Source organism: Lentzea aerocolonigenes (genome assembly GCF_000955955.1).
GTDB classification, from domain to species: domain Bacteria; phylum Actinomycetota; class Actinomycetes; order Mycobacteriales; family Pseudonocardiaceae; genus Lentzea; species Lentzea aerocolonigenes_A.
This window is the reverse complement of the sequence record NZ_JYJG01000117.1, coordinates 1-57,671: the sequence shown is the minus strand read 5'-3', so window position 1 is coordinate 57,671 and position 57,671 is coordinate 1. Positions and strand designations below refer to the sequence as shown.

Annotated in this window: 42 protein-coding genes; 14 read left to right on the top strand and 28 right to left on the bottom strand. The window is 67.3% G+C overall.

The features are described 5' to 3' along the window. Positions 1-35: 35 nt before the first annotated feature. From UK23_RS18140 to UK23_RS18085, 12 genes are all read right to left on the bottom strand, one after another. Complete coding sequence (locus UK23_RS18140) at positions 36-575, bottom strand: hypothetical protein (protein ID WP_156213199.1); 540 nt, start codon at positions 573-575, stop codon at positions 36-38. Next, positions 572-6,637: an RHS repeat-associated core domain-containing protein gene (locus UK23_RS18135; RefSeq protein WP_052684781.1), complete on the bottom strand. Its 6,066-nt coding sequence runs from the start codon at positions 6,635-6,637 to the stop codon at positions 572-574. Before UK23_RS18135 ends, UK23_RS18140 begins: the two co-directional genes overlap by 4 nt. Positions 6,638-6,654: 17 nt before the next feature. Next, positions 6,655-13,383 (bottom strand): LamG domain-containing protein, encoded by a 6,729-nt coding sequence (locus UK23_RS18130; protein WP_063778084.1) that lies wholly within the window; start codon positions 13,381-13,383, stop codon positions 6,655-6,657. Positions 13,384-13,651: 268 nt separating this feature from the next. Beyond that, positions 13,652-13,897 (bottom strand): DUF3027 domain-containing protein, encoded by a 246-nt coding sequence (locus UK23_RS18125; protein WP_045312744.1) that lies wholly within the window; start codon positions 13,895-13,897, stop codon positions 13,652-13,654. A 48-nt stretch (positions 13,898-13,945) separates the two neighbouring features. Beyond that, entirely contained in the window at positions 13,946-19,687 is a 5,742-nt protein-coding gene (locus UK23_RS18120) for a DUF5615 family PIN-like protein (RefSeq protein WP_052684780.1), read from the bottom strand. 21 nt (positions 19,688-19,708) lie between these two features. Further along, positions 19,709-26,452, bottom strand: a complete 6,744-nt coding sequence (locus UK23_RS18115; protein ID WP_045312731.1) for a LamG domain-containing protein — start codon at positions 26,450-26,452, stop codon at positions 19,709-19,711. Positions 26,453-26,663: 211 nt separating this feature from the next. Then, positions 26,664-27,392 (bottom strand): LamG domain-containing protein, encoded by a 729-nt coding sequence (locus tag UK23_RS18110; RefSeq protein WP_082114755.1) that lies wholly within the window; start codon positions 27,390-27,392, stop codon positions 26,664-26,666. Between the two features lie 39 nt (positions 27,393-27,431). Continuing rightward, positions 27,432-28,031 (bottom strand): hypothetical protein, encoded by a 600-nt coding sequence (locus tag UK23_RS18105; protein WP_156213198.1) that lies wholly within the window; start codon positions 28,029-28,031, stop codon positions 27,432-27,434. A 37-nt stretch (positions 28,032-28,068) separates the two neighbouring features. After that, the gene (locus tag UK23_RS18100) at positions 28,069-28,365 is read right to left on the bottom strand and encodes a hypothetical protein (RefSeq protein ID WP_045312729.1); all 297 of its coding nucleotides are present in this window, start codon (positions 28,363-28,365) and stop codon (positions 28,069-28,071) included. Next, positions 28,362-28,856 carry a hypothetical protein gene (locus UK23_RS18095; protein WP_045312728.1) on the bottom strand — a complete coding sequence of 165 codons (495 nt, stop codon included), beginning with the start codon at positions 28,854-28,856 and terminating at the stop codon, positions 28,362-28,364. The genes UK23_RS18100 and UK23_RS18095 overlap by 4 nt, the downstream gene beginning before the upstream one ends. A gap of 16 nt (positions 28,857-28,872) precedes the next feature. Then, positions 28,873-29,694 carry a hypothetical protein gene (locus UK23_RS18090; protein WP_156213197.1) on the bottom strand — a complete coding sequence of 274 codons (822 nt, stop codon included), beginning with the start codon at positions 29,692-29,694 and terminating at the stop codon, positions 28,873-28,875. A gap of 80 nt (positions 29,695-29,774) precedes the next feature. Next, positions 29,775-30,971 (bottom strand): acyl-CoA dehydrogenase family protein, encoded by a 1,197-nt coding sequence (locus UK23_RS18085; RefSeq protein WP_045312726.1) that lies wholly within the window; start codon positions 30,969-30,971, stop codon positions 29,775-29,777. Positions 30,972-31,171: 200 nt separating this feature from the next. Here UK23_RS18085 and UK23_RS18080 point away from each other — a divergent pair, with 200 nt between their 5' ends. Next, positions 31,172-31,555, top strand: a complete 384-nt coding sequence (locus tag UK23_RS18080; RefSeq protein WP_045312725.1) for a DUF4190 domain-containing protein — start codon at positions 31,172-31,174, stop codon at positions 31,553-31,555. Here UK23_RS18080 and UK23_RS18075 read toward each other — a convergent pair whose 3' ends face one another. Both UK23_RS18075 and UK23_RS18070 read right to left on the bottom strand, forming a co-directional pair. Further along, positions 31,556-31,732: a hypothetical protein gene (locus tag UK23_RS18075; RefSeq protein ID WP_156213196.1), complete on the bottom strand. Its 177-nt coding sequence runs from the start codon at positions 31,730-31,732 to the stop codon at positions 31,556-31,558. 146 nt (positions 31,733-31,878) lie between these two features. Further along, positions 31,879-32,838 (bottom strand): HpcH/HpaI aldolase/citrate lyase family protein, encoded by a 960-nt coding sequence (locus UK23_RS18070; protein WP_045312723.1) that lies wholly within the window; start codon positions 32,836-32,838, stop codon positions 31,879-31,881. A 110-nt stretch (positions 32,839-32,948) separates the two neighbouring features. Between UK23_RS18070 and UK23_RS18065 the strand changes: the two genes are divergently transcribed. From UK23_RS18065 to UK23_RS18045, 5 genes are read left to right on the top strand one after another with little or no spacing between them, the layout of a single operon-like run. Further along, positions 32,949-33,287 (top strand): hypothetical protein, encoded by a 339-nt coding sequence (locus UK23_RS18065; RefSeq protein WP_231114554.1) that lies wholly within the window; start codon positions 32,949-32,951, stop codon positions 33,285-33,287. Beyond that, a complete protein-coding gene (locus UK23_RS18060; protein ID WP_045312722.1) occupies positions 33,284-34,123 on the top strand; it encodes an aminoglycoside phosphotransferase family protein in 840 nt (279 codons plus the stop codon). Before UK23_RS18065 ends, UK23_RS18060 begins: the two co-directional genes overlap by 4 nt. Positions 34,124-34,138: 15 nt before the next feature. Further along, positions 34,139-35,392: a magnesium transporter MgtE N-terminal domain-containing protein gene (locus tag UK23_RS18055; RefSeq protein ID WP_045312721.1), complete on the top strand. Its 1,254-nt coding sequence runs from the start codon at positions 34,139-34,141 to the stop codon at positions 35,390-35,392. Beyond that, a complete protein-coding gene (locus tag UK23_RS18050; RefSeq protein WP_045312720.1) occupies positions 35,385-35,870 on the top strand; it encodes a DUF1003 domain-containing protein in 486 nt (161 codons plus the stop codon). The genes UK23_RS18055 and UK23_RS18050 overlap by 8 nt, the downstream gene beginning before the upstream one ends. Further along, a complete protein-coding gene (locus UK23_RS18045; protein WP_052684777.1) occupies positions 35,867-36,322 on the top strand; it encodes a hypothetical protein in 456 nt (151 codons plus the stop codon). Before UK23_RS18050 ends, UK23_RS18045 begins: the two co-directional genes overlap by 4 nt. Here the strand turns inward: UK23_RS18045 and UK23_RS18040 are convergent. Further along, positions 36,312-36,710, bottom strand: coding sequence for an NUDIX hydrolase (locus UK23_RS18040; protein WP_045312719.1), 399 nt, complete (start codon positions 36,708-36,710; stop codon positions 36,312-36,314). The two genes, UK23_RS18045 and UK23_RS18040, sit on opposite strands and share 11 nt — an antisense overlap. Beyond that, on the bottom strand, positions 36,707-37,174 hold the full coding sequence (locus tag UK23_RS18035) for a MarR family winged helix-turn-helix transcriptional regulator (RefSeq protein WP_045312718.1): 468 nt from the start codon (positions 37,172-37,174) through the stop codon (positions 36,707-36,709). The genes UK23_RS18040 and UK23_RS18035 overlap by 4 nt, the downstream gene beginning before the upstream one ends. Before the next feature lie 103 nt (positions 37,175-37,277). Here UK23_RS18035 and UK23_RS18030 point away from each other — a divergent pair, with 103 nt between their 5' ends. Beyond that, positions 37,278-38,423 (top strand): Mrp/NBP35 family ATP-binding protein, encoded by a 1,146-nt coding sequence (locus tag UK23_RS18030; RefSeq protein ID WP_045312717.1) that lies wholly within the window; start codon positions 37,278-37,280, stop codon positions 38,421-38,423. A 63-nt stretch (positions 38,424-38,486) separates the two neighbouring features. On the opposite strand, the gene tatB is transcribed toward UK23_RS18030, so the two are convergent. The 4 genes from tatB to sigE all read right to left on the bottom strand — a co-directional run bounded on the left by tatB (position 38,487) and on the right by sigE (position 41,576). Further along, a complete protein-coding gene (tatB, locus tag UK23_RS18025) occupies positions 38,487-38,864 on the bottom strand; it encodes a Sec-independent protein translocase protein TatB (RefSeq protein WP_045312716.1) in 378 nt (125 codons plus the stop codon). A 17-nt stretch (positions 38,865-38,881) separates the two neighbouring features. Next, positions 38,882-40,402 (bottom strand): S1C family serine protease, encoded by a 1,521-nt coding sequence (locus UK23_RS18020; RefSeq protein ID WP_045312715.1) that lies wholly within the window; start codon positions 40,400-40,402, stop codon positions 38,882-38,884. 65 nt (positions 40,403-40,467) lie between these two features. Further along, positions 40,468-40,998 (bottom strand): hypothetical protein, encoded by a 531-nt coding sequence (locus UK23_RS18015; RefSeq protein WP_045312714.1) that lies wholly within the window; start codon positions 40,996-40,998, stop codon positions 40,468-40,470. Further along, complete coding sequence (sigE, locus tag UK23_RS18010; RefSeq protein ID WP_112271480.1) at positions 40,995-41,576, bottom strand: RNA polymerase sigma factor SigE; 582 nt, start codon at positions 41,574-41,576, stop codon at positions 40,995-40,997. The genes UK23_RS18015 and sigE overlap by 4 nt, the downstream gene beginning before the upstream one ends. A gap of 218 nt (positions 41,577-41,794) precedes the next feature. On the opposite strand from sigE, the gene UK23_RS18005 reads away from it, so the two are divergent. Both UK23_RS18005 and UK23_RS18000 read left to right on the top strand, forming a co-directional pair. Next, positions 41,795-42,427, top strand: coding sequence for an O-methyltransferase (locus tag UK23_RS18005; RefSeq protein WP_045312712.1), 633 nt, complete (start codon positions 41,795-41,797; stop codon positions 42,425-42,427). Positions 42,428-42,543: 116 nt separating this feature from the next. Further along, positions 42,544-44,793: an SdrD B-like domain-containing protein gene (locus tag UK23_RS18000; protein ID WP_156213195.1), complete on the top strand. Its 2,250-nt coding sequence runs from the start codon at positions 42,544-42,546 to the stop codon at positions 44,791-44,793. Between the two features lie 13 nt (positions 44,794-44,806). Here UK23_RS18000 and glgC read toward each other — a convergent pair whose 3' ends face one another. Then, entirely contained in the window at positions 44,807-46,021 is a 1,215-nt protein-coding gene (gene glgC, locus UK23_RS17995; protein WP_045312710.1) for a glucose-1-phosphate adenylyltransferase, read from the bottom strand. 88 nt (positions 46,022-46,109) lie between these two features. Between glgC and glgA the strand changes: the two genes are divergently transcribed. Next, entirely contained in the window at positions 46,110-47,261 is a 1,152-nt protein-coding gene (gene glgA / locus UK23_RS17990) for a glycogen synthase (RefSeq protein ID WP_045312739.1), read from the top strand. 1,329 nt (positions 47,262-48,590) lie between these two features. Here the strand turns inward: glgA and UK23_RS50295 are convergent. Further along, positions 48,591-49,835, bottom strand: a complete 1,245-nt coding sequence (locus UK23_RS50295) for an MFS transporter (RefSeq protein WP_231114553.1) — start codon at positions 49,833-49,835, stop codon at positions 48,591-48,593. A 52-nt stretch (positions 49,836-49,887) separates the two neighbouring features. Here UK23_RS50295 and UK23_RS17970 point away from each other — a divergent pair, with 52 nt between their 5' ends. Continuing rightward, the gene (locus UK23_RS17970; protein WP_231114552.1) at positions 49,888-50,781 is read left to right on the top strand and encodes a LysR family transcriptional regulator; all 894 of its coding nucleotides are present in this window, start codon (positions 49,888-49,890) and stop codon (positions 50,779-50,781) included. On the opposite strand, the gene UK23_RS17965 is transcribed toward UK23_RS17970, so the two are convergent. From UK23_RS17965 to UK23_RS50290, 3 genes are all read right to left on the bottom strand, one after another. Continuing rightward, entirely contained in the window at positions 50,763-52,361 is a 1,599-nt protein-coding gene (locus UK23_RS17965) for a membrane dipeptidase (RefSeq protein WP_196777784.1), read from the bottom strand. The genes UK23_RS17970 and UK23_RS17965 overlap by 19 nt on opposite strands. A gap of 79 nt (positions 52,362-52,440) precedes the next feature. Further along, positions 52,441-53,850, bottom strand: a complete 1,410-nt coding sequence (locus tag UK23_RS17960; protein ID WP_231114550.1) for a leucyl aminopeptidase family protein — start codon at positions 53,848-53,850, stop codon at positions 52,441-52,443. A 145-nt stretch (positions 53,851-53,995) separates the two neighbouring features. Next, positions 53,996-54,163: a DUF3117 domain-containing protein gene (locus tag UK23_RS50290; RefSeq protein ID WP_065914675.1), complete on the bottom strand. Its 168-nt coding sequence runs from the start codon at positions 54,161-54,163 to the stop codon at positions 53,996-53,998. 209 nt (positions 54,164-54,372) lie between these two features. Here UK23_RS50290 and UK23_RS17955 point away from each other — a divergent pair, with 209 nt between their 5' ends. Both UK23_RS17955 and UK23_RS17950 read left to right on the top strand, forming a co-directional pair. After that, positions 54,373-55,170, top strand: coding sequence for a PaaX family transcriptional regulator C-terminal domain-containing protein (locus tag UK23_RS17955; protein ID WP_045312705.1), 798 nt, complete (start codon positions 54,373-54,375; stop codon positions 55,168-55,170). Positions 55,171-55,180: 10 nt separating this feature from the next. Next, a complete protein-coding gene (locus UK23_RS17950; protein ID WP_045312704.1) occupies positions 55,181-55,966 on the top strand; it encodes an enoyl-CoA hydratase-related protein in 786 nt (261 codons plus the stop codon). On the opposite strand, the gene UK23_RS17945 is transcribed toward UK23_RS17950, so the two are convergent. Genes UK23_RS17945 through UK23_RS17935 form a run of 3 tightly spaced genes read right to left on the bottom strand, consistent with a single transcriptional unit; the run spans position 55,953 to position 57,176 of the window. Next, positions 55,953-56,495, bottom strand: coding sequence for a DNA-3-methyladenine glycosylase I (locus tag UK23_RS17945; protein ID WP_045312736.1), 543 nt, complete (start codon positions 56,493-56,495; stop codon positions 55,953-55,955). The two genes, UK23_RS17950 and UK23_RS17945, sit on opposite strands and share 14 nt — an antisense overlap. Then, positions 56,495-56,893 (bottom strand): SRPBCC family protein, encoded by a 399-nt coding sequence (locus tag UK23_RS17940; RefSeq protein WP_045312703.1) that lies wholly within the window; start codon positions 56,891-56,893, stop codon positions 56,495-56,497. The genes UK23_RS17945 and UK23_RS17940 overlap by 1 nt, the downstream gene beginning before the upstream one ends. Next, positions 56,880-57,176 (bottom strand): DivIVA domain-containing protein, encoded by a 297-nt coding sequence (locus UK23_RS17935; protein ID WP_045312735.1) that lies wholly within the window; start codon positions 57,174-57,176, stop codon positions 56,880-56,882. The genes UK23_RS17940 and UK23_RS17935 overlap by 14 nt, the downstream gene beginning before the upstream one ends. A 227-nt stretch (positions 57,177-57,403) precedes the next feature. Between UK23_RS17935 and UK23_RS17930 the strand changes: the two genes are divergently transcribed. Further along, positions 57,404-57,671, top strand: a 268-nt coding sequence (locus tag UK23_RS17930) for a zinc ribbon domain-containing protein (RefSeq protein ID WP_045312702.1), incomplete at its 3' end; no start/stop codon positions are given.

The following is a 57,671-nucleotide window of genomic DNA, read 5'->3' as shown; positions in this document are numbered from 1 at the left end:
GATGCCCGAGCGGGGCCGGTCTCCGTGTTCCTTGGTCAGCTGTCCACCGGCTCGAACACGACGACGTGGTCGTTGGCGCTGTAGGGCTTGAAGAACCGCCAGTCCTCCTCACGCACCGAACCGGTCCTCAGCACCTCCACCTGGTAGCCGTTCGACAGCGAGATGGCCAAGTCACCCCAGGTGGTGACCTCGACCGACGCCACGACAACGGCTTCGCTGGTCAAGCGCTCAGCCAACTCCGAAGCCCTCATGTCGAACAGGTTGACGCCTTGCACGTCCCAGTCGAAGTCGTCTTCGCCGATCCAGTCCGGCCCTGGCCGGTAGATGTCAGACGAACCCGTGACGAGCTGATCGTCAAAACGCACGCGCCACGGGCATTGGACATGCAGCGCGTACTTGCTGACCTCACGGGTCTCGCCCCGGTGGTTGACCACCTCGTGACGATTGCCGAACCCCAGCCAGAGCAGGTCGGCGGCGCGCCCGATGGCGTTCCACCGTTCACCGACGAGTTCTTCCAGCGACTGGCGCGCCGCCTCCATTTCAGAAGACGCGCCGCTGGTCAGGTCGCCGCTCATCTTCTTCTGAATTGGGCAACAGTGATATCCACGATGTCATGGTAGTCGTAGCCTTGACCTGTAATTTCGTCGTGGACCCACCTCTTCTCGTCATCCGTCAGCCTCCGGCCGATCTCCCGCTCCGCGGTCCTGATCGCGTCGGCGGCTTGCCTGTTCTGCCTTTGATTACCCCTGGGAGTCCGGTAGCCATCATCGTTGTCACTCTTCTTTCTCGCCGCACAGTTGTGGACGAGGAGCTGGGACTCGCTGATGTAGTAGTTGTTGAGTCCCTCGACCTCGAAGTTGTAGACGGTGGCGCCCACCGAACTCGAGGTGATGGAACGGATCTCGACATCAGCACCGGCCAACGAAGTCAGCCGGTCACCGGGCTTGAGCTGGCCGGCGTTGACCCAGCCCTTACCGGGAACCCAGAACGGATGTTGCGGGGTGACCTGCACCTGCACGCCGCCGGCCAAGATGGTCAGCATCGTGCTCGCCTGCTTGTTGAACAGGCCGACGACCTTGCGCAACTCGGACTTGCCCGTGATCAGGTTGCGCGCCCAGACGCGGTCACCGACCGCGATTTGCTCGATGGGCTTCGCACCGTTCTCCGTGGACACCGACGTGCCGGCGGGGAAGCAGTTGCACGTGTGGCCGTTCGGGTTCCGGGTGTCCCTCTTTCCGTTGAACCCGGGCATGAACGACTCGGGCGAGGCCTTGGTCGCATATTTGCCGATGCCCCAGCGCCGTCCCAGCTCAACTCGGTCGATTCCGCCGGCGTCGCTGGACATCACCGACTCGTTCTCGGTGTAGCCGCGCAACTGGGCGCCGTACGCCCAATCGAACAGATCGCCGCAGAACTCACGGTCGGAGTCGCACATCGCGAGGATGCGGTTGACGAGATCTTCCTCAGGCGGGTAATAGGTCGGTTGATCGCGACGGTAGTTCTTCAGCTGTTTGTCGATCTTCTTCGCTACCGCGTGAGCTGACGGAGCCTTGTCCAGCTTCGGATAGACGATGCCGTTGATGTACTGCTCACCTCGGACACCGGTCATAGCCGTCGTGCCGTTGTCGTAAGTGGCCTTGTCGCCGCCACCCAGTTCGCTGTCCTTGGTGCAGTTCGCGCACCTGTCGACGTAGCCGGGGTCACCGCGGCAGACGTGGCTGTCACAGTAGTGCTCACCGGTCGGGTCGCTGAAGGTGATCGGGCTGTTGTTGCTGTAGGCGTACGCGTTCCACTGCTGTGGATCGTCGGCGCTCATGACCGGGTCGGCGGACAGGAACTTGCCGAGTGCCGCGTCGTACTGCCGGGCACCGATGTGCACGAGTCCAGCGTCGGTGTCGTTGATACCGCCGACGAACCCGCGTTCGCCCGGAATCGCCGACGGGCCACCGCGCTCGCCACCGAACGGCAGCTGCCGCTTGCGCTGCACTTGCATCGTGGTCTTGTCCACAGACAGCTGCGTCGTGCCTTGGTGGTCACCGGCCAGCCACGTGAGCTTGCTCTTGCCCTCGCGCATCGCGACGGTCTTGCCGTTGTGCGTGTAGTACCGCGTCACGGTTGGGACGGTCGACCCCTTGGCCAGCCGAACCTCCTGCGCACCCACGTACAACGTGGTCGCGTCAGTCGAGCGTCGGATCAGGCGCGTGCCGTCGGCGCCGTAGAGGAACTCCGACACCTTCGCACCGTCGGTCACCTTGACCACACGGCCTTCGGCGTCCCAGTCGAGTGTCTGGTTCGCCCCGCTCACCTTGCGAGTTCTTGTGTTGCCGGTCTCGTCGTAGGTGAACTCGGCGACGTGGTTCACGCCAGGGCCCGCCGTGGTCACCGACCCGACCGCGTGCGGTCGTGGCGCCCCGGCGGCCGGGTAGTTGTAGGTGCGGGTCAGGTCACCAGACGCCGCGTGTTGAACCTCAGTCGTCCTGTTCCCAACCACGTCGTAGCCGTAGGAGTGCCAGTAAGGCGCAGGTCCCGCGAGGTTTCCCACCACCGGATCCGCCGCACATGCACTGGCGGGCGTCCACGCGTTGGTCAGTCGGCGAAGGTGGTCGTAGCGGAAGCACTGCCGGTCCGCCACCTGACCGAGTGGAGCGTCAGTGGTCGAAAGGACGTTGCCGACGGCGTCGTAGGTGTAGGTGACGTCGGACTGCATCGGGGACGCGACCTCGGCATCGACGATGTAGCGGTTCATCCTGCGCGTGTTGTCTTCGTAGTAATAGGACATCCACGTCCGCTTGCCCACCGCACCCAGCTCAAGCCGGTATAGCTCGCCGAGGCGCGTGTAGAGCGTGTTGTTCACCAACGTGTCGGTGCCGGCACCGCTCAGACCACCAGAGGCCTTCACTTGGCGGCCGAAGTCGTCGTACTCGTGCACGACGGTTTCCTCGGCGATACCCGCCGTGGTCACCGCACCGAACTTTTCGTTGGCGACGCTGCCGTTGGGCTTGTACGTGTAGCTCGTCTTGTAGATGCCCTTCAACGGGCCTTCGACGGCTGGGATCTCGGTCTCGGTCGCCATCGGCTGGTTCAGCGAGGTGTAGGCCTTGACCCGGCTGACGTACGCCTGCCCGTTCACGTACCGAGTCGCGCTCGCCAGAAGTCCCTTGCCGTAGTCGGCGGTGTCGTACTCGGACTGCTGCAACACCGTGTCGCCGGACTTCATGGATGTGTTGCGTCCCAGGGCGTCGTAGGCATAGGTCAGCGTCGTGCCACGGGCGTCCGTGATCGACGCGACGCGGCTGGCGGCGTCGTAGGTCGTCGTGGTCGTTCCCTTGTCGACGTCCTCGGACCTCGTGCGGCGACCGCGGAGGTCATAGCTCCAACGCCAACTGTTGCCCGCCGCATCGGCCACCGAGGCGAGCAGACCCGACCTGGTGTACCCGTACCTGGTCGTCTCGTGGTCACCGGACGGAACGGCACCCCTGTACTGCCACAGTTCCGTCACGAGACCACGTGCGTCTGTGATGGTCGTGGTGGGAGTGCCACCCTGCGGTGGCGTGAGGTCAGTCCGGTCGCCCCCGTAGTCCAGCGTGGACCGCCACTTCTCCTGGCCGCCGCCCTGGAAGATCGAATGCTTCAACCGTCCCGACCCGTCGAACTCGCTGCGCGTGAGTCCCGGCACCTCGGACTCGGAGAACACCAGCAGGTTCTTGTCCACCTGCCCGGAGTTGAAGAACGGTTGTGTCGCACGGACCACACGCCCCTGCCCGTCGTACTTCGTGTCCGCGACCAGGCGGCCACCGTCCGTGGGGGTCTGCACCTGCCGAACTCGGTACTGCCCGTCGTAGACGGTGGTCTTGGCCAGGTACCCGCCGTTCGGGCCTACCTCGGTGGAGGTGACGGACGTGGGGGCGTCCCGCTGGACGTCGTAGCTGAACGTCGCGCTCGGACGATCACCGAAGTCCTCGCGGGGGCGGTTCGGGTGCCACACCTGCGTCGTGCGACCCAGCGGGTCGAAGGTGGCCTCGGTGACGTTCTCGTTCGCGTCGACCGCCTTGGTCTGCAGGCCCCATGCTGGCTCGAAGTCCGCCGTGCTGACATGGCCCGCCGCATCGGTGACCGTGGTCCGCGTCAACGGACCGCCGGTCGACGGGGAGTACTCGGTCCGGGCGGTGTTGCCCAGCGCGTCCGCGACGGTGAGCGGCCGCCCGTAGCTGTCGAACGTGGAGGTCGACACCGTCTCGAAGACAGCCCCGGAAGCGGGCCGTGCGGACAGCACCTCCTGCTTGGTGGCCGTGCCGGAGACTGGTGCCTCGCCGGGCTGACGCCCGTCGTAGGCGACTCTGGATCCCACTAGTACGTCGTCCGGATAAGCCGCGTTCGCTCCACACTGGACGCTCACGGCCTCGCTCTGAGCCGGGTAGGACCACATCCACCTGTCCACGTTCTGCGCATACGTGGTGCGGGTGCAGCGGTCGTCCGTCGCCACGCCGAGATCTCCGAGGTCGTTGGTCTGGGTGACCTGACCGTGGTCGTCGTAGGTGTTCTCGACCTTCACGACCCGCCAGCCGCCAGCGCGGAGCGCGGTGTAGGCGGCGGAAGACCCCGAACCCACCCAGTAGGCCTTGTAGGCACCGCGAGTCGCGGTGGGACCGGACCAAGTCGGCACCGAGATCGTCTTGGCGAGGACGATCTCCCCCGTGCCGTCGTGAGACTGAGTCTCGAACTTGATGCCCTGCAGCCAGTCGGAGTCCTCGCGTTCGACGCCCTCGGAGTCGGTGACCTTCGCTGTGCGGGTGCCGTTGTTCGGCAGCTTGTCGCCGTGCATGCCGCGGTAGAAGCGGTCCTCGGTCATCGTGACCGGACCGCCGATATCGGTCTCCTTGCCCGCACGGATGCGAACTCGCTGGTAGCCGCGGAACTCGTCGTAGGTCTTCTTGTCGTCCTTGCTGAACTCCGACCGGCTGTACCGCCAGCCCGCGCCGTCGAGATACTCGTACCGCACGACCTGTTCAGCACTTGCGGCGATGCGGTCCGAGCTCGTGATCGACTCCACCACGTACTTGTGGAAGTAGTCCTCCCGCTCGGCACCGTTCGTCGGGGTCCACTTCGACGGGTAGCAGCGCAGCGTGTTCGACTGAGGGCTGGCCGGCATGGACGTGCCGGGCACGCAATCGGGGGCCGCGTATTTGACCTGCGTAACGCCGCCAGCTTCAGAGATCACGCCGGTGACGCGGTAGCGGTTGAGCGGGCCGATGCCGGTCGGAGCATCGACGCGGTTCGGCTTCGCGGTCCCCTCGAACGACACCTCGGGCAGCGAGGCCTCACCACCGACGAGTCCCGTGTGCTTGATGCTCTTCAACCACAACGCGGCCTGGTAGACGTCATCGGTCTTAGGGAACTCGTGCTGCAACGCCCAGCTGTCGACGTTCTGGTACCCGTCGCCACTGCGCACCTGCGTGGTGATCGTCGACAGACGCTTGGTCGACCAGAACGTGGGGCTGTGCTTGTCCTTGCACGTCGCGGTGTCGCAGTTCTCCGACACCGCGGCGTCCGGCCAGTTCTCCTTGGTGCCGAAGGAACAGTTGCTCTCCTTCACACAACGGTCGGCAAGCGCGAACTCGACGTGGCCGGCAGCAGGGGCGTTCACGTCGTCGCGTAGTCCGTACTCGATCGACTTCAAGCTGCCCGCGCGCACGTACGGAACGGCGGTGTCCTTGAGGTTCTTGCCGTACTTGTTCGTCTCGGTCTCGTAGTTGTAGAGGATGACATTGCCGCGTGGATCGACGGCCTTGTCGAGCATCCAACGCCATGCGCGGTCGCACGAGGACGCGTCGAAAGTGCTTTCGTGACAAGGCTCTCCGGCGTCATCACCGAACACGGGCACGGTCCACGTCGACTTCGAGCCCGGCCTGGTCCCGAAGAAGTACTGCGTGCCGTCGACCGTCGTGATCTTCCAGGCCTCGCTGAACTTGTCACCGTTGCCCGAAGCGACGATCTTCTCAACACGCGACCGGTCATCGGACTTCAACCGCCATACACCGGTCGCGTCGTCCTTGATGAGCATGCCGCCCGTGCTACCGAACGAGGCGGTGGCGTTGTCGCTGCGCCAGCACAGGTCGCCGGTCTTCGGCGGCGTCGTGCCTCCTTCGGTGTCGGTCGCGCAGGCACCGTAGGCACGGTCAATGTAACCAGCCGAGAGGTCCCAGCCGTCGCCGATCCACGACGGCTGGTTGTTCGTCGCCGACGTCAGACCATCTACAGCAGACGATCGATAGGTCAGGCCGAGTGACGGAGTGAACCCGCCTGGCGACGGTGGCACGCGCAGTGGGTACGACCAGCTGAAGTCGCCGCTCTGCTTCGACACCTCCCACGACGCCGACGCCGAGAACGGCGTCGCCGCGAACGAGCCGCCGCCTGGGTTCGTGCTCGCCGCGGGCTGGTCGCCCTTCAGCGCGCGAGTGGTCGCCTCGTCCGGGCCGCGTGAGGACAGCGAACCGTTCGACACCGCGACGGACTTCACGTCCGGCGCGTTCACGGACGGGCTTCCCGCGGCGATCGCCTGCTGTTCGACGGTCGCGGTGACCGCCGACAGCGCGAGGCAGACCGCTAACCCTCTGACAAGAGCACGCTTGAGCTTCATGATGAGACCCCCAGAAGTCAGAACGTCGGAACGACGGTGGGCACGGACTCGAGCACGTAGCCGAGCTGTTGCTCGAGCTGGTGACCTTCACAGGTCGCGCTCGTCGAGTCGAACCGGTTCGTGGTGCCGTTCTCCTTGCAGCGGTTGAGAGGTTTCGAGGCCAAGCCCTCCGGCGGCGAGGTGTAGACCCGGCCACCACCGGAGATTCGCGTCTTGCCCCCGCAGGCCGCGTCCAGCGACGTGAACACGTCCGCGCCGTCCTGGCAGATGTTCAGCGCCGCCGTCTTGCCCGGGATGTCGACCAGCAGCACGGCTCCCAAGGTCCCGTCGAGCTGGTAGCCCGGGGAAGTGCTGTGCGGAGTGCTCCAGTGATCGGAAGGGAACTGCCTGGTGTTGTAGCGGTTCAGGAACGTGTACGCGCGGACGTAGCCCAGTTGCTTCTGCTTGATCGACCCCTCGCAGTTCTCCGCTGTCGAGTCGAACCGCTGGGTGCCGTTGAAGCAGCGGTAGAGGCCGATGGTGGGGATGTTGGTCGGCTGGACCGAGTAGATGGATCCGATCTCGCCGAGCAGAGTCGCGCCCTCGCAATCCGCCGCGGTCGCCGTGAAGTGGTCTTCCCCTTGCAGACAGGAGTACAGGCGCACGGTGTTCGGGTCCGTCGACGGGACCGTCATGCCGCGCGGCGTCTCGTAGTGGTAGCCGGGCAGCGCGGGCACGTGGGTGGGGCCCGTGTAGTGCTCGCCCTTGTCGTTCAGGAATCGGCCGAGCTGTCCGGCTGCAGGCAGCGGACGGGACGCGTTGGCGAGGATCCGAGCCTCCTGAGCAATTCCCTGCTGCACGCGCACCTCGTCGATCAGCCCGGCGAAGCGGTCGGAATCCGCACTCTTCTCCTTCGCTCGGCCGATCGCCAACGCACCGTTGGCATTCCACATCTGGGACTGCGCGCTGCCCGCGAGCTGACCGTCGACGTAGAGGCGCAGCTGACCCGCGGCGTGGTCGTAGACACCGGCGAGATGCGTCCAGTGCCCAGGAACGGCAGGCTCCGCGGAAAGTGCCCTGACCACCGTCGCGGTGTCGGAATCTTGCACGGCGGTGCCGAACGTCCACCGCTTCGACTCGGCGCGGTACTGCAGCACCCACCCGCTCACTCGCGTGCCGTCCTGGCTGAGCACCGTGTAGGTCCGCTTGTCGTCGTCGAGGCGAGCCCACGCCTGAACGGAGAAGCTGTCGCGGGTGTTGACACCGAACCACTGCGCGGCGGCCGTGCCCGTCCCGTCAAGCTTCAAGGCCGATCCGAACACACCGGGAGCGAACGACGTTCCGCTGGACGGCGTCACGGGGTTGTTCCGCCAAGTGCTGTCGTTGCCGTTGTTGTCGTTGAAGGTGTACAAGCCGAACTCGCTCGTCGGTGTGTCGCCGTAGACCTTGGCGACTTCACCGGACGTCAGCGCGCGGCTGAAGACGCGGACGTCATCGACACCGCGATACCACCAGCTGCCCTTCACCCCGTCCCACTTACTGCGACCGATGGTGAACGGCCCCGTTGCGTTCCAGCTGACCGCACCAACCTTGACCGCGGACAGCAGACCGTTGACATACAGGCGGAGTTGCTTCAGATCGGCGTCGTACACCGCGGTGAGGTGAGTCCACCGGGTGATCTGCGCGGGCTCGGACGACACGAGCACCGTGGCGGTACCGCCGTTGACGTCCGCATGCGGCTGCACGACCGCCCATCGACCGGAATCATCATTGTAGGACAAGACGAAGGCGCTGTCCTGCCCACCGTCCTGCGCCACGATCGACCGGTTCCCGGTGATGCCGGCTTCCGCATAGGCCCACGCGGAAACGCTGTAGCTGCGCGAGGTGTTGACGACCGGGCCGGCGGTCTCACCCGCTACGTTCGAACCGTTGAGCCACGCGGCGCCGCCACTGGGGCCACCGATCCAGCCGGAACCAGTGCCGAACGTGACGGTGTTGTTGCGGCCGCTGCTGTCCGCGGCCGTCGTACCCGTGCCCTCGTTCAGCTTCCAGTGCCCCGCATCGGCGACGGGCAGCGTCGCAACCGGCTGCTCGGCATCCGGATACGACCTGTACAGCGCGAACACGTTTTCGTTGTCGAGAGCGCCGGTGTAGATGCGGACGTCGTCGATCGAGCCGGACCACCACTCGTCCGGCTTGCTCGCGAGCTTGCCGCGACCGATCTGCACGCCGTGGTTCGCCTGCCACGTCGAGTCGACCCGGCCTTCACCGACCCGGTTGCCCTGGACGTACAAGAGGACCTGCTTCGCGGCGCGGTCGTACACGCCCACGAGGTGAACCCATCCGTTGAAGTCGTCCACCTGTGCGGACACCGCGGCCACCGTGACCTTGGTGGCATCGGTGTCCGCCTCGGTCATCTCGAACTCCCAGTTGCCCAGGTGGTCACGATCCTTGAGGAAGCCGAGGCGGAACTTGCTGTTGTGCTCACCGTCCTGGCTCACCGCGACCTTCTTGCACTTCGCCGAGCAGCCTCCGGGGAGCTTGACCCAGGCCGACACCGTGAAGTTCTGATCGGTGCGGGCGACCGCATCAGTGGTCACGGCGGCGTTGGTGCCGTTGAAGCTCACTGCGTTACCGAGCCGGCCAGGTGCATAGGTGGCGTTGTCCAGCGTGCCGGCCTTGCCACCAACCGCATCGCCTGCGCTCGTACCCGTGCCTTCGTCGAACTGCCACTTGTGCACCAGGTTGAGGTCGCGGCCGGCCTTGGCGACGATCTCGTTCGCGAACAGCGCCCGGTTGTAGACCTCTACGTCGTCGATCGCGCCGGTGAACCAGTCGGTGTCGGCGGAGTTCCACTGCGCGCGACCGATCTGGAACTTGCCGTCCGGGCGGTCCCACGCGTTGGCGTGCGTCTTCGCCGCGGCCTCAACACCGTTGACGTACAACGTCATGAGGTCACGCGTCGCGTCATACGTGCCCACGAGATGGGTCCAGACGCCCACCTGCGCAACAGCACCGATCGCTCGGTCGTGGACAGGGCCACCGCCTGCCTCGTCCTTGGCGAACATGGCGAACGACCAGTGGCCGTCCGGCGTCGCCTGCAGCTGGAAAGCACTCGTGGTGTTGCCGTCCTGGGACAGCACCGCTGGGTGGCCGTCGATCTTGTCCAGCCGCGCCCACGCGCTGACGGAGAAGCTCTGGGAGGTGCTGACCGCGTGTGCGGCGTTCAGGGAGGCGCCCGGAACGCCGGTCAGGCGGACGCCCAGATCCTGAGGATCGGAAGTGTTGCTCTGCCCGCTCACCCAGTCGACCGGATCGCCGAGCGTCGCCGGCTTGTCGCGGCCCGACGTGTCGGCGCCGTCACCGTCCAATCGGTACTGGCGAACCGGGTCGGCATCGAGCGTGACGATCTCCTCGATCTCGTCGAGCGCCAGAACCCTGCTGTGCACGCGAACGTCGTCGAGGTCACCCTTGAGGAACGCACCCTGCTGATCGGTGCCCATCACGAATGGGCCGGCCGAGTCCCACAGCGGCTTGGTGGCTGCCGCGCTCACCGCGGCCTCGCGGCCGTTGAGATACAGGGTCGCCTTCTTGGTACCCGCGTCGAAGACCGCGGCCACGTGCGTCGGTGTGTCCGCGACGGCCGTGTTCACACCGCTCTGCGCGAGCACGTTCCAACCTGGCTTGTCGTTCCCTTCGGACATCCCGAACAACCAGCGTCCGTCTCGTTGCTGCAGAACGAATCCGCTCGAAGTCGGCCCGTCCTGCGACAGAACGGTCATGGTCTGGCTGATGTTGTCCAGCCTCACGGACGCGGAGACGGAGAAGCTCCTGTCCGTGCGCACGATCGACCCCTCGGTCCTGGCCTGACCGGTTCCGTCGAAACGAAGTGCGTTGTTCTTCGGCTGCGGCCGCTGCTCGAAGTACGAGACTCCGCCGGACAACTCCGCGGGCGCACCGTCGGGCACGGCGTTGCGGGCGACGGTGCCCTGGCCTTCCTCGAAACGCCAGTGCCCGACCTGAACGTTGTCGCGCCTGACTTCGCCGATCACCTCGGCGTCGGTCAGCGCGCGGTCGTACATCCGGATCTCGTCAACGCCGCCACGCCACCAGGTGTCGCTGTCGTTCCCGACCTTCGACTGACCGATGCGCAGCCCACCCGCCGCGTTCCACGGTGTAGAGCTCGCCTGCGAGATGCCCTGCAGTTCGCCGTTGACATACAGCTTCACCTGAAGACTCGCCGCGTCGTACACACCCGTGAGATGAGTCCACGCCCCCGGAGTGGGTTCCTCCTTCGACCTCACGAAAACCACGTTGTCCGTAAGAGAGTCCTTGTGGGGCATCAAGAACACCCAACGTCGCGGGCCGCCCTCGTACCGCAGGCAGAATCCGCAGGTGGTGTTGCCGTCCTGGGAGACCGCGGTGCCCCAGCTTCCGTCGACGGCGTCCAGCTTCACCCAGGTGGACACCGAGAAGCTCGTGTCCGTGCGCACCGAGTTGGGCGCGGTGGCGTGTGCGCCGGAGCCGTCCAGGTTCAGCGCGGAGCCGATCGCACCTGTGGTGTAGCTCGTGTTGCCGTGCGTGGTGCCGTTCCGGTCACCGAGGTACGCGGTGTCGTTGACGTTGCCGTCCAACGAGTACTGAGCGATCGCACCACTGCCCGCACGGACGTAGATGTGGTAGACGCGGGTCGGGCCGGCGTTGCCCGCACGGTCCATGGAACGCACGAACAAATCGCGCGGACCATCACCGGGCGGCGGCAGCGAAACTGTGATCGAACCGCCCAAGCGATCCGCCGCGACGGGGGTCCAGGCACCGTCCGTCCAGCCGTACTCGAAGGAGTCGACGTCGGGATCGTTGGCCTTGAAGGTGAAGTCGCCTTTGACAGAGGTACCGCCGTGCCAGCGGTTGTCCTCCGGGTACTGGACGCTGGTCACGTCCGGCTTGTTCACCGGAGCGGTGCGGTCGACGCGGAAATGCTTCGGGCCCTGCCTGAAACCGGACGTGGCGCGGCCGTCGGTCGCTGCCACGAACCACGTGATCAGACGGCCGTCCTCGACACCGGTGAGTGACACGTCCTGATTGGCCAGTGAGCCGGAACCGACCACACCGCCCCAGATCTCGCGCTTGTTCTGCTTGGCCGCGTCACCGGGAACCACGTCGTCGTACACGTGCCAGATGCCCTGCACCTGCTCACCGTCCGGGTCGCCCACCCACGCCCTCAGGTTGATGGACGAGCCGCTCACCCACGGCATGCCCTCGCAGTGCGTGCACGCAACCGGGTCGGGCTGGGTGCTGGGGTCCCACGGGACGTTCGGCGTGGAGTTGTAGTCCACGACCAGCTTCATGGCACCGGGGTCGAACTTCCGCCAGTAGTCCTCGCCCTCGGAGGCCGGCCAGATGCCGTACGTCGAGTTGCCACCGGTGTCGAGGTAGTCCTTGAAACGATTACTGGCCCACGAGAACGACTGGTGTCCCGTGCAGTTGCCCTGGACAGTGGGCACTTCTGCCGCGGCGAGCACGCCGTGATCCGGCGGCTGGTTGTTCCAGTTCGTGTCCGGACCGATGTCCGAACCAGCGACATGCAGATCGTGCCAACGCTTCACGCCACACGCAGTCGACGCGTGCACCACCGTGCCATCCATGCGAGCGCGGTAGATCGTCGTGCCGGACAGGAAGCTGGTGTTGAACTGGAAGTACGACCTCGTGAGCAGTGTCGGCGACGTCTCCGGCGCACGACCGGAACGCGCGGTCGGGTTCACGATCACCCACGACTTCGTCTCGGCCTCGCTGTTCGCGCCGCTCCAGTGCTTGCCCTCACGCATCGCGTTAGAACCGTTGTCGTACACCGTCGTCCAGGCGCCACCGTGATTCACCACACGGCCGTCCGGGTCGATGAACACCGGGTAGACAGTTGCGGGGTCGCTGAGCAGCTTCTGGTCAGGCACCAGAGTCAGCGCGCCCTCGGAGTGCTGCACACCAACAGTCACGTAGTCGGTGCGCGGCGCCTCGTCCTCCACCTGCTTTTTCGAGTCCCACATCAACGACTGCGGCACCTCGAACACCGCTTTGCCTTCGGTGTCGACGAGGCTGAACGCACCGTCCGCAGTCGGCTTCATCTCAAGGCCGTCGGTCTTCAGCCCCAGGTTCACCGTCGCCACGCTCGCGGCCGCCTCAGGGGACTTCACGACGAGGAGCAGCTGATAGCCGTCGTTCGCCGCCGTCATGCGCAGGTCGACGCCCGGCAGGACCTCACCGTAGGTCGCCGTCGCGCCGTCCAGTCGCGGCGCGGGCAGCTTGCCCGGCCAGCTCAGCTGAAAGGACTTGCCGTCCTTGGTCAAGCGCACCAACGATTCGGTCTCGCCACCACCGGAGAACGAGACACCCGCGTCAGTCGCCTTGGGCGCGACGCGACCGCCTTCTTCTGCCAGTTCGGCGTCGATCTTCTCCCACTTGCCGTTCTTGTGCACTCGTTGCGGCGCGGCGGAAAGACGTGCCTGAAGCTTGCCGTCAGGCAGCGCGAACACCTCACGGGTGTCGGTCCGCATGCTCATCGCCTCGACCTCGGTGCCCTGCGCACGAGCGGCGGCGATGGCCTGGCCGGTGTCGGGAGCCTCGGTGATCGGCCCACTCGCCGTCACCTCCTCCGGCGCACTCGCGGTGACAGCCACAGCAGTGGCGGCCAGCGCGAGGGACAACAGGGCGGCGGCGATGTTTCTCGGCGTGCGCAGGCGTGACTGCGCCACCGCACCACGGCGGTTCAGCAAGGTGCTCCCCCAGGCTCGCGCATGTCCCCCGACAACACGCGGACTTGTTACTTCGGCGTGAAGCGTGACTGATTCAGGCCCGGTTACCTATAAGCCGAACGGGTGACGTCAGCCACTTGTGACCAGAGTGTGGCTTCGGACATTTCGGGCACACACTCTGGGTATGTGCAGCACTTGAGACAACAAAAGATCGAACACGCGTTCGATACACAGGTGGGCGCCGGGCCGATTGAGCTCGCGACTCAACCGGCCACTGCGCGTACCACTGCTACCTGACCGAGTCCGGCGTCGCCCACTCGCCCGACGACACGAAGTGCTCGCAGCCGTCGTGCTCGAACCGAGCAGTGCCGTCCCATTTGGACACCGGGTTCGCGCACACGCCCCAGTCCAGCCCCAGCTGCCCGGCGAGCGGGCACCAGAACCGGCATTCGCCACATTGGTTGCGGCGCCACTCCTTCGGCCACGGGATCATGTTGAGGTCCCGGTCGGACTTCTGAATCCACCGCTCGTGCATCGCGTCAACCTCGTTGGCGTGATGACTGACGTGTGAGGGCTCCACTGCTCATTTACCCCTCATGATCCGGAGGATGCCTTCTGGTGCATGGATCTTGTTGTTGATCTGGATCGCACGTTTGCCGAACCCTCCGTCCAGCTGGCGGCCCCTATCGTAGGTGACCACTCTGGCGTCCACCTGTTCCGCGACCCTGAGAATGTCCGGGTCCTTGGTCGTACCCGGCATTCCCATCTCCTCAACGCTGCGGGCGTCGTAACCGGCAGCGCGAAGTGAGGCGGCGAGCCCGTCATCCATGCACTGGTCGACGATGATCTTTTCGCCCTTTCCGGTGAACCCCGCTCTCTTCGCGAGGGCGTCTCGGAATCTTTGCGCGGCCGCACCGTAGGAGTTCTTCTTCTCGATGATGTTCTTGGCCGTGCCGCCCCAGCCGCCGACGGTCTTGCCGTGGCCGACGCCCCAGTTCGCTTTGACCTTCTCGGGCGACATGCCCCCGAAGTTGTTGCTGAGCACCGACTCGTCGCCGATGTCATCCATCATGAACTGGTTGTCGAGATCGCGAAGACCGTTGTTCATCGGGTCGTCGCACAACTCGATGTCGCGATGCGCCCAGCAGGTGGACTGCAACAGGTTGACGGTGTTCCGCGGGCTGGTCATCCGGCCGCCGGCGTTGTCCCGGGCGAAGTTCGGCCGGTACTTGTCCGCGAGCGAGACGAGGGTCCGGATGTTCGTCTTGCTGCCCGACGGCATCTCGACGCCGTCCACGTAATGCGTGCCGTCGACGTCCTCGAAGTGCGTCGTACCGTTCGGATAGGTGCCGACGGTCCCCGCGGTGTTGTTGGCGCCGGGGCAGTTGGTGCACTTCGGGTCGTATCCCTTGTCACCCGAGCACACGTGGTCGTCGCAGTACTGCAGACCGGTCGGGTCGCTGTAGGTGACCGGGCTGTTGTTGGAGTACGCGTACGGGTTCCACTGCTGCGGGTCGGACGGGTCCATGATCGGGTCGACCGAGATGAACTTGCCCAGCGTCGCGTCGTACTGCCGGGCACCGATGCCCACGAGTCCGGTCGACGCGTCGTTCGTGCCGCCGACGAACCCTCGCTCGCCCGGGAACGACGCCGCCTGGCCTCGCGCCTCACCGAACGGCGTCTGGCGCTTGCGCTCGATCTGCAGCGTCGACCTGTCGACCGCGATCTGGGGCGTGCCCTGGTGATCGGGAGACAACCAGGTCAGCTTGGTTTTGCCCTGCCGCATGGCCACCGTGTCGCCACCATGCGTGTAGTAGCGGGTGACGGTCGGCGCGGTGGCTCCCTTGGCCAGGCGGAGCTCCTGGCCTGGCAGGTAGAGCGTCGTGCCCTCGGGGTCGCGCCGGATCAGGCGGGAGCCGTCCGGTGAGTAGAGGAACTCCGTGGTCTTGGCACCTTCGGCGACCTTGACGACGCGCCCCTCGGCGTCCCAGTCCAGCGTCTGGTTCGTCGCACCGACCTTGCGGGTCGCGGTGCTGCCGATCTGGTTGTAGGTGAACTCGTCGGTCCGGTTCACCCCTGGGCCGGCGACCGACACCGACGCGACCGCGTGCGGGCGCGGGGACTTGGCCGGCGGGTACGTGTAGGTGCGAACCACGTCACCGGCGGCCGCGTGCTGAACCTCCTTGGTGCGGTTGCCGACGAGGTCGTAGTCGAACGACTGCCAGTACGGAGCCGGGCCGGACAGGCCCGTGGTGCCGGGCTCGGCCGAGCAGTCGCCTGGCGGTGTCCACGCCTGCGTCAGCCGCCGCAGGTAGTCGTAGCGGAAGCACTGGCGGTCGGCAGCCGCCCCCGCGGTATCCACAATGGACTGGACGTTGCCGGCGTCGTCGTAGCTGTAGTTGACGTCCGCCTGTTTGGGCGACGCGACCTCAGCGTCAACGATGTAGCGGTTCATCCGTCGCGTGTTGTCGTCGTAGTAGTACGACAACCACGTCCGCTTACCCGTGACGCCGAGTTCGAGCCGGTACAGCTCACCGAGCCGGGTGTAGCCGGTCGTGTTGACCAGCGTGTCGGAACCCTGACCGGACACGCCGGCGGTGGTCTTCGACGGTCTGCCGAAGCCGTCGAACTCGTGCAGCACCTTCTCGGCGGGCATGCCCGCGGAGGCGATGGCGCCGAACCCCTCGCCTTCGAGCGTGCCGTCCGGACGGTACTGGTAGCTGGTCTTGTAGATGCCCTTGAGCGGGCCTTCCGCGTCCGGGATCTGCGTCTCGGCGGAGAGCGGCGCGTTGAGCGACGAGTACGCCTTCACCCTTGTGGTGTAAGGGTTCCCCGCCAGGTACCTGGTGGCGGTAGCGATCAGCCCCTTGCCGTACTCGGCGGTGTCGTACTCGAACTCCTGGAGCACCGTGGAGCCGGACTTCACCGATTTCTTGCGGCTCAACGCGTCGTAGCTGTAGGCAAGAGTCGTGTTGCGGGCGTCGGTGATGGTCGCGACCCGGTTGAGCGCGTCGTAGGTCGTCGTGGAAACGCCCTTGTCGGCATCCTCCGCGCGGATCAGCCGGCCTCGGAGGTCGTACGTCCACCGCCAGGTGTTGCCCGCGGCGTCCACCGCCGACTCGAGCTTGCCGGCGCGTGAGTACGAGTACCGCGTGACGTCGTGGTCGCCGCTGGCGGTCGTCCCCTTGTACTGCCACAACTCCGTCGTGTTGCCCTGCGCGTCGACGACGGTCGTGGTCGGCGTGCCACCACGTGCCGGTGTCACGTCGACGCGGTCACCGCCGTACGCGGTGGTGGTGCGCCACTTCTCCTGACCACCGGCCTGGAAGATGGAGTGCTGCGGCCTGCCGACCGCGTCGAACTCGGTCCGGCTCAGACCAGGAACGTCGGCCTCGGAGAAGACCAGGAGGTTGGTGTCGACCTGCCCGTTGTTGAAGAAGGGCTGTGTGGTCCGGACAGCACGGCCGTGTGAGTCGTACTTCGTGTCCGTGACCAGCCGGCCGCCCTCGGTCGGCGCCTGCGACTGCCTGGGCCGGTACTGACCGTCGTACACCGTCGTGCCGGTGAGGTAGTCACCGTTCGGCGTCAGCGCCTTGACCGAGATCGAACTCGGCACGTCGCGTTTGACGTCGTAGGAGACCGACTGCGAAGGCTCGTCGGGGAAGTCGGCCCGCGGCCTGTTGGGCAGCCACACCTGGACCGTCCGCCCGAGCGGGTCCAGCGTCGCCTCGTACACGTTCTCGTTGGGGTCGACGAAACTCGTCGGCGTGCCCCACGCGGGTTCGTACGTCGTGGTGGTCTTGTGGCCGAGCGCGTTGGTGGCGACGTTGCTCGTCGTCGGACCACCGGCGGCGGGGATGTAGTCGGTCGTGGACGTGTTGCCCAGTACATCGGTGACCGTGCGCATACGTCCGTACGCGTCATAGGTGGTCGAGACGGCCGTCGACCAGACCGGGCCCACCGCCGGACGTTCACCGATGGTCTCGACCTTGGTGATGTTGCCGCCGTCGTCGTAGGTGTTCCTGGTGCCGCCCAGAGCGCGTGCGGGGAACTCGACCCCGGTAGCACCGCAACGGGCCGCGACCGTCTCCGACTGCGTGGGGTAGCTCCACCTCCACCGCGCCTCGTCCTGGAGGTACGAGGTCGTCGTGCACCGGTCGTCGGCATCGGTGCCGAGATCACCGAGTTCGTCGGTCTCGATCACCTGGCCGTGGTCGTCGTGCTTCACCTCGGACTGGATGATCCGCCAGCCACCCGAACGCAGGCTGGTGTAGGCGGTCGACGTCTTCGGACCCGTCCAGTACGCCTTGTACTCGCCCCTGGTCGACGTCGGACCCGCCCAAGCCGGCGTCGAGATGGACTTGGACTCGATCTCCTCGCTCGTCCCCCGGTGGACCTGGTTCTCGAAGCTGATGCCGGAGAGCCAGTCGGAGTCCTCGCGTTCGACGCCCTCGGAGTCGGTGACCTTCGCCGTGCGGGTGCCGTTGTTCGGCAGCTTGTCGCCGTGCATGCCGCGGTAGAAGCGGTCCTCGGTCATCGTGACCGGCTCGGTCAGGCTGCCGTCCTTGCCGGCCTTCACCCGCACGCGGCCGTAACCGCGGAAGTCGTTGTAGGTCTTCTTCTCGTCCTTGACGAACTCGGACTGGCTGCGCCGCCAAGCCGCGCCGTCGAGGTACTCGTACCGCACGATCTGCTCGGCGCTGGTCGCGGCGCGGTCCGAGGTCGTGATCGACTCCACCACGTACTTGTGGAAGTAGTCCTCACGCTCAGCGCCGTTCTTCGGCGTCCACTTCGACGGGTAGCAGCGCTTGTCGTTCGTCTCCGGGCTGGCCGGCATCGAGGTGCCCGGCACGCAGTCCGGGTTCGCGTACTTGACCTGTGTGACACCACCGGCCTCGGTGACCACGCCGGTGACGCGGAAGCGGTTCAGCGGGCCGATGCCCGTCGGGGCGTCGACGCGGTTCGGCTTCACCGTCCCCTCGAACGACACCTCCGGCAGCGAGGCCTCACCACCGACGAGACCGGTGTGCTTGATGCTCTTGAGCCACAACGCGGCTTGGTAGACGTCATCGGTCTTCGGGAACTCGTGCTCCAGCGTCCAGCGGTCGACGTTCTTGTACCCGTCCCCGCTGCGGACCTGCGTGGTGACCGTGGACAGGCGCTTCGTGGACCAGAACGTCGGGCTGTACTTGTCCTTGCACGCCGCAGCGTCGCAGTTCTCCGCGACATCGGCGTCCGGCCAGTTCTCCTTGGTGCTTAAGGAACAGTTGCTTTCCTTCACACAGCGATCGGCCAGCACGAACTCGACCCGGCCGGCCGCGGGAGCGTTGACGTCGTCCCGCAGGCCGTACTCGACTGACTTCAGGTTGCCCGCACGAACATAAGGAACGGCAGCGTCCTTGAGGTTCTTGCCGTACTTGTTCGTCTCGGTCTCGTAGTTGTAAAGGATCACGTTGCCGCGCGGATCAACGGCCTTGTCCAGCATCCACCGCCACGCACGATCACACGACGACGCGTCGAACGTGCTTTCGTGGCAAGGTTCCCCGGCATCGTCACCGAACACCGGAACAGTCCACGTCGACTTCGCGTCATTGCGCGTGCCGAAGAAGTACTGAGTACCGTCGACCGTCGTGATTTTCCACGACTCGTTGAACTTGTCACCGTTGCCCGCGGACACGGTCTTCTCGACGCGCGACCGGTCGTCGGACTTCAACCGCCAGACACCAGTCGCGTCGTCCTTGATCAGCATGCCGCCCCGGCCGTTGAACGAGGCGGTGGCGTTGTCACTGCGCCAGCACAGATCGCCGGTCTTCGGCGGGGTCGTACCGCCTTCGGTGTCACTGGCGCACCCGCCGTAGGCACGTTCGACGTAGCCGGCTGAAAGATCCCAGCCGTCACCGATCCACGACGGCTGGTTGTTCGTCGCCGACGTCAGACCGTCCACAACGGACGACTGGTACGACAAGCCCAGCGACGGCGAGAACCCACCGGGCGACGGCGGCACCCGCAACGGGTACGACCAGGAGAAGTCGCCGCTCTGCTTCGACACCTCCCACGACGACGACGCCGAGAACGGCGTCGCCGCGAACGAGCCACCACCCGGATTCGTGCTCGCCGCGGGCTGGTCCCCCTTCAGCGCACGCGTTGTCGCCTCGTCCGGACCCCGCGAGGCGAGAGAGCCGTTCGACACCGCGACGGACTTCACGTCCGGCGCGTTCACCGACGGGCTTCCCGCGGCGATCGCCTGCTGCCCGACGGTCGCGGTGACCGCGGTCAGCGCCAGGCAGACCGCCAACCCTCTGACGAGGGCGCGTTTGAGCTTCATGATGTTCTTCTCCCCCAGTGGTCAGAACGTGGCGACTGTTGTGGGCAGATCCATCGGGATGTAGCCGAGCGACTGCTCGACCTGATGCCCCTCACAACTGCCGGTCGAGTCGAAGCGGTTGCCGGCGCCGCTGTTGGCCCGGCAGCGGAAGAGCTGCTTGGACGGCAGGCCTTCCGGTGGCGAGGTCCAGACGTAGCCGAGGCCGCCGACCGACTGCGCGCCGGCGCACGACGAGTCCAGCGAGCTGAACGTGTCGGAACCCTCGCGGCATGCCCAGAGCAGGACCGTGCCCGGTGCACTGGTCGTCGCGACGACGCCGAGCACGCCTTCGAAGCGGTAGCCCGGGAGCACGCCGTGCGGGGTGCTCCAGTGGTCCCACGGGAACGCGGTGCTCAGGTAGCGCGCGAGCGGTGCGTAGGCACGCAGCCAGCCCAGGCTCTTCACCTTGGTCTGGCCCTCGCAGTTGGCCGACGTCGAGGTGAAGCGGTCGGCGTTGACGATGCACAGGTTCAGCTCGACGGTCGGGATGTTGGTCGGCTTCACGGTGTAGGACGCGCCGGTCTCGCCGAGCACGGTTGAACCTTCACAGTTCGCGGCGGTCGACGTGAAGTAGTCGTTGCCCGCCTTGCAGGAGTACAGCCGTTGCGTGTTCTGCGCGGACGGCGAGGGCGGCATGCCCATCGTGCCCTCGTAGCGGTAGTTGGGCAGCGGTGCGACGTCGGCGGGGCCGGTGTAGTGCTCACCCGTGCCCATGGTGCTCACGAACCGGCCGAGGTGGCCGCCAGGAGGCAGTGGACGTGAGGCGCGCTCGAGCAGTTTCTCCTCTGGCACCATGCCCTGTTCGATCCGCACCTCGTCGATCAGGCCGGCGAAGTTGTCGGCGTCCTTGCCCTGCCACTTGGCGCGGCCGACGGCGAACTTGCCGTCGGCGGGCCAGAGCCTGCCCGACTCGGTGCCGGCGAGCTTGCCGTCGACGTAGAGCCGCAGCTGCCCGGCGCCGTGGTCGTACACACCGGCGAGGTGCGTCCAGCGCCACGGCACGGCGGGGTCGTTGGACAGCGCCTTCACCAGCGGTGCCTGGTCGGAGTCCTGAACGGGTGCGGCGAAGGTCCACCGCTTGGACTCCGGCCGGTACTGCAGGACGAAGCCGCTGACGTTGTCGCCGTCCTGGCTGAGCACGGTGAACGGCTTGTCGTCGCGCTCCACCCGCGCCCACGCCTGCACGGTGAAGCTGTCACGCGTGTCGGCACCGAACCACTGCGCCGCCGCAGAACCGCCGCCGTCCGACTTGTACGCGGTGCCGATGATGCCCGGCACGAACGAGGAACCACCCGTCGTCGTCAGGGTGTTGTTGCGCCAGGTGCTGTCCTTGCCGCTGCTCTCGTCGAACTTGAAGAGACCGAAGTCGTTCAGCACCACGTCGTCGTGGACCTTGTTGATCTGGCCCGCCGTGAGTGCGCCCTTGAACACACGGACGTCGTCGATGCCGCGGTAGTACCAGCTGCCCTTGACGCCGTTCCACTTGTTGCGGCCGATGGTGAACGGTCCGGTCGCTTTGAATCCGACTGCACCGACCTTCACCGCGGACAGCACGCCGTTGACGTACAGGCGCAGCTGCTTCGAGTCGGAGTCGTACGACGCCGCGAGGTGCGTCCACCTGTCCACCTTTGCGGGTTCGGAGGAGACCAGCACCGTGGCCGGCGCCCCGTCCGCGTCCTGCTGCGGCTGGACGACCGCCCACCTGCCGGAGTCACCGTTGTAGGACAGGATGAACGCGCTCTGACGGTTGCCGTCCTGCGCCAGGATTCCCCGGTTGCCGGTGATGCCGTACGGCGCGTACGTCCACGCGGACACGGTCCAGCTCTTCGTCGTGTCCTCGATGATCGGGCCGGTGGTCTCACCCGCACCGCTCGTCCCGTCGAGCCACGCACCGGCGCCCGTGCGGCCACCGATCCAGCTGGACCCGGTGCTGAAGGTGACCGTGTTGTTGCGGCCGCTGCTGTCCGCCGCGGTCGTGCCGGTGCCCTCGTTCATCTTCCAGTACCCGAGGTCCGCGACCGGCAGCGTCGCCGCAGGCTGGTCGTTCTTCGGGTACGAGCTGTACAGGCCGAACACGCCTTCGTTGTCCAGCGCGCCGGTGTAGAAGCGGACGTCGTCGATCGAGCCGGTCCAGAACTCGGCGGCAGCCCCCGCCTTCTTCGCCCGGCCGATCTGCAGCGCCTTCGCCGTGTCCTGCCAGGCCGAGTTGACCCGGCCCTCGCCGACGCGGTTGCCCTCGACGTACAGCAGCACCTGCTTCGCCGTCCTGTCATACACACCAACCAGATGCACCCAGCCCGAGAAGTCGTCCACCTCTGCGGACACCGCGGCGACAGTCACCTTGGTGGCGCTGGTGTCCTCCTCGGTCATCTCGAACGTCCAGTTGCCCAGGTGGTCGCGGTCGCGGACGAAACCGAGCCGGAACTTGCTGTTGTTCACGCCGTCCTGGCTCACCGCGACCTTCTTGCAGATCGCGGTGCAGCCACCGGGCAGCTTCACCCACGCCGACACGGAGAAGTTCTGGTCGGTGCGCACCATCGCGTCCGTGGACACGACCGCGTTCGTGCCGTTGAAACTCGCGGCGTTGCCGAGACGGCCAGGCGCATACGTCGCGTTGGTCAGCGTGCCTTGCTTGCCACCAACGGAATCCGCGGCATTCGTGCCGGCACCCTCGTCGAACTGCCATTTGTGCACGAGGTTGAGATCACGGCCGGCCTTGTCGCGGATCTCGTCCGCGAACAGCACCCGGCTGTGCACTTCCACGTCGTCGATCGCACCAGGGAAGTGGTCCACGTCGGCGCCGTTCCAGAACCCGCGGCCGATGCGGAACTGGCCGTCCGCACGGTCCCAGGCGTTCGGACGGGACGCCGTCGCGGCCTCGACCCCGTTGATGTACAACGTCATCCGGTCGGTCCGGTCGTCGTACGTGCCGACGAGGTGGGTCCAGACGCCGAGCTGCGCCACCGCGCCGATGGCCCTGGAGACGTCGCCGCCGCCGTTCTGCTGGTCCTTGGCAGCCATCGCGAACGCCCAGTGGCCGTCGCTCGTCGCCTGCAGCTGGAACGAGCTCACCGTGTTGCCGTCCTGCGACAACACCGTCGGGTTGCGGTCGGTCATCGTCTTGTCCAGCTTGGCCCAGGCGCTCACCGAGAAGCTGCGGGAGGTGTCCACGGCGTGCGACGAGTTCAGCGAGGCTCCGGGGACACCGGTCAGGCGCGCACCGAGGTCCTTCGGATCCGAGTTCTCGCTCTGCCCGCTCACCCAGTCCATCGGGTTGCCGAGCTGGGCAGTGCCGTTGTTGCCGGAGGCGTCGACGCCGTCACCGTCCAGCCTCCACTGGCGCAGCGCACCGGCGTCGAGCTTGACGATGTCGCTGATCTCGTCGGCTGCCAGCACCCGGCTGTGCACGCGGACGTTGTCCAGATCACCCTTCAGCGCGGCGTTCTGCTGATCGTTGCCCATCACGAACGCACCGGCCGAGTCCCAGAACGGCTTCGTGGCCGCCGTGCTCCCCACCGGGTCGAGGCCGTTGACGTACAACGTCGCCTTCTTGGTGCCCGCGTCGAAGACCGCCGTGAGGTGCGTCGGCGTTCCCGCGACAGCGGTGTTCGTGCCGGTCTGCGCCAGCACGTTCCACGCCGTGCTGCCGTTTGCTTCCGTCAGGCCGAACTGCCAGCGACCGTCCTTCTGCTGCAACACGAAACCGCTGGAGCTCGGCCCGTCCTGCGACAACACCGTCTGCGTGCCGGTCACGTCGGCGAGCGTCACCAGTGCCGAGACGGTGAAGCTCTTGTCCGTGCGCACCACCGGACCCGTCGTGCGGATCTGGCCGGTGCCGTCGAAGCGCACCGCGTTGTTCTTCGGCTGCGGGCGCTGCTCGAAAAACGAGACACCACCGGACAGCGTCGCGGACTCACCGGTCGTCACGGAGTTGCGGGCGACGGTCGCGAGGTCCTCCTCGAACCGCCAGTGTCCAACCTGGACGTTGTCGCGCCGGACCTCCCCGACCACCTCGGCGTCGGTCAGCGCGCGGTCGTACAGGCGCACCTCGTCGAGGCCGCCGAGCCAGCTGCTGCCGAAGTTGCCGCTGGCCTTGGCCTGGCCGATGCGCAGATCACCCGTGGCGTTCCAGGGCGAGGTGGCCTTGACGACGCCTTGCAGCACGCCGTTGACGTAGAGCTTGACGTCCCTGGTCTCGCTGTCGAACACACCTGTGAGGTGCGTCCACGCACCCTGCGTCGGTTCCTCCAGCGACTTGACGAACGCCCAGTGGGTCGGGCTCATCGAGTCCTGTTGCGGCATCACGAAGTACCAGCGCCGCTGGTCCGCCTGGTACTGCAGGCAGAACGCGCAGATCGAGTTGCCGTCCTGCGACACCGCGCTGCGCCAGTAGGTGTCGAGGCTGTCGAGCTTCACCCACGCCGAGACGCTGAAACTTGCATCAGTGCGCACCGAACTCGGTGCGGTGACATGGCCTCCCATGCCGTCCACGGACAACGCGGAACCCAAGGCGCCGCTGGTGAAGCTCGTCGTGCCGTGCGTGGTGCCGTGCCGGTCGCCGAGGTACGCGCTGTCGTTCGCGTTGCCGTCCAGCGAGTACTGCGCGATCGGACCGCTGCCGGGACGGACGTAGATGTGGTAGACGCGAGTCGGGCCGGCGTTGCCCGCGCGGTCCCTCGACCGCACGAACAGGTCGCGCGGACCATCACCGGGCGGGGGCGTCGAAACGGTGATCGAGCCGCCGAGCCGGTCGGCCGCGATGGGAGTCCACTCGCCGTCCTTCCAGCCGTAGTCGAACCAGTCGACGTCGGGATCGTTGGCCTTGAAGGTGAAGGTGCCCTTGACGGAAGGCCCGCCGTGCCAGCGGTTGTCCTCCGGGTACTGCAAGCTGGTGACGTCCGGCTTGTTCACGGGAGCCGTGCGGTCGATGCGGAACTGCTTCGGGCCCTGTTTGAAGGGACCGGTCGCGCGGCCGTCGTGCGCCGCGACGAACCAGGTGACCAAGCGGCCTTCCTCGACCTTGTCGAGCGGCACGTCCTGCGTGGTCCACGAGTTGGAACCGACCACACCGCCCCAGATCTCGCGCTTGTTCTGCTTGGCCGGGTCACCGGGGACCACGTCGTCGTACACGTGCCAGATGGCCTGGATCTGCTCGCCGTCCGGGTCGCCCATTCCCGCCTTGAGACGGATCGAGGAGTCCGCGACCCACGGCATGCCCTCGCAGTGCGTGCAGGCCACCGGGTCGGGCTGCGTGCTGGGGTCCCACGGGGTGGACGGCGTGGAGTTGTAGTCCACGACCAGCTTCATGGCACCGGGGTCGAACTTGCGCCAGTAGTCCTCCCCGGTCGAGCCCGGCCAGATGCCGTACGTCGAGTTGCCGGTGGTGTCGAGGAAGTCCTTGAAGCTCGGGCTGGTGAAGGAGAACGACTGGTGGCCGGAGCAGTTGCCCTGCACCGTCGGCACGTTCGCCGAGGCGAGCACGCCGTGGTCCGGCGGCTGGTTGTTCCAGTTCGTCCCCGGACCGATGTCCCAGCCGGCGACGTGCAGGTCGTGCCAACGGTTCTCGCCACAGGCGGTAGAAGCGTGCACGACGGTGGCGTCCATGCGAGCACCGAAAATGGTGGTGCCGTTCAGGAAGCTGGTGTCGAACTGGAAGTACGACCGCGTGAGCAACGTCGGCGACGTCTCAGGCGCACGACCGGAACGCGCGGTCGGGTTGACGACCACCCACCACCTGGTCTCGGCCTCGCTGTTCGCGCCGCTCCAGTGCGTCCCGTTCCGCATCGCATCGCTGCCGTTGTCGTACACCGTCGTCCACGCACCGCCGTGGTTCACCACACGGCCGTTCGGGTCGACGAAGACCGGGTAGACAGTTGCGGGGTCGTTGAGCAGCTTCTGATCGGGCACCAGAGTCAGCGCGCCCTCCGAGTGCTGCACACCAACCGTCACCAAGTCAGTGCGTGGAGCCTCGTCCTCCACCTGCTTCTTCGAGTCCCACATCAACGACTGCGGCACCTCGAACAACGCCTTGCCCTCGGCGTCGACGAGGCTGAACGCGCCGTCCGCGCCGGGCTTCACCTCGAGCCCCTCGGTCTTGAGCCCCAGCTTCACCGCGGCCACGCTCGCGGCAGCCTCACGCGACTTCACCACGAGAACGAACTTGTAGCCGTCGTTCTCGGCAGTCATCCGCAGGTCGACACCCTGCAGCACCTCTTCGTAGACAGCGGTCGAACCGTCCAGACGCGGCGCCGGCAGCTTCCCCGGCCAGCTCAGCTCGAAGGACTTGCCGTCCTTCACCAGCCGCACCAACGCCTCGGACTCACCACCGCCGGAGAACGAAACACCCGCGTCAGTCGCCTTGGGAGCAACACGCCCGCCATCGCCGGCCAGCCCAGCATCGATCTTCTGCCACTTGCCGTTCTTGTGCACTCGTTGCGGCGCAGCGGAAAGACGTGCCTGCAGCTTGCCATCGGGCAGCGCGAACACCTCGCGGGTCGCGGTCCGCATGCTCACCGCCTCGACCTCAGTGCCCTGCCGACGCGCGGCGGCAATGGCCTGACCGGTGTCGGGAGCCTCGGCGATGGCCTGCGGCGCCCCCGGCTCAGGAGGCGCACTCGCGGTGACAACCACCGCGGTGGCTGCCAACGCGAACGACAACAGGGCAGCAGCGATGTTTCTGGGCGTGCGCAGGCGTGACTGCGCCGCCGCAGGGCGGCGGGTTGACAAGTGGATCCCCCAGTAGTCCGGCGCATGCCCCCCGACAACACACGGACTCGAAAGCGTCAGCGGGACTGTAGGCAGGCAAAGCCACCTTTACCCATAGGCTGAACGGGTGACGGTGGTCACGCGTGAGCGAAATGTGAGTTCGGACATTCCGGACACGCGCTGGTCATTTGACACCAGCGGACCCCTCAAGCTCGAACGTGTGTTCGAGTGTTTAGCCTCGCTCGCTGAGGTAGAGCTCGAACACCTCGTCCATCGTCAGCGCACGCCCGTAGAAGCGCACCTCGTCGACCCCGCCCGGCCAGAACCCGGTCGTGGCACCCGCTTTGCGCGCCGCACCGATCGTGAACCCGCCCGTGCCCTGCCACGGCGTGTTGACCGTGCCCGACCCGACGAGGCCGCCCGTGTCGTACAGGAAGGTCTCACCGAGCTCCGCGTCGTAGACACCGACCACGTGCGTCCACACACCGAACTCCGCGGGTACGGCGGCGACCGCGGACTTCGTGATCGGGGCCACGTCCGTGTCCGCCTCGGCAACCTCGAAGATCCAGTTGCCCAGGCTCTGCCGGTCCCTCACGAAGCCGAGCGAGAAGCGACTGCTGTGCTCGCCGTCGCCACTCACCGCGGCCAGCTTGCACTTGCGCTCGGGGCAGTTCGCCGCCAGGTTCACCCAGGCCGACACGGTGAAGCTGCGGCTGGTGTCGACCGCGAGCGGCGCGGACACCGTGCCACCGCCGAACACGAGGCCGCTGCCGGACTTGCCCGGCCCGAACGCGACGTTGCCCGACAACGTGCCGGACGCACCGGTCACCGCGTCGACGGTGGTGGCGCCGGACGCCTCGTCGAGCCGCCAGTGGCTCGCCAGCGGCGCGTCGGCCTGGACGGCGCCTGCCGTCAGGCACAGCGACATGACGGCAGCGGTCATCGCCAGAAGTACTCGCATCAGAATCCCCCAGGTAGAGCGGTCAGGCCGAACTCTAAGTCACCTGACCGGGAACACAAGAGAAAATCGGTGCGCGAAGGCGCGGTACGACCGTGCGTAGACGTCCGTCTTGTCGGCCACCCGCTCGCGTTCCTTCTTCAGCACCTCGCCGGCCGCGCCCGCGTTGCCGTTGAGCACGTGGACGATCGACAGCTTGCGCGCCCGCTCGAAGTCCAGCAACGACTCGGGCTTCGCGACGAGTTCGCGCGCCAGGGTGTCCCACTTCGCGTACTTGTCGATGTACGGCTTGCCGTGCTTGAGGAACGCACCGACCAGCGCCTCGGCCACCGGCGTGTGGTCGCCGCCGGGCTCGAACGTCCAGTGCCACACCGGTTTGTCGCCCATCAGGTGGCCGAGCGGGGCCGAGACGAGCGGCGTGGTCGCCGTGATGCCGAGCGTGCGGCACACCTCGTCGTAGCGGCGGAAGCAGACGCCGACCAGCGGGGTGACCTCGAGGCAGCCCGCGATGCCGAACCCCAGCCACCCGGACACGCCGTCACCGCGGTCCTGGAGCCAGACGTGGCCGCGGCGGACGAAGCCCGTTGAGCGCAGGGCGGTGTCCACGGCGACGAGCACGTCGGTTTTGGGGGAAGGCCTCACCGAGGACAGAGTGCCAGGGCCGGCGGGATCCCGCCTGTCAGCCCAGCAGGTGCAGCAGGTCGGCGGCGAGGGTCCGGACTTCGGCCCACTGCGCGGAGGTGGCCAGGGAGTCGGTGTGCCACACCGGCCCTGGGCCGCTCATGGCCTCGAGCAACGCGTCGATGCGTTCGCTCAGCGTCATGGCGGCGGGGTCGTCCGGGCAGAGGTGCTTCACGTCGTCGAACTCCAGGGCGAGCTCGTCGGCGGACGGGGCCGTGCCGATCGACCGCAGGTACTCGACCTGCTGTGAGGCGGGCATGGCCAGGTGGTGCACCGCGTCGCGGAAGCCGGTCATCGTGTCACGTCCAGGAACTCGAGCGCCTCGAACTCGGTCGCCGCCTGCCGCATCGCCTTGAAAACGCCCGCGTGCGTCGACGAAGCGAGGACGTTCCAGTCGTCGTCGCACTGCAGAAGACGCGTGCTCTGGCCAGAACCCGTCACCGCGAACGCGGTCGCAGGCGAGTTTCCCCTCCGCCGCTGCGCTGGTCCGACCAGGGCGAACTGGACCACTTCGGCGCCGTCCAGCTCACGCGGGGGCTGTCGCACTGGCGCCGGAAGGCCTGCGAGGTGCTTCTTGTAGTACGTGGACATGATCAGGCGGCCGTCGTCCAGCACCCTGCTGGACCCCGAGGACTGAGCCAGTTTGATCAGCTTGGTGCCCTCGAACAGGAGCATCACACCCGCGAATTCAGGGCCCGTGCGGGCGAACATCCTCAGCTGAGAATGACCAGCACCGTAGGTCCACGGCTGGAAGCTCAGGCCGGTACGCCACGGAAGCTCGTGCATTGCGATCCCCCAGAAATCAGTGCAGCACCGGCGCCAGGAACTTCGCCAGCGCCTCCACCGCCTCCGAGGGTACGTCGTCGAGATGCTCGGTGAGCTGCAGCAGCAGCCGCCCACCACCCAGATCGGACACCGAGAAACACGGCGCGGTCGAGCAGACCTGTTGCACACCACCCAAAGCAGCGACTTGACGCGGACCGAGCAGCGTGGCCCAATGCGGTCCACGGGACAGTTCCGCTGCCATGAAAAGGGATTCGTCGAGACCGACGCCCACGGACACCTCGTGCGCGGTGCGAACGCCGACTCGATCCAGCGTGATCCAGCCGCCCGAGGCGCGGACCAGGTCGGCGCCGGTGCGGAACATCGACAGCCAATCTTGTTGCACGGCATGCGAAATCCAGCCGCCGAACAACGAGCGCGACGCCACCACGACGACCTGGTGCGGGAAGGCCGGATCGTCTTTCAGCAACACTTCCGCGCACCAGCCGCCGTCGACCAGAGGCATGCCCTGGGAGTCGAGCTGGACGAGTTGCACGCGTAAGAACGAAGGCAGGTCCGAAAGTGCGGCCGACCACGACGAACGGGTGAACTCACCCGAAGAGAGCAGCAGGCGGGCATAACCCGGTGGGCCCCAAGGCGTTGTATCGGACGGCTGGTAGTCGCGCGCCACCGACACCAGCTCGGAGACCGAGGCCGGGCAGAGGGGCGCGAGCAGGTCGGTGAACAGGTTCCCGAACCAGGTGGCCAGCGAAGAGCGGTCGACGACGGAGAACGTGTCCAGCTCCAGGCGGACGACGTGCGGCGGCGACACAGGTCTCGGCAGCGTCAGATCTGTGCTCAAAGTGAGCGAACCCTATGACCTGCGCGAAAAAATCGTTAGGGGCCACTCTCGTGAAAGAATGACCCCTAACGGAGGAACGTCTAGCCGCGGGACTGGTAGTCGCGCAGCAGGCCGCGGGAGATGATCGTCTTCTGGATCTCCGAGGTGCCCTCGCCGATCAGCAGGAACGGGGCCTCGCGCATCAGGCGCTCGATCTCGTACTCCTTGGAGTAGCCGTAGCCGCCGTGGATGCGGAACGACTCCTGCGTCACCTCGGCGCAGTACTCGGACGCGATGAGCTTGGCCATGCCGGCCTCGACGTCGTTGCGCTGGCCCGAGTCCTTCAGCCGAGCCGCGTTCACCATCATCAGGTGCGCGGCCTCGACCTTGGTCGCCATCTCGGCGAGCTTGAAGGCGATGGCCTGGTGCTCCGCGATGGCCTTGCCGAACGTCCTGCGCTGCTGGGAGTACTCGATCGCGAGCTCGAAGGCGCGGATCGCGATGCCGCACGCGCGGGCGGCCACGTTCACGCGGCCCACCTCGACGCCGTCCATCATGTGGCGGAAGCCCTGACCGGACACGCCGCCGAGGATCTGCTCAGGAGCGATCTCGAAGCCGTCGAACACCATCTCGGTGGTGTCGACGCCCTTGTAGCCCATCTTGTCGATCTTGCCGGGAATCGTGAGGCCCGGCAGGACCTCGCCATAACCCTCGGGCTTCTCCACCAGGAACGTCGTGAGGTTCTGGTGCGCCTTCTCGGCGCCCTCGTCCGTCTTCACGAGAACCGCGGTCAGGTTCGACGTGCCACCGTTCGTCAGCCACATCTTCTGGCCGTTGATGGTGTAGCCGGAATCCCCGCGAACAGCCCGCGTGCGAATCGCCGCCACGTCGGAGCCGAGCTCGGGCTCCGACATCGAGAACGAGCCGCGCACCTCGCCGGCGGCCATGCGCGGCAGGTACTTCTGCTTCTGCTCGGGCGTGCCGTGCTGCTTGAGCATGTGCGCCACGATGAAGTGCGTGTTGATGACGCCGGAGACGCTCATCCAGCCGCGCGCGATCTGCTCGACGACGAGCGCGTAGGTCAGCAGGGACTCGCCGAGGCCGCCGTACTCCTCCGGGATCGTCAGGCCGAAGAGGCCCATCTCCTTCATGCCCTCGACGATGTCGGCGGGGTACGTGTCGCCGTGCTCCAGCGTCTGGGCGTGCGGAATGATCTCCTTGTCCACGAACGTGCGAACGGTCGCGAGGATTTCTTCCTGGATGTCCGTGAGACCCGCGGTCTGGGCGAGGCGCGCCATCGCACTTCCCTTCCAAGGCTTTGGTTACCGGCGAGTATGGACCGGTTAACGCCCGTTTGCGACCGGGGTGTGCTCTCCGCAACACAGTCCCGTCACCTGTACCGAGACAGCATCCCGGACGACGGCAATCACGCACCCACACGGCGCGAATTGGAAAGCTCCCCCTAAGATCCCTGCGCACTCGCACATTGGGGGGATCGATGACGTACGACCCGTACAACCAGGACCCGAAGGGCCAGCCCTACGGACAGCCGTACGGACAACAGCCCTACGGCCAGCCTCAGTACGGCCAGCAGCCCTACGGCCCGCAGTACGGCTACGGCGGCTACCCGCCCAAGCCGCTGGACACGCAGACGGCCATGATCGCCATGATCGCCTCGATCGCGGGCATCCTGTGCTGCGTCGGCTGGATCGTCGGGATCGTGATGGGCCACGTCGCCCTGTCGAAGATCAAGCGGGGCGAGGCGACGGGCAAGGGAATGGCGATCGCCGCCCTGTGCATCGGTTACGGCTTCATCGTGCTCTTGGTGCTGCTCTACTCGCTGGGCATCGGTGCGGCGATCTTGGAGAACGCGAACCGCTGATCAGCCCGCGAGGGCGATCTCCAGCGTGCCACCGCAGTGGCGGCAGACATCGGCGAACACGTGGACGTCTGCATCGCATCCCGGGCAGCTGCGGAAGCTGCGCTCGAGCAGGTCGTCCTCGCGGCGCTTGAAGAGCCGCAACCGTCTGCTCGCCTTACCGTTACTCGAACGTGACATGCCCACGAGCATGCACCCCACCCCGGGGCGCATCGCAAACTCCTGTCACTGATTGTGCGCCACTTCACCCGTTTTGAACGCAACCTGTGACGGTCGAACACGTCCAGTAATAGTTGGGGTGAAGTAGCGCACAATCCGTAACGGGATCAGTCCTCCGGCGGGGTCCAGATGTTCGAGCGCGACATACCCGCGGCACGACCCTTGCCCGAGATCACCAGAGCCATCTTCCGCGACGCCTCGTCGATCATCTCGTCGCCGAGCATCACCGCGCCGCGCTTGCCGCCCGCCTCGGACGTGAAGTAGGAGTACGCGTCGAGGATGTTCTCGGCGTGGTCGTAGTCGTCCTGCTTCGGGCTGAACACCTCGTTGGCCGCGTCGATCTGGCCGGGGTGCAGCACCCACTTGCCGTCGAAGCCCAGCGCCGCGGAACGGCCGGCGACGCGCTTGTAGCCGTCGACGTCGCGAATCTGCAGGTAGGGGCCGTCGATGGCCTGCTTGTCGTGCGCCCGCGCGGCCATCAGGATCCGCATCAGGATGTAGTGGTAGGCGTCGCCGACGTCGTAGCCGGGCGGTTGCTCACCGACCACGAGCGACTTCATGTTGATCGACGCCATGAAGTCCGCCGGGCCGAAGATGATCGTCTCGACGCGCGGGGACGCGGTGGCGATCGCGTTGACGTTGTTCAGTCCCAGCGCGTTCTCGATCTGCGCCTCGATGCCGATCTTGCCGACCTCATAGCCCATCGTCTTCTCGATCTGCGTGATCAGGAAGTCGAGCGCGACGATCTGCTCGGGCGTCTGCACCTTCGGCAGCATGATGCAGTCGAGGTTCGCACCGGCGCCCTCGACGACCTCGGTGACGTCGCGGTAGGTCCACTCCGTCGTCCAGTCGTTCACGCGCACGACGCGGGCCTTGTCGCCCCAGCCGCCTTCGTTCAGGGACGCGACGATCGTCTTGCGGGCGTCCGGCTTGGCCAGCGGCGCACAGGCGTCCTCCAGGTCCAGGAACACCTGGTCCGCCGGCAGCGTGCGCGCCTTGTCGATCATCTTCTGGCTCGAACCTGGAACCGCCAGACACGAGCGACGGGGACGCTGCTGGTCGACCACTGGAGTACCTCCTCGTACCGGCCGGTAACTATGTGCGCCACAGTGGCACGCATCATCTCCGGGCGCATATTCGCTGAGTCCCGTTTCACAAACCCTGGCACGCTGAACCGGTGGAGATCACTCGAGTACTGGACGCGGCGCTGCGAAAGGCAGCCGCCGTCTGGATCAGCTCCCCCGGCCACGAACCCCGTCTCGTGCACGCGCACTGGCGTGACGACGCGCTGTGGGTCATCACCGGCGGCAGCGAACAGCAGGTGCCGGGGTTGACCGACCAGGCGCAGGTCACCGTCACCGTGCGCTCCCCGAGCACGCATTCGCACCTCATCGACGCCCAGGCCGTGGCGACGCTGACCGAGCCCGACGAGGAGACGACGCAGGCGCTGAAGACCGCGCGCCTGAACACCGAACCGGAGTGGGAAGCCGTGTACCGCCTGGAGTTCAGCGCATGATCACCGTCCCCGAAGGCTTCGGGAGAGTTCTCGGCGACCGCGCGGACGAGTGGGTGGCCTCGCTGCCGAAGCTGGCCACGAAGGCGTGCTCGCGGTGGCGCCTCACCCCGGACGGTCCTCTGCTGAACGGGATGTGCGCCATCGTCCTCCCGGTCCGGCAGGCCGACGGGCACCCGGCGGCGCTCAAGATCACCTGGGTCGGCAGCGAGACCGAGAACGAACCACTGGCTCTGCGCCTCTACGACGGGGAGGGTGCGGTCCGGCTGCTCGACCACGACGAGGAGCTCGGCGCGCTGCTGCTCGAACGCCTCGACCACACCCGCTCGCTGAACCACGAGCCGATCGAGACGGCCGTCGACGTGATCGGCTCGATGCTGCGGCGCCATCGCGACCTGAAGGCTCCCGACGAGATCCGCAGGTTCGAAGGTGAGCTGCGCGATCACCCGGCGATACCGCGCAAACTGCTCGACGCCGCACGTGACGTTGCTGACAACAGGCCCATGGGCACCACCCTGGTGAACGAGGACCTGCACTACGAGAACGTGCTGCACGGCGACCGCGAACCATGGCTGATGATCGACCCGAAGCCGCTCTCGGGTGATCGTGAGTACGGCATGATCCCGTTGCTGTGGAACAGGTTCGACGAGCTGGAGGGTCGCAGAGGGCTGAACGACCGGTTCCTCGCGCTGTGCGACGCCGGTGAGCTGGACGTCGCGAAGGCGCGGGACTGGACGTTCTACCGCGCGATCGCGAACTGGATTTGGTGTCTGGAAGAGGACTTGGAGGATCTAGCGGTGATCTGCGCCGAGATCGCCGGGTGGGCGGCCAGAACCTGATCTAGCCTGGACGTTGTGGTGGCTGTGAACCGGGTTTACATCGCTCAGCTGGCCGGACTTCCCGTCTTCGGCCCCGACGGCGAACCGATCGGCAAGGCCCGCGACGTCGTGATCAGTCTCCGGATCGACCGCCAGCCGCCCCGCGTGCTGGGCATGGTCGTGGAACTGGTGACCCGCCGCCGGATCTTCGTACCGATGCTGCGGCTCACCTCGGTCGAGCCGAACGCCGTGACGCTCGCGACCGGCTCGGTGAACCTGCGGCCGTTCCACCAGCGCGTCAACGAGGTGCTGGTGATCGGCGAGGTGCTCGACGCCAAGATCCAGCTGGAGGACGGCAGCACGGCGGTCGTCGTGGACGCCGCGATGGAGCTGACCCGCACCCGCGACTGGCGGATGATCAAGGTGGCGGCGCGGCAGCGCACCGGCAGGTTCGGCTTCAAGGGCCCGACCCAGGTGTTCCGCTGGGAGGACGTCGGCGGCCTGAGCGTCAACGAGATCGCGGGCCAGCCGCAGGGCGCACAACAGCTCGTCGCGGTCTTCGAGGGCATGCGCGCCGCCGACGTGGCCCACGCACTGCACGAGCTGCCGGCGAAGCGCCGGCACGAGGTCGCGGATGCTCTGGACGACGAGCGGCTCGCGGACGTCATCGAAGAACTGTCCGAAGAGGACCAGAAGGACATCCTGTCGCACCTGGACGAGGAACGGGCCGCGGACATCCTGGAGGCGATGAACCCGGACGACGCGGCCGACCTGCTGGGCGAACTGTCCGAGGGCACCAAGGATCGACTCCTGGAGCTGATGGAACCCGAGGAGTCCGCACCGGTCCGGCGCCTGCTGGAGTACTCGTTCGACACCGCCGGCGGTCTCATGACTCCGGAGCCGATCATCCTCACGCCGGACGCGACGATCGCGGAAGCGTTGGCACGAGTGCGAAATCCCGACCTGACTCCTGCTCTGGCGTCCATGGTCTTCGTGTGCCGTTCGCCCTCCGCGACTCCGACCGGGCGGTACCTGGGGTGCGTGCACATCCAACGACTGCTGCGCGAACCGCCGTCCGATCTGGTCGCCGGCGTGCTCGACACGTCGCTCGTGCGCCTGCCCCCGGACGCTTCGCTGAGCGACGTCACCCGCTACTTCGCCACCTACAACCTGGTGTGCGCCCCGGTCACCGACGAAGCCGAGCACCTGCTCGGCGCGGTGACCGTGGACGACGTGCTGGACCACCTGCTGCCGGCCAACTGGCGCGAGACGGGACTGAGCCATGCCTGAACTGCTGCCGCGGCGCAGACTCGACCAACCGCGCGAGCCACGTGGCTTCCGCCTCTCGATCGACCCGGACTCGTTCGGGCAGTTCTCCGAACGGCTCGCGCGGTTCCTCGGGACCGGGAAGTTCCTGTTCTGGCAGACGCTGATCGTCATCGCGTGGATCGTGCTGAACCTCTTCGCGGTGACCCTGCAATGGGACCCGTACCCGTTCATCCTGCTGAACCTGGCGTTCTCGACGCAGGCTGCTTACGCGGCGCCGCTGATCCTGCTGGCGCAGAACCGGCAGGACGACCGGGACCGGGTGTCGCTGGAGGAGGACCGGACTCGGGCGGCGCAGACCAAGGCGGACACCGAGTACCTGGCGCGGGAGCTGGCGGCGGTGCGGCTGGCGCTCGGTGAGGTGGCGACGCGCGACTTCATCCGGGGTGAGCTGGAGAAGCTGGTGAAGGAGCAGAACAACACCCGCAAGGTGCGCCCGTGACGGTCGAGGAGTTCCGGGACCTGGTCGCGTTGTGGCACCTGGGCGAGAGGTCTGATGGCGACGTGGTGCTCGCCGCCTGCGACCTGGTGGTCGCGGGGATCGACGGTCCTGGGGTGAGCGCGCTCGCCGGAGTCTCGTTGCGCCGCCCGTGGGACGAGATCCAGCCGCTGCTGGGAGACGCTCTGCTGGAGCTCGGCCTGGATCACCACGAGCACAACAGCAACGAAGGCAAGGCGCTGGGCTTGCGGCTGATGGCCCGGCGGACGCTCGCCGGAGAGCTGTCAGCGCGAGAGCTGGCCGCGTGGGTGCACGACAGGTTCGGGCACGGCCTTCCCGCGGCAGAGGAGCTGGCGCGGCTCGATGACGAGTACGACATCTTGGAGTACGACGACCGCGCGACGACCGATGTGGACGAACAGGTGATGGCGGAAGTGCGCCGGATCACGTCCTGATCTGTCCACTCGCGACCAGGTCTGACAGGACCTCGTGGATCGCGGGCGCTGTCTCCACGTGCGACCGGTACTCGTCGCGCGTCACGTAGGTCAGCTCGGCGATCTCGCTCGTCGGCTGCGGCACACCCAGCAACTGAGCGGTGAAACACGTCATGTCGACGATCGCCCCCTCGCCCTCGCCGTACGCGGGTGCGACGTAGCGCTTCAGCACGGCCGGGTCCTCCAACGAGATCCCGAGCTCCTCCCGCACCTCCCGGCGGAGGGCGTCCGCAGGGGACTCGCCGGCCTCGATCTTGCCGCCGGGAAGGTAGAAGGCCTTCTTGTTGCGTGAGCGCACAACGAGGAGGCGGCCAGCCTCGACGTGCACAAGTCCCACCACGGTGATCACGGATAGAGGTCGTCCGCTGCGAGTCGATCACACGTGCGGCCGAAGGCCTCGAGCTCTCCGGGCCCGAAGCTCTCCCCGAAGTGCTCGGCGACGCCGGCCAGGTGGGTGGCGGACGCGCTGCGCAGGCGTTCGGCACCGAGCGGTGTGAGCACGGCCACGATGCCGCGTCCATCACCGTCGGCGCGTTCGCGTCCGACGAGCCCAGCACGTTCCAAACGGTCCACCAGGCGGGTCACGCCTGAACGGGACAGCAGGACGGCATCGGCGAGTTCGGTCATGCGCATGCGCATGGAAGGCGTCTCGGCCAGTTGAACCAGCACGTCGTACGCCGCGAGCGAAAGGCGCTGCTCAGCAATCAGTTCGGCCTCGAGGACCCTCGTGATCCGTGCATGCGCGCGGAGGAACGATCGCCACACCCCTAGCTCGACACGGGTGGGCAACCGGGAACTACCCGATTCCGGCACGGACGTCGATGTTACGGACAGCTCCGGCCCCGCTACGACCTGGGCCTGTGCTCTCAAGTGACCGGCCGGTAGTACAGGCGTGCGGCGGACGTAGCATGGCCGGGTGACCACCACGCAGCCCCTCCCCACCGTCGAGGACGTCCGCAAGGCGCTCGCCGGTGTGCAGGACCCCGAGATCCGCCGCCCGATCACCGAGATCGGCATGGTCAAGGACGTCGAGGTGGGCTCCGACGGCGCTGTGGTCGTGGGCGTGTTCCTGACGGTCGCGGGCTGCCCGATGCGCGACAAGATCACCAAGGACGTCACCGCGGCGGTTCAGGCGTTGGACGGCGTCTCGTCCGTGCGGGTCGATCTGGACGTGATGAGCGACGCCCAGCGCACCGAGCTCCGCAAGACCCTGCGCGGCGGCACCGAGGAGCCGGTCATCCCGTTCGCCCAGCCGGGCTCGCTGACGCGCGTGTACTGCGTCGCGTCCGGCAAGGGCGGCGTCGGCAAGTCCTCGGTCACCGTGAACCTCGCCGTGTCGATGGCGGCGCGCGGCCTGTCGGTCGGCATCGTCGACGCGGACATCTACGGCCACTCGATCCCGCGCATGCTGGGCGCCGACGGCAAGCCCACCCAGGTCGAGAAGATGATCATGCCGCCCCAGGCGCACGGCGTGAAGGTCATCTCGATCGGCATGTTCACGCCGGGCAACACCCCGGTCGTGTGGCGCGGCCCGATGCTGCACCGCGCGCTGCAGCAGTTCCTCGCGGACGTGTTCTGGGGCGACCTGGACGTGCTGTTGATCGACCTGCCGCCCGGCACCGGCGACATCGCGATCTCGGTCGCCCAGCTCGTGCCGAACGCCGAGATCCTGGTCGTCACCACCCCGCAGCAGGCTGCTGCCGAGGTGGCCGAGCGTGCCGGGTCGATCGCGCTGCAGACCCGTCAGCGGGTCTCGGGTGTCATCGAGAACATGTCGTGGCTGGAGATGCCCGACGGTTCGCGCATGGAGGTCTTCGGCACCGGTGGCGGCGCGGCCGTCGCGGAGTCGCTGACCAAGGCCATCGGGTCCGAGGTGCCGCTGCTCGGCCAGGTGCCGCTCGACCCGCGCCTGCGGGAGAACGGCGACTCGGGCACGCCGATCGTGCAGGCGGTGCCGGACTCGGCAGCCGCTCAGGTGCTGAACGAGGTGGCGAAGAAGCTGACCGTGAAGTCGCGCGGCCTGGCGGGGCGTCTGCTGAACGTCTCCCCCGCGGGCCGCTAGGCAGAAAACCATGAACGGCGCTTTTGTGGACCTGAGGTCCACAAAAGCGCCGTTCATGGTTTGTCAGGTGGCGTCTGGGTCGTACGGCGGGCGCTCGCCCGGCGCGAGCGGCCGCTGCTCCGGCGCGGGCGGTGTGGACGGCGTCGGGTAGCCGTTCGACTTGGTCGTGGGCTCCGGGTCGTCGAACAGGTGCTTGGTCACCGCGCGCTTCGGGTCGAAGTTGCGCAGCTCGCGCAGGTCCTCGAGAGGCTTGCGGAGTGACTCGAACTCCGGCCCCATCTCCTGCTTGAGCTGCTCGCGCGCGCCGGTGGCGTACTCGCGGACCTGGCGCACGGTCTTGCCGAGCCAGGCTGCCGCGGACGGCAGGCGTTCGGGCCCCAGGATGAAGAGACCCGCGACGACGATGATGAGGATCTCGGCCCATCCGATGCTGTCGAACACGGGTCCCAGCCTACTTGTCAGTCGCTCTTGAGGGTTACGTCGAGTTTGAGCTCTCGGCCCTGGCGGGCGAGCACTACCTGCACCGTTTGCCCGATCTCGTGCTCGCGAACGGCCACCACGAGCTCGGCGGCGTTGCGGACCATGCGGTCGCCGACCTTGGTGATCACGTCACCCTCCTGGATGCCGGCCGCCGCGGCAGCCCCACCAGCCGGGACGTTCTGCACCTGGGCGCCCTCGGAGGTCTCCGCGGACACGGACTTGACGTTGACGTTCATGTCCGCGTGCTTGACCTGACCGCTGCGGATCAGCTCCTGGCTGATCTTGCGGGCCTGCTTGCCGGAGATCGCGAACCCGAGACCGACCGAACCGCCGGTCTCGGTGCGGATCGACGAGTTGATGCCGACCAGGGCGCCGCGCGAGTCGACCAGCGCGCCGCCCGAGTTGCCGGGGTTGATGGCCGCGTCGGTCTGGATCGCGTCGTAGGTGACCTGGGGGCCGCCGTTCTCGCCCGCCGCCGTCACCGGGCGGTGCAGTGCGGAGACGATGCCCTCGGTGACGGTGTTGGACAGCTGCAGCGGCGAGCCGATGGCGATCACACTGTCGCCGACCTGGAGCTCGTCGGAGTTGCCGAACTGCAGGACGGTCGGGTTGGTGACCTCGACCTTGATCACGGCGAGGTCGGTCTTCGGGTCGCGGCCGACGACGCGGGCCTGAGCTCGTGTGCCGTCGGTGAAGACGGCGCTGAGCTTGGCCGACGAGTCCTGCGCCGCGGGGGCGACCACGTGGTCGTTGGTCAGGATGTAGCCGCCGGCCTCGATGACGACACCGGAGCCGACGCCCGCGACGTTCGTGCCCTTGAACTCGATGGACACCACGCTGGGTGTCACGCGCTTGGCGATGTCGGAGATCGAACCGGCGGGGCGTTCCTTGCCCTGCTCGATCTCGGCCAACGTCACCGTCGAGTCGGTCAGCGGGTTGCCCGCGCGGCCGATCAGCCAGCCCACGAGGCCACCTGCGGCACCGACGAGCAGCGCGACCACGACTAGCAACGTCAGGGCGGCCGGCTTCACGCGACGGCCGAAGATCAGTTCCGGAACGCTCAGCTGCGGACCCGGTGCGGGCTTCGCCTCGGACTCGCCGGGCGGGTCCTCACCCACGGCGGGCGGACCGATCACGGCACCGGAAGCGGGGTCGCGCCACGGGTCACCGGCGGGCTTGTCACCCCAGAAGACGGGGTCGATGTCCGGGTCCGGGTCGGAAACGGGCTGCGGCGGGCGCTGCAACAGTTCCTGCGAGCCCTGGCGGCCGAACGCGGTGACCAGCGACTCGGGAGGCGGTGGCGCCGACTCGACGGGAGGAACGGGCACGTCGCGCGCGGCGAACGCGGTGTCGACACCGTCCGGGCGACCGAAGGCGGAGGCGTACGCGGGGTCGACCGGCGGCTGCACCAGGGGCCGTGGCCGGAGCCTGCGATGCGCTCCGTCGTCCACTCCGGAAACGGGCGTGGGCATCTGGCCGTTGGGCGACTGCTGGCTCATCTCTCCCCGGATTTTTCGCTAGGAGTGCTGAACTACAGCGTGCCTCACGAACGGTGAAATGACTGTCAGGGGGTGGTCGCGAAGACCGCGCGGGCGTTCTGCGGCACGGACGGCGAGGCAGGCGCGTCGCTGTCCGGCGACGTGAACGCGAGCGCGCCGAGCAGCATGCCGCTCACCACGACACCAGCACCCTGGCGCGCGCGACGGCCGCTGAACCAGCCGTTGCTGCCCAGAGGTCTGGAAGAGCCGAGCACCGGACCGGACCCGAACGCGGGCTTGTCGGTGCGCTGCACGGCGACGAACTGTCCGTCCTCGGTGATCGCGAGCCCGTCCGGAGCGGACGGCAGGTCGACCTCCTGCGGGATGGCACCGAGCCTGTCCAGCAACGACGCGGACGCCGTCGGCGCAGCAGCAGTGCGCACAGCCGCGCGCGCCTGCTGCTGGGTGTAGGTCTCGAAGGCGCAGAAGCCGCAGCGCTGGATGTGCGCTGAAGCTCGCTCGTGGGCGACCGAGGACAGTTCTCCGTCCACGAACGCGACCACGGCATCCGGCAAGAGATGCTGCTCAGGCAGGCCCCAACCACGGAGGTCGGTCATGCAGAGTCCTCCAGCAACGATTCCCGACGACGACGTTCGAGCGCGACCTTCAGAGCCTGGCGGCCCCGATGGATCCTGCTCCTCACGGTACCCATCTTCACCCCGAGCGTGGCGCCGATCTCCTCGTAGGAAAGGCCTTCCACGTCGCACAGGACCACAGCGGCGCGGAACTCCGGCGGGAGCTCGTCCAGCGCGGCCTGCAGATCGGGATCCAGGTGGTTCTCGTCGTAGATCTCCTCGGGGGACAGGTCGTCACCCTCGAGGCGGTCGTTGTCCTCGGGCAGCGCCTCCATGCGCACGCGAGAACGCCTGCGTGCCATGTCGAGGAAGAGGTTGGTGGTGATGCGGTGCAGCCACCCCTCGAAGGTGCCCGGCTTGTACGACGCCAGCGACCGGAAGACGCGGATGAACGTCTCCTGCGTCAGGTCCTCGGCATCGTGCTGATTGCCGGTCAAGCGGTACGCGAGCCGGTAGACGCGATCCGCGTGCTCGCGGACGATGGAGTCCCACGAGGGCGGCGTCCAGTCGGCCGTCTCGATGGGCGCGACGGCCTCCGGCGAACTCGACTGCGTGCGCATCAGGTGTTTCGGCACCTCCATGTGGGCCGCCCGGCGACCCTTATGCGGCTCAACGGGCGACGGGTCCGGCTTGTTCCCGACTAGAGCCTGGCTTCTTGCCTCTGTACCTTCTCCTGCTCCCTTTAAACGATCGTGAGAGTGGGCTGAGAGCATCCTGAGAATCTCGGTTCGGGCCGCGTTCACCCGTTTTGGGCACAACTGGCACTAACCTGCCCCCTGTGACCACGGAATCGGCCCTGCGGGAGTACGTCGAGCAGTACCTCCCCGAGGACGAGGTGCACCTGGCCGCCCGAGCCCGCGGCCAGGAACTGGGCTGCGTGCCCATCGGCGCAGGTGGCGGCGCCGCCCTGCGCTTCCTGACCACAGCCCTGCAGGCCAAAGCCGTGGTCGAGATCGGCACCGGCGCAGGCACCAGCGGCCTCTATCTCCTGGCAGGCATGCCCCAGTCCGGCATCCTGACTTCGATCGACGTGGCCCCCGAACACCAACGAGCGGCCCGCGAGGCCTACGCCTCAGCAGGCATCTCCCCGTCACGCACCCGCCTGATCATGGGCAAAGCACTCGACGTCCTCCCGCGCCTCACCGACGCGGCCTACGACCTCGTCTTCGTGGACGCCTACAAGCCCGAATACCCGCAGTACCTCCAGCACGGCGTGCGCATGCTCCGCCCAGGCGGAGTGATCGCGTTCGACAACGTCCTGTGGCACGGCGCGGTCGTAGACCCGAGCAAGCGAGACGAGTCCACCCAGGCCATGCGGGACATCGCGCGGATGGTCAGGGAGGACGAGCGGCTCGTTCCGGTCATCCTGCCGCTGGGCGATGGGCTGTTGGTGGCTGCTCGCAAACCCTGAGTGCGCCGATAAGAATCGTAGTTGGACCACCTGAGTGATGCGGTAACAGCGCATCGCGGCAATTCGACGTTCCTTCCGCAGGGTCGGGGATCGTCTATTCCCCGAAAGGGGCACAGGTGAAACTGAAAACAGTGCTCGCCGCGATGACGGCTGCCGTCATACCGATCATCGGAATGACCGCTCCAACGGCGCAGGCCATCGACACATGCTGGTACGACGCAGCGGATATGCCCGCCACCACCAGCACGAGCTGTCGCCAAACGTTCGTGCTGGACCCTGGGTACAACCAACTACTCTCACGCGAAGATATCATTCGACACTGGGGCTACTACGAAGCGCGAGGATTCCACCCGAACTTCGCTTGGTATGCGCAGATGGAGACTCTCACAGTCAGCAGTGACACGGTGAGATGGTCGGGATGCAATAACAACAATCTCGACGTGGACGTGCCCTGCGCACCCGGTCAACTGCACTACAACTTCGTCCTGAACGCGTTCACCGCACGCCCTGTGCACCTCCCCGCCCTCAGTTTCGACGGCAGCTTCATCGGCCTGGCCTGCGGCAACTTCTCCGAGGACCGGTCTCACACTCCTGTGCCGGTGATCAGCGGCTTCAAGTACCACGACGTCAACCGCAACGGCGTCCGCGATCCTGGTGAGCCCGGCCTCGCCGGGTGGCGGATGACGCTGCACCGCGACCGTTCCGACGCTGGTCAGAACACCGGCGAGGTCGCCACCACACCGACCGACGCGAACGGGTACTACGAATTCCGGCTGGACCGTCACTTGCCCGGCGACTACGCCGTCACCGAGGAGAACCGCGCCGACTGGACCCGCACGTCGGGCACCGAACGCCATGGCATCCACGTGCCCATCGGTGCCGGGAACACCCGGTACGAGGGGCGCGACTTCGGCAACGTCGAGACCAAGGCCGATGCGGTGAAGGTCGCCTTCGACGTCGTCGACCCGCCGGCGAAGCTGACCGCCGACATCGAGCAGACGCTGCGGGTGCGCGCGATCCTGGAGAACCGCGGTCCGGCGCCGATCATCGACGTCCAGGACGTCGTCACCGCGAGCGGCGAGCCGGATTGCACCTTCCGCCAGCCTCCAGCCGCCACCAGGCGACTGGTGCTCGGCCAGCCGGTCGAGGTGATCTTCGAGGTCCAGTTCACCTGCACGGAACCGAGCTTCCACAAGTTCACCTTCGACAACGCGCTCGACGTGACGACGCCCGGCGTCACCGATCCGGATCCGAGCTCCAACCGAAGATCGACCACCACGACGATCCCGGTCTTCGACGAGTCCGATGTCGGCATCGACAGCACCCAGCTCGACTGCGTGACCCGCACCTACGTCCGCGACCAGTTCGAATGCACCGTCACGGCCGTCGCGGTCAACCGGGGCGATCACAGCCCGGCGAGCACCGACGTGACCCTCGGCCTCACCGGCCCCGCGGACTGCACGCTGACCGCCACCACCCCCACGACCCACGAGGTGTCGATCAGCAGTCCGGTCACTGTCTCGTCGAAGTGGAACGTGACCTGCGCGAACCGCAGCTACCACGACTTCGCGGCGTCGTCGAAGGCCGTGCTCGACCACCTGCACGTCATCGACCCGGACAGCAGCAACGACACGGGTTCGGCGACGGATCGCGTCGAGGTGTTCGAGCGGGTCGACCTCTCGGTCAGCGACATCCGGCTGACCTGCACCGAACGCCAGTACCAGATGCGGACGTTCGACTGCACGAGCAAAGTGACCGTGGCCAACGCGGGCCCGGCCGACGCGGTCCAGACCCTGACCACGGTGACGTTCGGCGCTCCCGCGGACTGCACCATCACCCCGAACACCGGTCAGCAGCAGACCCACGTCCTCAACGCGGGAGCGACCGCGACGTTCACCAAGAACTGGACGGTGTCCTGCAGCGAGAACCGCAGGCACCTGCTGTCCACCAGCGCGGTGATCGCGGCGAACGAACCGCACCCCGAGGACACGAACCGGGCGAACGACGTCCGCTCGATCAGCTGGGTGCCGCCGGACGTGAAGCCGCGCAGCTTCCCCAGTTCGATCAACGTCAAGAAGGAGGGCCTGATCCCGGTCGCGATCCTGTCCACGGCCGAGTTCAACGCGGTCACCCAGGTCGACCGGACCAGCCTGACGTTCGGCGCCACCGGCCTCGAACAGAGCTTCGTCCGGTGTGGATCGCCAGGTGAGGACGTCAACGACGACGGCAGGGCAGACCTCGTGTGCCAGTTCGACACCACGAAGACCGGCCTGACCTGTGGCATGACGACGGCGACCCTCGTGGGCCGCACGGTCGACGGCCGCCGGTTCGAAGGTCAGGACGACGTGAAGCTGACGGGCTGCTAGCCAGAAACCACGGCTAGTAGGCCCGGACGCCCTTGCCGAGGACCGTGACGCCGCCCGCGGAAACGGTGTAGCGCTCACGGTCCATCGGCGCGTCCACACCGATCAACGCCCCATCAGGCACCACGACGTTCTTGTCCAAAATAGCCCGCCGCACCACAGCACCCTTGCCAATCCGAACCCCTGGCAACAGCACCGACCCCTGCACCACCGACCCGACCTCAACGATCACATCGGACGAGATCACCGACCCGTGAATCTTCCCGGAGATGATCGACCCCGGCCCGACCATCGAGTCCTCAGCAGACCCACCGGCGATGAACTTGGCAGGCGGCAACGGCGGAGTAGCCGTCCGAATCGGCCACAACTGGTTGTACAGGTTGAAAATCGGATGGACCGAAACCAGATCCATGTGCGCGTCGTAGTACGCGTCGATCGTCCCGACGTCACGCCAGTACCCGCGATCCCGGTCCGTGGCCCCGGGAACCTCGTTGTCCTGGAAGTCGTAGACGTGCGCCTTCCCCCGGTCCACCAGCATGGGGATGATGTCGCCACCCATGTCGTGGTCCGAGTCGGGGTTCAGCGCGTCCCCGCGAAGCGCGTCCAGCAGCGCCTCGGTGGTGAACATGTAGTTGCCCATCGAAGCGAAAGTGACATCCGGGTCGTCCGGCACGGACGGCGGCTCGGACGGCTTCTCCAGGAACCGGGTGATCTTCCCGGAGGCATCGGAATCAATGCATCCGAACGCCTTGGCCTCGGTCCGCGGCACGCGAATACCGGCAACGGTCACGGCCGCCCCGGACTCGATGTGCTGCGAGATCATCTGGCCGGGGTCCATCCGGTACACGTGGTCCGCACCGAAGATGACCACGTGGTCCGGCTTCTCGTCGTGGACGAGGTTCAGCGACTGGAAGATCGCGTCGGCGGATCCCGTGTACCAGCGGGGGCCCAGACGTTGCTGGGCCGGGACCGGTGTCACGTACTGACCGAGCACATTGGACAGGCGCCACGTCGTCGAGATGTGGCGGTCCAGTGAGTGCGACTTGTACTGCGTCAGCACGCAGAGCTTCGCGAGCCCCGCGTTGACCAGGTTCGACAGCACGAAGTCGACCAGCCGGTAGTTGCCCCCGAAGGGCACAGCCGGTTTCGCGCGGTCGGCCGTCAGTGGCCACAGGCGCTTGCCTTCACCACCGGCAAGCACAATTCCGAGAACGTGCGGCTGCCCCTTCACGGTATGTGACCCTATCTGTGCGATCGAGCTTCAACCAGACGCAAACTGGTTCGTCCCAACAAGGACCGCAGTGATCTACGGTGGGGGCGTGCGAGTTGCGCTCATGACGCGGGAGTACCCGCCTGAGGTCTACGGCGGCGCTGGTGTGCACGTGGGATTCCTCGTGCCCCATCTTCGCGAGCTCGTCGACGTCGACGTGCACTGCTTCGGGGCACCCAGAAAAGACGCCTCGGCCCACAACCCGCCTCACAGCCTGGAGCAGGCGAACGCGGCACTGAGCACGCTCGCCGTCGATCTTGAGATGGCCGCGGCGGTCGCGGGGGCAACCCTCGTGCACACGCACACCTGGTACGCCAACATGGGCGGTCACCTGGCCAAACTCCTGCACGGCATCCCGCACGTGGTGACGGCGCACTCGCTCGAACCGCGTCGGCCGTGGAAGGCGGAGCAGCTCGGCGGCGGCTACCGGATCTCGTCGTGGGCCGAGCGGACGGCGTACGAACACGCCGACGCGATCATCGCCGTGAGCGACGGGATGCGCGCCGACGTCCTCGACGCCTATCCCGCGCTCGACCCGGCAAAGGTGCACGTGGTGCGCAACGGGATCGATTCCAAGGCCTACCACCCGGTGAGCGAGACGGACGCGCTCACGACCCGCGGCATCGATCCCGAGAAGCCGATCGTGGCGTTCGTGGGACGGATCACGCGGCAGAAGGGCGTCGGTCACCTCGTCGCCGCCGCGCACGAGATCGACCCGAGTGCGCAGATCGTGCTGTGCGCGGGCGCGCCGGACACCCCGGAGATCGCCGAGGAGACCCGGCTGGCCGTCGAGGAGCTGTCCAAGACCAGGTCCGGCGTGTTCTGGATCCAGAAGATGCTGCAGCCCGCCGAGGTCCGGCAGATCCTCAGCCACGCGACCGTGTTCGTCTGCCCGTCGGTCTACGAACCGCTCGGCATCGTGAACCTGGAGGCGATGGCCTGCGGCACGGCGGTCGTCGCGAGTGACGTCGGCGGCATCCCGGAGGTCGTCGCGCACGGTGAGACCGGGCTCCTCGTTCACTACGACGAGCGTGATTTGTCGACATATCGACACAGCTTGGCCCAGTCCATAAATGAACTAATTTCAGATCCTGAGCGCGCCCGACGCTACGGCGCCGCCGGACGACAGCGCGCTGAGCAGGAATTCTCCTGGTCGACGATGGCTGAGCAGACAGTCGAGGTCTACCGCAGCGTGATTTGAGTCACACTCACTTGGGGCAACCCCAAAGTGTGAACGCCGCCTTTAACCAGTAGTGACGTTTCGGCTTCAACTGGTGAGGGGCGCGAGGACTGTGCGTGTTGCGGTGCTGGGTCTGTCGGTCCTCCTGGCGTTGACCGCGTGCGGCACATCCACAGCGACAAAGCCCACCGCGGTCCAGCTCAGGGTCGACGGGCTGAAGCTCGCCGACGCCTCCGACCTGCAGGCTCAGGCCGAGGCCCAGCTCGCGTACACGCTGGAGTACGGCTACGTGGCACGGGCCGGCGCGGCGGCCGTGAGCTGCTGGTTCGCCAAGACGGGCGTCGAGACCGAGGTGGACAAGAAGCTCTGGTGCGGACCTGTCCAGGTCCCCGGAACCGGCGCGTCCACCGACTGGGTGCCGGTGCCGCTCAAAGAGGTCAACAAGAGCGGCGACGAGGTCCACTACGAGGTGCAGTCACCGCAGGTGCCGGAGAAGGGCAACCGCAGCACCCCGTCCGGCAGGCTCGTGCGCACCGACGGCAAGGAGTTCGACCCGAGCAAGCAGCAGGACATGACCGCCGGCCGCGACTTCCTCGCGGTGCTGCCGGACGACGGCAAGCGCCCCAACAACGATCTCGGGCTCGGCAACGTCGACTTCAAGTTGCGCGACGACCTGCTGGCCACCGCGGTCACGGGCTGGGCGAACCCGGACATCTGGTACACCGCAGAAGGCACCCTCCGCGCCGAACCGGGCTCCCGGCTGCGCGTCATGCGGATGAAGGTCGAGAAGCTCTGGGAGACCGACAGCGGCTTCCTGCGGACGAACTGGCAGGGCTTCGCGCCGCAGCCGTCCGAGCTCGCCCTCGAGGTGCCCGGCAAGCGCCAGCTCCTGCCGGCCGACCGCCTCCCGGCCAACGGCTCGGTGTTCGTCGTCTACACGGTCCCGGACCCGCAGGAGGGCACCGAGACGCTGGCGCTGGGCTCGCTCGGCGCCAAGTCGCTGGACCAGAAGGTCGAGATCCCGACCGGCAAGCGCACCGACAACGCGCCGCGCGTGCTGCAGCGCGCCGCCGGCCCGGGCCAGTTCAAGGAGCAGACCCAGAAGATCCGCTTCGGCGGCAGCGCGATGGGCATGAAGGTCACCGGCATCAAGCTCGGCAGGCAGCGCCCGGTCAAGCTCGGCGAGAGCCAGTACGACCTCGCCACCATCTCCGCACCGGACAAGGCGCTGCTGGAGGTGCGGCTGGAGGCCACCGGCGACCTGCCCGACACCGCGGGCGGCAACGTGACCAAGGACCTGATCACCGTGCAGCTGCCGGACGGCTCGACCGCCCGGCAGGTCGGCGCCCGCTACGACGGCGGCCCGCTGCCGTTCGCGATCGTGGTCGAGGTCCCCGCGGACACCCGCTCCGTCTCGGTCGGCCTCAACGAGGGCACGGTCGACCTGCCCCGCCTTGGCCGCCAGCTGATCTCGCCGGTCGATTCGCGCATGACCCTCGCGTTGGAGTTCTGAACGAGCATCGCGGCGAGCGCCAGCCAGCCGATGATCACCAGCACGAGCCCGCCCCAGCCCCACTCGCCGTACGCGGTGCTGCCGGACGTGCCGCCGATGCTGCTGCCCACGTAGAACCCGCACAGGTACAGCCCGGACGCGTGGCCGCGCGCGTTGGACGGCGCCCGTGCACCGACCCAGCTGCTCGCCACGGCGTGCGAGGCGAAGAACCCGGCCGTCACGATCGCGAGCCCCAGCGGCACCCACAGCAGGCTCGCCAGGGTTCCGACAGCCACGACCCCGATGGCCATGAGCAACGCGCGCCCGCGTCCCAGCCGGTCGGACAGCTTGCCCGCGAACGCCGCCGACGTGCTGCCGAACGCGTAGAAGAGGAACACCAGCGACTCCAGCCACGCCGGACCGGACAGCTGGAAGCCCGCCACGTTGTAGAACGAGATGAACGCGCCGACCATCAGCACCGCCACGGCGTACAGCGAGAGCAGCACCGGGTCCCGCACTGCCGCCTTCATGCCGCGCGGCGCCCGCTTCGGCGCCGCCTGCGCACGGGGCAGGAAGAAGACGACGACCAGTGCCGCCACCAGCCCCACGACGCCGCTGAGCAGGATCGCCCCGCGCCAGCCCAGCCAGTCGACGGTCAGGCCGGAGAGCAGGCGGCCGACCATGCCGCCGATGCTGTTGCCCGCGATCATCGCGCCCATCGCGGCACCGAGCCTGCCCTTGTCCAGCTCGTCCGCGAGGTAGGCCATCGACGCCGCGGGCACCCCGGCCGCCGCGATGCCCTGGAGCACCCGCAGCACCAGGAAGACGTCGTAGTTGGACGCCAACGGCAGCACCAGGCCGAGCAGGCCCGCCAGCAACACGCTGATCACGATCACCGGCCGGCGCCCGATCCGTTCGGACACCATGGCGATCGGCACGACCACCACGGCCAGCGCCAGCGTGGCGGCGGACATCGCGAGCGAGGCACCGCCCGGTCCCAGCCCGTACTCCGCGGCGATTTGCGGCAACACCGGCTGCGGCGCGTACAGCAACGCGAAACACGCGAGCCCGGACGCGGCGATGGACGCGGTCAACCTGTTCACGCTTTTGACGCTAAGCCATACGTCCAATACGGAAATACGTCAGAATCAATTCGTGGATGAATTGGAGCTGGCCCCGAAGCTGGCGGTGCTGAAAGCGCTTGCCGCCGACGAGCACGTGACCCGTGTCGCAGAACGCGTCGGGCTCCCCCAGCCGACGGTCAGCCGCTGGCTCGCGGAGCTCGGCGAGCAACTGGGCGCGCCGATCATCGTGAAGACCGGCCGCCGGGTGCGTCTGACCCGCGCCGGCCGCCTCCTCGCCGAGGCGGCCACGCGTTCGCTGGCCGCGCTGGAACCGGGCCTGCGCGAGGTCGAGGAGGAGCTCGACCCGGAGAAAGGCCGGGTGGTGCTGGGATTCCTGCACATGCTCGGCCGGTCGCTGGTGCCGGAACTGGTCCGCGGCTTCCGCGCCGAACATCCGCACGTGCGGTTCGGCCTGGTCCAGAACGCCCGCTACACCGTCGTCGAGAAGCTGCTGCACGGCGAGATCGACCTCGCCCTGGTCGCCCCGCCGCCGGACGGTCCCGAGTTCTCCTCGGTCGTCCTGTTCGAACAGGAACTGATCGTCGTCGTGCCGGCCGGACATCACCTCGCGACCAGGAAGTCGGTGCGGCTCAAGGACTTGGAGCACGAGGAGCTGATCCTGCTGGAACACGGCTACGGACTGCGCCAGATCACCGACGACATGTTCGCGGCCGCCGGAATTTCGCCGAAGATCGCGTTCGAGAGCCAGGAGATCGAGACGGTGCGCGGGCTGGTGGCGGCGGGTCTCGGCGTCGCACTGCTGACGCACGCCGAGACCACACCTCCTGCCGGGCTCCGTGAACTACCGCTGTCGCCGCGGGCGAGCCGTGTCTTCGGGCTGGCCTGGCTGAAGGACAACCCGTTGCCGCCCGCGGTGAGAGCCTTCCGCGAGCACGCTCTCAGGACTCACGACGTCCAGCGCTGAGAACCCGACCACGTCCGCAGGTACGACTCCGCACCACCCAGCATGTCCTGGACGAGCTGGTCACCACCGAGCTGACGAACCTTCTCGACCCAGTCCGGCAGCATGCCGCTGTGCGCGCCGCCGTCGACGTTGATGTCCCAGACGCGGTCGCCGGTGCGCTGCCGGTCGACCAGCGGGCCGTCCGGGTAGCTGCGGAACGGGTAGGTCACGCCGGACTGCGGTGCCGGGTGCGAGCCCACGCCGTTGTAGTCCGAGCCGAACCCGATGCCCACGTCGTACTTGCGCCGCAACGGCTCCGCGGCGGCCGCCTGCGAGACGTAGCCGCCGGGGTCGTTCTCGTACCCGGCCACGAACCCGCCGAGCCGGTAGACCTGCTCGGTCCACTGCGCGTCCATCCAGCTGTGGCTGGAGATGACGCCGGGGTAGCGCTTCTGCGCGGCCAGCTCGAGGACGCGACCAGCGGCCTTCACGCTCATGTGGTCGACCTCGATCATCATGTGCCGCTTCATCATCGCCTGCACCGCGTACTCGCCGAGCGACGTCAGTCCGCGCACGTTGCAGCGCTTCGCCGGGTCGTACGCCGGCGCGACGGCCGAGGCCGGGATCAGCGCGTTCGGGCCGACGGTGCCGATCGGGTTGTCCTGCTGCGGTCCCTTGCACTGCTCGGTCTGCCACCACTGGCCGGTGCGCAGGAACTGGCCCGCGTTGATCACACCGCCCTGCGTGCCGGAGTCGAACCGGACACCGCACAACGCGTTGTCGAACTTGTGGCACAGGAACGCGCTGCGCACCCCGAGCGCGTACATCTCGTCGAGGCCGCGGTCGATGTCGGCCTTGCTGCACAACGGGAAGTCGAGGAACGTCCGGCAGCCGAAGAGCTCTGAGGTCTCGATGCCCAGCACCACGGCCAGCTTGCCCTGCGTGATCACGTCACGGGCCTGCTCGGCGGACGTGACGACGCGGAACCAGCCCTTGCCCGGCCCACCGAACATCTTGTCGATGAACGCCTGCAGCTCGTAGGTGCGCTGGGCCTGCAGCCGGACCGAGGTCATCTCGTCGCACGGCCGGTCCTTGAACGGGCTGATGATGCACAGCTCGGCGTTGCTGGTGAGGTCCTGCACCAGCACGCGCTGACCGCCGCGCCACGCCCGTTCCACCCAGGCGTAGTAGTTCTGCTGGTGCGACACGGTCGTGTAGGACGGCCAGTTCTTGAACGTCGGCCAGCCCACCGGGTCGTGGCCGTCGAAGTCTCCCGTGACGATCGCCTCGAAGATCGCGCCGAGACCGGCCGGGTAGTGCTCGGGGCAGTCCTTCAGCGCGTCCGCCACGCCCTTCTCGGAGAAGGGCGCGCCGCAGATCAGCCGGCCGCCGAAGCCCTCGTTGGTCATGAGGTGGTTGTGCGCGTCGACGAACCCGCGCACCCTGCCCTGGCCGTCGGTGCCCTTGAACGGCTCACCCGTGACGTTGATCTGCGAGTCCGGCGCAGGTCGCGCCACCGGCTCCCACCAGGGCGTGCTCGCCGCCGCGGGGGATAACGACGCTATGACCAACGAGGCGGCGAGAGCCAGGCGAAGCAACACGACAGCTCCTCTACGACGGTGTGAAGGCGCTCACATCATGCCGTGGAACTCGGCTGTCTCGTATGGCCGATCGTAGGTACTAACGCGAATATTTTTCAGCCAGCTCGACCAGCGTCCGCGCGCCGAAGCCCGTGGCGCCCGCGACGACCTCGTCGTAGACCTTCTCCGACCGCGCCGGACCCGCGATGTCGAGGTGCGCCCACGGGACCTGACCTGCGAACTTCTGCAGGAACAGCGCCGCGGTGACGCCACCGGGGCCGGGCGGGCACTGCTTGTAGTCCGCGATCTGGCTGGTGACAGCCTCGACGTGCTCCTCCAGCAGCGGCATGCGCCACCACTTCTCGCCGACGTTCACACCCGCGTCGATCACCTGAGCAGCGATCTCCTCGTCGGCGGTGAACACCGCGCCCGTGCGCAGGCCGAGCGAGACCTTCATCGCGCCGGTCAGCGTCGCGACGTCGACGATCAGGTCGGGCTTGAGGTTCTTCACCGCGTACGCCATCGCGTCGGCCAGCACCATGCGGCCCTCGGCGTCGGTGTTCTGCACCTCGGTGGTCGCGCCGCCGTAGTGCCGCACGACGTCACCGGGCCGGTACGAGGCAGCGCCGACGTGGTTCTCGGCACACGGCACGAGACCGGTGATCCGGATCGGCAGCTGCCGGCGCGCGACGGCCATCAGCGCGGAGATCACCGCGCCGCCGCCGGCCATGTCGGTGCGCATCAGGTGCATGCCGTCGGCGGGCTTCACCGAGATGCCGCCGGTGTCGAACGTGATGCCCTTGCCGACGAAGACCAGGTGCGGGCCGGTGGTGCCGTACGTCAGCTCCAGGAACCGCGGCGGGCGGGCACTTCCGCCGCCGACCGCGAGCACGCCGCCGAAGCCCTGCTGCTGCAGCCACTTCTCGTCGCGCACCGTGGCGGACAGCCCGTCGATCTTCTCCGCGAGCTTGGCCGCCGTGGTGGCGAGCCAGCGCGGGTCCTTGACGTTGGACGGGGTGTTGGCGAGATCACGGGCGAGCGAGGTGGCGGTGGCCAGCGCGTGCGCCTTCAACGCGGCCGACGTCAGCACCTCTTCGAACCCGGTGTCCCCGGTGATCAACCGCAGCGAGCCGACCCGCTTGGGGCCGTCCTCACCGGTGACCTTGAACCGGTACCCGCCGAGCGCCGCGCCGAGCACGAACGCGCGCACCTTCTCGGCGTCGAAGTCGGGCGTGAGCAGCACATCGGCGCTCTTCGGGGCGTCCTCGCCGCTCAGCGCGCGCACCAGGGCCGCGCCCGCCGTGCGGTAGTCGCTCGCCGTGCCGGCGCCGACACCGAGCGTCCACGCCTCGTCGTGGCGGACCGCCTCACCCGCCTTGCCCGTCAGGTCGGAGACGTCGATGCCCTCGCCACCTGGCCCGAGCGCCGGTCCGGTGGCCGCGAGCACGACAGCCGGAACGTTGCGGCGCGAGGTGGTGGCCACCTCGACGTCCACGAGCTTGGTTGGCACTGACGGAACCGTCGACCCCACGACTGACCCTCCCCTTGCATCAACGACCGTTCAGTGTCTCCCATCCAGGAACGAAGCGATGCCCCGGCCTCCACTATGGAACTCAGTGGAAACCGGGGCTCGGTGTTCTTCCTCGCCGGGTGCCTCAGCCGGCGGCGGCCTTCAGCGCGTCGCCCAGAGCGCTGGCCTCGTCCGCCGACATCTCGACGACAAGGCGCCCACCACCCTCGAGCGGTACGCGCATGACGATGCCGCGTCCCTCCTTGGTGACCTCGAGGGGACCGTCGCCGGTCCGGGGCTTCATGGCCGCCATCGCGTGCTCCCTCCGTCAACATCTTCCCCGTCCGGCCAGGCCGGATCTGCTCCATTCTCCCCTATCGCGACTCAGGGGCGAAACCGAACCGATCTTTTGGCGAGTTCGGGTGACATTTGTTGATCTTGCTTTCCCCCTGATCAATACCCGTTTTCACGACAAGGCAACAGTTTCGGCACGGCTGGGCGCGCCATGACAGACTGGGCCGGATGCGAGCCCGTTCCGCGCTCTTCGACGTGTACGGCGGCCACCTTCGCGAACGCGGTGGTGCCGCCACGATCGCTGCCCTGGTCCGGCTGCTGGAACCGCTCGGATTCGCCGCGCCGGCCGTGCGCACCGCTGTTTCGAGGACGGTCCGGCAGGGCTGGCTCCAGCCGACGAGACTGCCCGACGGGCCGGGTTACGCGATGACACCTCGCGGGGAACGAAGGCTCGACGAGGCCGCCGCCCGCATCTACCGCACCGGGCCGTCCACCTGGGACGGTCGCTGGCACGTGGTGGTGCTGGAGGAGATGCCGGCCCGCGACTCGCGCGATCACCTCGCCTCGGAGCTGCAACTGCTCGGGTACGGCGCGCTCGGTCCTGTGACGTGGATCGCGCCGCGGCCGTCATCGGAGCTGGCCGACGTGCTCAAAGCCGAACAAGTGGCGGCACGAACTTTTCACGGTTCACACGACGGTGCGGACGTCGAACTGGCGTCCAAGGCGTGGGACCTGGCCGAACTCGGTCGCGACTACGCCGCTTTCGTCGCGCACTGGCGGGCACAGGTGTCCGTTGTGGACGAAACCGACGACGCGGCGGCGTTCGCTGCGTCACAGCAGCTGCTGCACGCGTGGCGGAAGTTCCTGTTCCGCGATCCCGGTCTTCCTGCTGAACTGTTGCCACCGGACTGGCCGGGGCACGCGGCAGCGTCGTTCTTCGACGAACAGACACTGCGGCTGGCACCGGGCACAAGTCGTTTCGTCGACGAGTGCCTGCGGCCGGTTCGCAACGTTTCCACTGCTTGATGGAGGTCCAGTGTCCGAGCTCCTCGTCGACGACGCCGATGGTGTGCGCACGTTCACGTTCAACCGCCCCGAGTCGTTCAACGCCTTCACCATCGCGCTGAAGGAGTCGTTCCTCGCCGCGCTGCGGGAGGCGGCGGCGGACGAGTCGGTGCGCGCGGTGGTGATCACGGGTGCGGGCAAGGCGTTCTGCGCGGGTCAGGACCTCAAGGAGCACATCGGCTTGCTGCAGGCCGGCGACCCCGCGCCGCTGCACACCGTGGAGCTGCACTACAACCCCATCGTGCGCGAGCTGATCGGCATGCCGAAGCCGGTGATCGCCGCGGTCAACGGCAGCGCGGCCGGTGCGGGCGCGTCCTTCGCCTACGCCTCGGACCTGCGCATCGCGGGCAAGTCGGCGAAGTTCCTGATGGCCTTCGCGAACGTCGGCCTGACCGCGGACTCCGGTGCGTCGTACACGCTCCCGCGGTTGATCGGGCACGGCCGCGCGATGGAGATGATGTTGCTGGCCCAGCCGGTCGGCGCCGAGGAGGCGTTGCGGGTCGGCATGGTCAACCAGGTCGTGCCGGACGAGGAGCTGCTGGAGACCGCGCACCTGCTCGCCGCGAAGCTCGCCAAGGGCCCGACGACGGCGTACGCGAAGATCAAGGAAGCGCTGGCGGCGGCCGCGGACGGCACGCTCGAGGACGCGCTGGAAGCCGAGCGCCGGACTCAGGCCGACTGCGGTGCCACGGAAGACCACCGCGAGGCCGTCGACGCGTTCGTCAACAAGCGCGCCCCGAAGTTCATCGGGAAGTAGCCCGGAAGCAGGACGCGATGTGGTCGTCGACCATCCCGGTCGCCTGCATCAGCGCGTAACACGTGGTGGGGCCGAGGAACTTGAAGCCGCGTCGCTTCAGTTCCTTGGCCATCGCCTTGGATTCCGCCGTGATGGCCGGAACGTCGGCGAACGTCGCCGGACGGACATGATCCGCCGGCGCGAACGACCACAGCAGCGCGTCGAGATCCACATCTTCCTCGACGATCACGCGAGCGTTGTGGATGGCCGCGTCGATCTTCATCCGGTTGCGGACGATTCCCGCGTCCGACATGAGCCTTTCCACGTCGGCAGGCCCGAACTCCGCCACCAGCTTCGGGTCGAAGTCGCCGAACGCCGCACGGAACGCCGGCCGCTTGCGCAGGATCGTGATCCACGACAGCCCGGACTGGAACGCCTCCAACGACATCCGCTCGTACAGCGCGTCGGTGCCGTGCAGCTCCACGCCCCACTCGGTGTCGTGGTAGTCCATGTAGTCCGGGGTCGAGTCACCCCACGGACAACGAACGATCACCGGTACTCCTCGGCGAAACGGGCGAAGCGCTGCAGGGACCGGCGCAGCATCAACACGAACAACGGCTTCACCAACGGGTAGAAGAACGGCACGTCGAGGCGTTCCGTCCACACGAAACGACTGCCTCGCACGGCGAAGACACCGGTTCCGCGCACAACGCGACCAAGGTGCAGAACTTCGACGGCGTGCGGCGGATCCCAGCGCGTGATCCGCATCCGGTCCGAGACGCCGAACGTCCGAGCGTCGATCTCGCTCCCGACCGACTTCCCGTCGCCCTCCACCACGCAGACGCGGGTGCCGAACACCCACTCCGACTGGCGTTCCCAGTCGGTCATCGCGCGGAAGATCGTGTCCGGCGGGGCGGCGACCTCGACCGTCAGCTCAAGCTCGGTCACTGCTCTCCAACTCCTCGACACGGGCCCGCAGCTCGCCGACCTCGGTCGCGAGCCGCCGCAGCACCCAGTCGACCTCGCTCATCTTGTAGCCGCGGAACACCTGCTGGAACTTCAGCTCGCGGACGTCCTCCGCGGTGATGTCGTCCGCCGGCAGCCGTGTCGGCGAGGCGCCGGGCGGCAGCGGGGCGAGCTCCTCGCCGCGCCCGAACACCAACGCCGCGAGCAGGAACACCACTGCCGCGACGGCCACCATCACGATCAGGTAGATCAGGGCGTTGGTCACCATGTCCTCCGAAGGATGCCCAGGCGGTTCGAGCGCGCTGCACGCTGGCAACGTTACTGAACGGCTGCGCGCTGTCCGCGACCACCTGACGGCACCGAACATGTGTTCGGTAAGGTCACCTGGGTGGCGGATGAGACGAGTGTGGCCCGGTATACCTACCGGCTGCGCTTGTCGTCGTACGCCTGCCGCGCGTTGCTGGTGGACTGGGATCGTTGCCGGAGTCCACGATGGCCCGCAAAGCGGCGGACGCCGCGATCGGCACCACCAAGCGCGAGCTGATCGCGATGGCCCGCAAACACGGCCGCGACCTGCGGCTGGTGGACCCGAAACACACCACGATGGACTGCGCGGCATGCGGTGCGAGAGCCAAGCACGCTTTGCCGCTGTCCGAACGCACCTACGGCTGCACGTCGTGCGGAGCCATGTCCTCCAGGGACAAGAACTCCGCGGCGGTGATGCTGGTCCGGGCAGGTCTGAACCCGATCGGTGATGAAG

Coding starts and splice junctions, on each gene's coding strand:
- UK23_RS18140 (WP_156213199.1), bottom strand. CDS start 575: ATGAGCGGCGACCTGACCAGCGGCGCGTCTTCTGAAATGGAGGCGGCG.
- UK23_RS18135 (WP_052684781.1), bottom strand. CDS start 6,637: ATGAAGCTCAAGCGTGCTCTTGTCAGAGGGTTAGCGGTCTGCCTCGCG.
- UK23_RS18125 (WP_045312744.1), bottom strand. CDS start 13,897: ATGCACGAGCGGTGGATTCAGAAGTCCGACCGGGACCTCAACATGATC.
- UK23_RS18120 (WP_052684780.1), bottom strand. CDS start 19,687: ATGAAGCTCAAACGCGCCCTCGTCAGAGGGTTGGCGGTCTGCCTGGCG.
- UK23_RS18110 (WP_082114755.1), bottom strand. CDS start 27,392: ATGCGAGTACTTCTGGCGATGACCGCTGCCGTCATGTCGCTGTGCCTG.
- UK23_RS18100 (WP_045312729.1), bottom strand. CDS start 28,365: ATGACCGGCTTCCGCGACGCGGTGCACCACCTGGCCATGCCCGCCTCA.
- UK23_RS18095 (WP_045312728.1), bottom strand. CDS start 28,856: ATGCACGAGCTTCCGTGGCGTACCGGCCTGAGCTTCCAGCCGTGGACC.
- UK23_RS18085 (WP_045312726.1), bottom strand. CDS start 30,971: ATGGCGCGCCTCGCCCAGACCGCGGGTCTCACGGACATCCAGGAAGAA.
- UK23_RS18080 (WP_045312725.1), top strand. CDS start 31,172: ATGACGTACGACCCGTACAACCAGGACCCGAAGGGCCAGCCCTACGGA.
- UK23_RS18075 (WP_156213196.1), bottom strand. CDS start 31,732: ATGTCACGTTCGAGTAACGGTAAGGCGAGCAGACGGTTGCGGCTCTTC.
- UK23_RS18060 (WP_045312722.1), top strand. CDS start 33,284: ATGATCACCGTCCCCGAAGGCTTCGGGAGAGTTCTCGGCGACCGCGCG.
- UK23_RS18050 (WP_045312720.1), top strand. CDS start 35,385: ATGCCTGAACTGCTGCCGCGGCGCAGACTCGACCAACCGCGCGAGCCA.
- UK23_RS18020 (WP_045312715.1), bottom strand. CDS start 40,402: ATGAGCCAGCAGTCGCCCAACGGCCAGATGCCCACGCCCGTTTCCGGA.
- UK23_RS18015 (WP_045312714.1), bottom strand. CDS start 40,998: ATGACCGACCTCCGTGGTTGGGGCCTGCCTGAGCAGCATCTCTTGCCG.
- sigE (WP_112271480.1), bottom strand. CDS start 41,576: ATGCGCACGCAGTCGAGTTCGCCGGAGGCCGTCGCGCCCATCGAGACG.
- UK23_RS50290 (WP_065914675.1), bottom strand. CDS start 54,163: ATGGCGGCCATGAAGCCCCGGACCGGCGACGGTCCCCTCGAGGTCACC.
- UK23_RS17955 (WP_045312705.1), top strand. CDS start 54,373: ATGCGAGCCCGTTCCGCGCTCTTCGACGTGTACGGCGGCCACCTTCGC.